Here is a 56764-nt window from a genome sequence, read left to right as displayed (position 1 = left end):
TCAATGTCAGAATTTGGCATCACTTGATCTCTAGTTGTCTGGCGCGGTTGGGTTGTTAACGCTTTGTTAACTTTTGGTTTGATTAAACTTATTCGCAGATTTCAGGCGAAGAATGCTCGGTGTTTCATACATTCGCAAGTGGTGATGGGCACAATCAGGTCTGATGATGTGTTACCAGACTAAGACAGGCGGCGTACCGAATGCTTTTTGGGTTACTATTATTAAGTCTTATACCAGTGGCTTTCGTTGCAGACAGCTTCACCAATGATTTGCTGGATGACAACCAAGGCAACGGCGGGAATTCTGGCGATTTGGATGGCGGTGCTGGAACTGCACCGACCACGCCTGATCCTGACACAGTCCTAAAGCCGAATGACGGCTCTGGGGATGATGATAGCCCAGACAAAAGTCAAACATTGCTGGATCAGCTTCTGGGCAGCGAAACCGACTCGCATTACGGGCGCGAGAATTTGGATCATTTTGTGCCGGTCACCAAAGAACACGTTCTGACTGATGGCGATGATGAAATGGTGATCCGAGGATCGGGGGGCAGCGGTGATCCGGGCGAGATCTCGACCGTCAACGGCACGGCTGTGGTAAGCGGTGACGGCGCAGTCGATGTTTATGACGCCGGTGCGGGCGATGATACGATCCATGCCGGGGATGAGGCTGCGTATCTGTTTGGCAATGACGGCGATGACACAATAGTTGCCGGTGATGGCGCGCTGGCCGCGTTTGGCGGGCAGGGGGATGATCGGCTGGATGGATCGGAGAGTGCCGACGGCTATCTTGATGGTGGCGCCGGGGATGACGTTCTGATCGGCGGTGATGGCGACGATCAGCTGTTTGGCGGTCGCCATGAGGATGGCGATCGCGCGAACAATGCGCATCCCGGCGGAAGGCCGGGGGATCACGACGCTTCGGATGATGACTATCTGGATGGTGGCGACGGCGACGATATCCTGAAAGGCGGGTTGGGTGAAGACTGGCTTCTGGGCGGCGACGGCAATGACATAATTGACCATTTCGGCCATGCGATGGAAGCAAGTGGCGCGGAACGCCACGACTATGACTGGCATAATGACCATGCCTCAGATGTCCTGGATGGCGGGAAGGGAGATGATACGCTGATCTTTGGCGCCTCAGATGTTGCGACAGGCGGCGAGGGTAACGATGTCTTCTGGCTTTACCCCGATGGGTCGGAAGCTGAACAGGTGGCTCAGGTCACAGATTTCAAATCCGGCGAGGATTTCCTGCGTATCTCTTTAGCCGAGGATGCCAATCACAAGGATCTCGATTGTGTCGTTGAGCCTTCGGAGAGTGGCGAGGATGGTATCGTTACGATTGGCGGGCAGGTCGTTGCAATCCTGAAGGGTGCCCCCGACGCGACCGTACATGACGTTTATGTCGAGGTTCGCCCTGATATTTTTGCGTAGTCCTGACGCTTAGAACCAGCGCTCCGGCTGCTGTGCGTAAGCGATATAGAGTGGGTGTTTCGGATGCCCATCCTTGGTCAGGCCCAAGTGAAAGGTGGGTTGGTTGGACTGCCGTAGAAGTGCCTCGACCTCAGCACCACGTGACAAATGTGCGCCATGGGTGCCCCAGCCACAGATAATCTGATCGGCCCATGGGCAACTATCCAGAATAGCTGCATCATTTGCGGGGCCGACCGGATCGCTGGCGGCCCGCATTTTGCGCGGGTCTGTGTCGCGCCACGCGAAGATATTAGTCACTCGAAACGCGCCAAAACCAAGCGTACGTGCGCGCCTTTCGCACCGCTCGACGGTCGGGTCGTTTTGCACTTCGGTGGCCGTCGATGGGTTCAACATGATGAACAGCGCTTTGCGCCCCTCAGGCTCCCACACACGTGTCAGCGTATAGCGGTATTTCTCGCAATCCGAATATACGGCGGTGGATTGGGCATCGCCCTTCTGGAAGTCGCGTGTAATCATGGTTGCTTTTTTGGGGCGTGACCTGACCCTTGGCAACCCCTTGCGTTCCTTCGGGATTGGTCGGAGACTGAAGAAAAAACGGAGCAGACTATGTTGATTTCCGAAGTCATCCGCAAAAAACGAGATGGCCAAACCCTGACGCATGACGACATCGCGGCGATGGTCGCGGGCATTGCTGATGGCGGGGCCAGTGATGCACAAGTGGCGGCATTCGCCATGGCGGCGTGGCTTAAGGGCCTGTCGCCGGACGAAACCGCCGCTTTGACATTGGCAATGCGCGACAGCGGCGATGTGTTCCAATGGTCGGATTTGCCGGGGCCAGTGGTGGATAAACATTCAACCGGAGGCGTCGGCGACAATGTCAGCCTGATGCTTGCCCCCATTCTGGCCGCGTGCGGTGCGTATGTGCCGATGATCTCAGGCCGTGGTTTGGGGCATACGGGGGGGACGCTGGACAAAATGGATGCGATTCCGGGCTATGTCTCGCAACCTGACAACGCGCTGTTTGACAAGGTCGTGCGCGAAGTTGGTTGTGCCATCATCGGCCAAACAGGGGATCTGGCCCCAGCCGATAAACGGCTTTATGCGATTCGCGATGTGACCGCGACGGTCGAAAGCATCCCGCTGATCACAGCCTCGATCCTGTCGAAAAAGCTGGCTGCTGGGCTGGGATCGCTGGTGATGGATGTGAAATTTGGCAGCGGCGCTTTCATGTCCAAGTTCGAGGATGCGCGCGAACTGGCAGCATCCCTGCAACGTGTCGCGACGCTGGCAGGTCTGCCGTGTCACGCGCTTTTGACGGATATGAATGAACCGCTTGCTGATGCGGCAGGAAATGCGGTCGAGACCCTGAATGCGATTGAGTTCCTGACTGGAGCGCGTCGCACGTCGCGCTTGGAAGAGGTCGTGATCGCCCTATGTGCCCAGATGCTTGTCGCGTCAGGGATCGAGGCTCATGCGCAGACGGCAAGATCGCGCGTGACGAAGGTGCTGGTCAGCGGCCACGCCGCCGAGGTGTTCGGCAAGATGGTTGCCGCGCTGGGCGGTCCTGCCGATGTGGTTGAACATCCGGAACGCTATCTGGCGCAAGCCCCCGTGATCACCGAGCTGCATGCCAATGACGCTGGATACGTCAGCGCAATTGACGCCCGCGTGGTCGGTCTGGCGGTGGTCGAACTTGGTGGCGGACGCCGTCGTGCGTCAGACCAAATTGACCCGGCGGTTGGATTGACCCGGCTTGCCCCATTGGGCGCAAAGTTAGAGAAAGGCGACCCGATAGCAGTGATCCACGCGGCAAACACATCAGATGCTGATACGGCCAAATCGCAGCTCGAGGATGCCTATCGCATCGGTGCATCCCCCAAGATCGGCCCAGTTGTGGCCGAAGTTCTGGTCTAAGCGACCGCCCGTGCCGCAGGCACGGGCCACCCCCAACCAGCGCAGCCCGTCAGGGCTGGCGCTGGGCGGGAGCGCATGTCTGCGATATTACAGTCCCAACACATCCAACATGCTGTATTCGCCGGGTTTTTTGTCTTGCCCCCAAAGGGCTGCCTTCACGGCGCCACGGGCAAAAATAGCGCGATCTGTGGCCAGATGGCGCAGCACGATACGCTCGCCGGGGGCGGCAAACATCACGTCATGCTCGCCCACGATGTCGCCTCCACGCACTGCGGTAAAGCCAATGTCGCCGCGTCTGCGCGCACCGGTGATGCCATCGCGTCCACGATCCGAGACTTCGACCAGATCCACACCACGCCCTTCAGCAGCGGCTTCGCCCAGCATTAATGCCGTGCCTGACGGTGCGTCGACTTTGTGGTGGTGATGGGCTTCGATGATCTCGATGTCGAAATCCTCGTCCAGCGCAGCGGCAACTTTTTTGGTCAGCTGTGTCAAAAGGTTCACGCCTAGGCTCATATTGCCGGCGCGCACGATGGTGGCGTGGCGACCGGCCAGTGCAATCTTTTCCAGATCTTCGTCGGTCAGGCCTGTGGTGCCGATCACATGCACAGCGCGGGCCTGTGCGGCGATCTCGGCCATATCCACGGTGGCCGCGGGGGCCGTGAAGTCGATCACCGCCTGCGCCTTCGCCATGGTTTCTAACGCGTCATCGGACACCGTGATGCCAATGGGCTGACCCCCCATGCACTCGCCCACATCGCGCCCGACCCAATCACTGCCCGAGCGTTCCAGTGCGCCCACAAGGCGTGCTTTGTCATTGGCAAGCACCTCTTTGATCAGCATTTGGCCCATACGGCCTGATGCGCCCATCACTACAATGCCTGGCAAATCGCTCATGTCTGGTCTCCGATCTTGTTTAGGGGTGTCTAACCTGCGCATGCTCACTTGGCAAAGCCCTGTTGCGTACGGGCGCATCAAGGAATACATGGCGGATATGGCAAAGAACCGTTTTGAAGACCAACGTGGCCCCAACCAGCGACAGCTGCGCGTGGCAGAACTGATCCGCCGGACCCTGTCCGAAGCCCTGATGCGTGGTGAAGTGCACGACCCAGACCTGTCGCGCATGTCCATCACCATCGGCGAAGTGCGTCTATCCGCAGACCTGTCGATTGCGACTGTCTATGCGCTGCCTTTGGGTGGCAAGGGCGGCGAGGAAGCCGTGAAGGCATTGGCGCGCAATAAGGGCGAGCTGCGCCGCATTGTCGGCCGCGCGATCAAGATTAAGCACACCCCCGAACTGCGCTTTCTGGTGGATGAGACGTTTGACCAGATGGATCACACGCATCGCCTGTTGCAACAGGAAGACGTGCAGCGCGATCTGCGCAAGTCGGATGACGAGGCCGGAGACGACTGATGGGACGCCGTAAGAAGGGGCGCGATATTCACGGCTGGCTGGTCGTGGACAAGCCCGCTGGTATCAGCTCGAACGCTGTGGTGAACAAGGTGCGCTGGGCGATGGACGCCAAGAAGGCGGGCCATGCGGGCACGTTGGACCCGGAAGCGACCGGTGTATTGGCGGTGGCTTTGGGCGAGGCGACGAAGACCGTTCCCTATATCACTGACGCACTGAAGGCGTACGAGTTCACCGTGCGTCTGGGGCAAGCGACCAATACCGATGACGCCGAGGGTGAGGTGGTTTTGGAAAGCGCTGCTCGCCCCGCAGACGAAGATATTCAGGCCGCTCTGGCGCAATTCACCGGCGACATCATGCAGGTGCCGCCGAAGTTTTCCGCCGTGAAGATTGGTGGCGAACGTGCGTATAAGCTGGCCCGCGATGGCGAGGAGATCGAGATTGCCGCCCGTCCTTTGTGGGTCGAAGAGCTGGCATTGGTGTCCCGTCCGGATGCAGATCACGTGACGCTGGAAATGACCTGCGGCAAAGGCGGGTACGTCCGCTCGATCGCACGTGATTTGGGCGAGGCGCTGGGCTGTTATGGTCACGTGCGCAATTTGCGCCGGATTTGGTCGGGGCCGTTTGACGCAGAAGATGGTGTGAGTATCGAGCTGATCGAAGAGCTGGCCAAGACCGGAGAGCTGGACGCCTATTTACGCCCGCTTGAAGAAGGCTTGCAGGACTTGCCGGAACTCAAAGCCAGCGCAGAAGGTGCGACACGCCTGCAGCATGGCAATCCGGGCTTGGTTCTGACTTCGGACGTGGAATATGGCGACGAGGCATGGGCATCTTACGAGGGCAAGGCGGTCGCGGTCGGCACGTATCGAGCGGGCGAGCTGCATCCGAGCCGCGTGTTCAACCAGTAGTGCTCCCGCGCCATTATGACCTGACGGTCAACGGGCTTGGGGGTGGCCGCGCTGTCGCGCGGCGGATCTTTGCCTTCGGCGAGGATATTTATGACAAGAAAAAGCGGGCTGCGGGTGTGCATCGATCAAAAGTCGATGGCGATGCCCTTCTTTTCCCAATCCCCAAAGCGTACGGGTTCAGGGCCATCGCGACCGCCGAGTTCGGTGGGTAGCGATTTCGCTTCGTCCTGGGCCTTTTTGCGGCGTTCTTCGGCTTCTGCAAGCGCACGGATTGCGGCAGGGGGCAGGTCGCGCTTGGGGGGCTGGGGTGCGGCATCTTTCGATTGGTCGACCTTAGGGCTATCGTCTGACATGCGGCGCTCCTTGTTTCGGTGTTGGGGATGATATAGGGCGCAAAGCAGCGAAACGCAAAGGACGTGAGATGAGCAACCCGAAAGATGTACGGCATGTTGTGGTGGACCTTCTGGACGATGTGACCATCGAGAAGCGGTTGCTGTCGGAAGTATTGCCCAAGCGCCTTGCGAAACTGCCCGCCGAGGATCGCGCCCGTGCACAACGTTTGGTAATCCAGACATTGCGCGACATGGATCGTTGCGATCGGATGCTTGGGCCGTTTCTGCGCCAACGTCCTGTCCCGCGCGTGCTGAATGTTTTGCGTCTTGGTGTGTCTGAGATTTGCAATGGTGGCGCTGCGCATGGCGTCGTGAACGCCTGTGTTGAGATTGCAAAAGCGCAAGCCGAGACGGAACATGCGCGGGGCTTGGTAAATGCCGTTCTGCGCAAGATCGACCGCGAGAAAGACAAGTGGGACACGCTGCCCATTCCGCGCCTGCCCAAATGGCTACGCAAGCCGTTGCTGGCGGACTATGGGAAAGAGGCCGTCGCCGCGATGGAGGAAGCACAGTTTGCGGGTGCTCCTGTCGACTTGACGGCGAAGGGCGATGTCGCCGCTTTGGCGAAGGCTGTGAAGGGTACGCAGTTGCCCACGGGGTCGGTCCGTTTGTCAGATGCAGGGCAGATCACCAATCTGCCGGGCTATGCCGAGGGCGACTGGTGGGTTCAGGATGCCGCTGCTGCCTTGCCAGCAAAAGTGCTTGCCGCGCAGGCAGGCGAAACCATCTTGGATATGTGCGCAGCCCCCGGTGGAAAGACGATGCAGCTTGCTGCTGCGGGTGCGGCTGTCACGGCGTTGGATGTGTCCGAAGGGCGTATGACGCGTGTGGAAGAAAACCTGACCCGCACCAAACTTTCGGCCGAGCTGGTCACACGTGATGCGTTAGAGTTTGAAGGCGGGCCGTTCGATGCAATTTTGCTGGATGCGCCGTGTACCGCGACGGGCACCATCCGCCGTCACCCGGATTTGCCCTATGCCAAAGATGGGGGCGAGTTCCCCGGACTGTTCGAACTGCAAGAACACATGATCGACCGGGCGCTGGGGCTTTTGAAGCCCGGCGGGCGGCTGGTCTATTGCACATGCAGCCTGTTGATCGATGAAGGCGAAGAGCAGGTGCGCGACGCGTTGGCGCGTCACGAAGGTCTGGCTGTTGATCATGATGCGCTGCGCCTGCCGGGCGTCGAGGCTGACTGGATCGGCCCTGAAGGGCTGCGCCTGTTCCCGCATTACATGGCCGATCAGGGCGGGATGGATGGGTTCTTTATCACCTGTCTGCGCCGGAAATAACAGCGTTCGCGCGATTTCGTCATGACAGCTGCTGGTCGACTTGATATGTTTTGTCGAGTCCCCCGAAAGAGGGGTGGGTCGAACTGACCACGGGCAGGATTGAAAGAGACGAGGCGTTACTGTGGCTCCACAGATCGGTTCTTCCGGGTTTGGCACCCGATTATTAAATCGATGGCATGCAAAACGCGCTGCGCGTGCGCGGCCTGCTGCGGCTTTCCTCTCGCAGCCGGAACCGCGGACCATTGGATCTTTCGCGCGTGGCAAGCAACTTTTGGCAGGTAACTTCCTGTTTGCGGGCCATCTGGTAGATGCCCCGGATCACATGCTGTGGGACATCTCGCCGCCTAGCCCTGCCTTTATAGAAGAAACACAAGGCTTTGCTTGGCTGGATGATCTTGCCAGTGTGGGAGATCTGGAGGCGCGAAAGCGGGCGCAGGACTGGGTTTTCGGCTGGATAGATGCCTATGGAAAGGGGCGCGGAGAGGGCTGGACGCCGGATCTGACTGGACGGCGCCTGATCCGCTGGATAAGCCACGCGCTTTTTCTTATGCGGGGTATGTCCTCGGAGCAAAGCACGCTGTTTTTCCGCTCTTTGGGGCAGCAAACGATATTTCTGGCTCATCGGTGGGATGGGGCAACGCCAGGACTGCCGCGATTTGAAGCGTTAACTGGCTTGATCTATGCAGGCTTCAGCCTGACAGGCGTCGAGGTGCAAGTCGATACGGCAATTCGGGCCCTGTCGCAGGAATGCTTGGACCAGATTGATAATCAGGGCGGTATCCCGACTCGCAACCCGGAAGAGCTGTTGGAGGTGTTCACGCTGCTAAACTGGGCGGCACTCACCTTGCGTGAAAGTGGCCGTGATCCTGAACCTGCGCATATCGAAGCGATCAGTCGGATTGCGCCGACCCTGCGCGCTTTGCGCCATGCGGATGGTGCACTGGCGCGGTTTCATGGCGGTGGGCGCGGGCTTGAGGGGCGTTTGGACCATGCGCTGGCAAATTCCGGCGTGCGCATTGGCTCTGCCGAAGATCTGGCCATGGGCTATGCTCGTCTGTCGGCGGGGCGGAGCTCCGTGATCCTTGATGGTGCCGCCCCGCCGGTCGGCAATGCTTCCGCGAATGGGCATGCGTCGACACTGGCGTTCGAGCTGACTTCTGGCCGTCGCCCTGTGATCGTGAACTGCGGTTCCGGTATTCAATTTGGACCGGAATGGCACAAAGCTGGGCGGGCGACCCCGTCGCATTCGGCTCTGGGGCTTGCTGGTGTTTCAACGTCACGCCTGACCCAACCGCAGGTGCTGGACGGGATTGAACGCACCTTCCTGACACAGACCCCGGAACATGTTCCTTTGCAACACGTGGTAGGTACAGGGACGACCGGTATTATTGCTGCTCATGATAGCTATGTCGCGACACATGGCTTGACCCACATGCGCAAGCTTGAATTGAGCGTATCGGGGCGTGAACTGTCGGGCGAAGATACGTTGGCCGCTGTCAAAGATGCGGACCAAAAACTGTTCGACAAGGTTTTGGACGGGACCTCATTGCAAGGGGTACCTTTCACGGTGCGTTTTCATCTGCACCCCGAGATCGATGCGACCCTTGATATGGGTGGTGCGGCGGTCTCGCTGGCGCTGCGATCTGGTGAGATCTGGGTCTTTCGCTTCGAAGGCCGCGGCGAATTGGCGCTTGAAAGCAGCGTTTACTTGGAAAAGACGCGTTTAAAGCCCCGAAAAACGAAACAAGTGGTTCTCTCTGGCGTCGCAATGGACTATGCGACACGCATCCGCTGGACGCTGGCCAAGGCGCAAGACACCCCAACGGTTTTGCGTGACCTTGAGATGGGCGACCAGCACGAGCTGCTGAAAGCGCTTTGACGTATCCTTGTATCCCGATGATGGGTCAGGGCGCTGCGCGTTAACCGACTTCAGGCCTTGGGGGGCCCATATCATGACCGACCTTCATCCCGTGCGCCGTGCGCTGATTTCCGTATCTGATAAGACTGGCTTGATCGAGCTGGGACAAGCGCTAGAGGCCCGCGGGGTCGAGATCCTGTCCACCGGTGGTTCCGCCAAGGCGCTGCGCGACGCGGGTGTTGCTGTGAAAGACGTAGCCGACGTCACCGGCTTCCCCGAGATGATGGACGGTCGTGTAAAGACCCTGCACCCGATGGTGCATGGCGGTCTTCTGGCGCTGCGTGACAATGATGCGCACGTCGCTTCAATGGACGAGCACGGCATCGGCGCGATCGACCTTTTGGTGGTGAACCTCTATCCGTTTGAAGAAACCGTTGCCAAGGGTGCCGACTATGACACCTGCATCGAGAATATTGACATTGGTGGCCCGGCGATGATCCGAGCAGCAGCAAAGAACCATGCTTTCGTGAATGTGGTTGTGGACGTGCAGGACTATGACAAGCTGCTGGGCGATATGGATCAGCATAATGGCGCGACCTGCCCGAAATTCCGTAAAAAGCTGGCCCAGACCGCCTATGCCCGAACTGCGGCCTATGACGCGGCGGTCTCGACATGGCTTGCAGGCGCGCTTGAATTGGAAGCTCCGCGCCGCCGCGCCTTCGCGGGCGAGTTGAAGCAGACCCTGCGCTATGGTGAAAACAGCCACCAGAAAGCGGCGTTTTATACTGACGGGTCGAACCGCCCCGGCGTCGCAACCGCGACTCAGCTTCAGGGCAAGGAACTGTCCTATAACAACATCAACGACACCGACGCCGCGTTCGAACTGGTGGCCGAATTTGACCCTGCCGTCAGCCCCGCCGTTGCCATCATCAAACACGCGAACCCGTGTGGCGTGGCCCAAGGTGCAACGCTGGTCGAGGCCTATCAGAAGGCATTTGACTGCGACCGCACATCGGCCTTCGGTGGAATTGTTGCGCTGAACCACCCCCTGGACGCAGACACCGCCACCAAGATCGTCGAGATCTTCACCGAGGTCGTGATTGCCCCCGGTGCGTCGGAAGAAGCCAAGGAAATCTTCGCCGCCAAGAAGAACCTGCGTCTGCTGCTGACTGACGGTCTGCCGGACACCCGCGCTGCCCTGACCGCCTATAAACAAGTGGCCGGCGGCGTTCTGGTTCAGGACAAGGACGTGGGCTATGTCGGCATGGATGACCTGAAAGTGGTCACCGAGAAAGCCCCGACTGACGAACAGATGAAAGACCTTCTGTTCGCATGGAAAGTCGCCAAACACGTTAAGTCGAACGCCATCGTTTATGTGAAAGACCAAGCCACTGTTGGCGTGGGTGCGGGCCAGATGAGCCGTCTGGACAGTGCCAATGTCGCCGCCTCCAAAGCCGAGCGTATGGCCGCAGAGCTGGGGCTGGATGAAAGCCTTGCCAAAGGGTCGGCTGTGGCATCGGACGCATTCTTCCCGTTCCCTGATGGTTTGCTGGAAGCCGCTGCTGCTGGCGGGACCTGCGTTATTCAGCCGGGCGGTTCGATGCGTGACCAAGAAGTAATCGACGCAGCCAACGAGGCCGGGCTTGCCATGGTCTTCACCGGCATGCGCCATTTCCGGCACTAAGCCCATGATGCGCGTGGTTGGCATATCGGCACTGGTGGCATTCCTTCTGGATCAGCTAACCAAAAATCACGCGCTTTACGTGCTTGATCTGGATCGCGTGGGCGTGCTCCAGATCTGGCCGCCTTATCTGGTTTATCAGATGGGCTGGAACACTGGCATCAATTTCGGTTTGTTTGGCGGTGCGGATCCCAGTGTGACCCGTTGGATCTTGATCGCCGTTGCCGTGATTATTGCTGTTTGGGTGGTGTGGTGGGTCCGAAAGGAACAGGTTGGGCGACTAGGGCAGATTTCGGCCGGGCTTTTGGTTGGCGGAGCGTTGGGTAATGTCGTGGACCGAGTGATCTATGGCGCGGTGGTTGATTTCCTGAACATGTCATGCTGCGGTATCCAGAACCCGTTTTCCTTTAATGTCGCGGATGTTTTCGTCTTTGCTGGGGCCATTGGGCTGGTTCTTTTCACCTCGTCTCACAAGACCCCGTGACGCGGCTTTGCAGATGAGCTAATAAACCCATAGATTACCTTGGGGATGGTCGAGAAATGCGTATATCCGTTGTAAAATTTCTGGCTTTTGGCGTGCTTCTTCTGGGGCTGAGCGCGTGTGCTAAACGTGACAACTCGCTGATGAATCTGCGCGCCACGCAGGGTGGCCCGGATGAATTTGCGATTCTGCCGACGAAGCCCTTACAGGAACCGAAAAGCTATGCCGAGCTGCCGACACCAACACCGGGACGCGCAAATTTGGCCGACCCGACACCCGAGGCTGATGCTGTTGCTGCGCTGGGCGGCAATCTGCGCGAGGGTACGCTGCGCGGCGGCGAAGGTGCGCTTGTCAGCGCGGCCAGCCGCTATGGTGTTTCGGCAAATATCCGCGAGGTGCTGGCTGCGCAGGATGCCGAGTGGCGGAAGGATAACCGGGGCCGCCTGCTTGAACGTTTGTTCAACGTGAATGTCTATTATCGCGCTTACGATGCTGTGGCATTGAACCAGCATGGTGAGCTTGCGCGTCTGCGTCGTCTGGGTCTGTGGACGCCCGCCGCTCCGCCGCAAGTGGTGACCGATCAGTAGTCGATCTTGGAACGGGGCCTGCGGGCCCTTTTTCGTTTCTGCAACGCACGCGGGCTTAACCTTGATCACATCTGCGTTGCCAAGGCTTGAAGCGCGCATCGGTATGCGTAGTTTTAGCGCGATACAGAAGGAGCATTACATGCGTTTCATTCTTGCAGGAGTGTTGGCCTTGGGGCTGGGCGTCGGATCGCCTGCAACGGCCAAAGGCGATGTTAGCAGCTTTACCCTAGAGAACGGGCTGGAAGTTGTGGTGGTCGAAGACCATCGCGCACCCGTTGTCGTCCATATGCTGTGGTATCGCGCCGGGGCCGCGGATGAAGCTCCGGGCGTTTCGGGGATCGCGCATTTTCTGGAGCATTTGCTGTTCAAAAAGACCAAGAATTTCGAAGCCGGAGAGCTGAGCCGCGTGGTGGCTGAAAATGGCGGGTCTGACAATGCGTTTACCTCGCAGGATTATACAGCATACTTCCAGCGTGTGGCCGCCGACCGTTTGGGCTTGATGATGGAGATGGAAGCAGATCGCGTGCGCAATCTGGTCCTGTCCGAGGATGACATCGCAACCGAACGCGACGTGATCTTGGAAGAACGCGCACAACGAACCGACAGCGAACCGGGGGCGTTGTTTCGCGAACAAATGAACGCTGCGGCGTTCCTGAACCACCCTTATGGCATTCCGGTGATCGGCTGGCGCCACGAGATGGAAAACCTGTCGCGTGAAGATGCATTGGCCTTCTATGAACGTTTCTATGCCCCGAACAATGCCATTCTGGTGGTCGCAGGCGATGTGAAGCCTGACGAGGTGCTTGAGCTGGCCAAGACATATTACGGGCCGTTGGCACCAACGCCTGATCTGGGCGCGCGAGAGCGGGTTCAGGAACCTCCTCAGCTGGCTGAGCGCCGCCTGCGTTTTGCCGACCCGCGCGTGTCACAGCCTTATGTGTTGCGGACCTACCAAGCGCCCGAACGTGACAGCGGTGATCAAGCAGAAGCAGCTGCACTGGTCTATCTGGCCGAGATTCTGGGCGGCAATGGCGCAACCTCAGTTCTTGGACGGGCGTTGCAGTTTGACGAGCAGATCGCGGTCTATGCAGGGGCGGGTTATCGCTCGGTCTCGCTTGACGACACCAGCTTTACATTGATTGTCGTGCCGGCGCCGGATGTGGCGTTGAAAGACGCAGAAGCCGCGCTGGATCGCGAAATTTCTGAGTTCCTTGAAGCCGGCATTGACCCGGAACAGTTCGAGCGTGTGAAGTTCCAGATCCGCGCCGACGATGTCTATGCCCAAGACGATGTGTACGCGCGCGCCGAGCGCTATGGCTCGGCTTTGACGTCTGGGCTGACGGTTGAAGACGTACAGGCATGGCCGGATGCGCTTCAGGCGGTAACCGCTGAAGATGTGATGGAAGCAGCCCGCGCGCTGTTTGACGAACGCAAAGCGGTGACTGGCTGGTTGGTCCCCGAAGACGGAGAAGAGATGTAATGAAACGGATTGCTCTTGTTTTGGCAGGGCTGATTGCCCTGACCTTGCCTGCCCGCGCTGATGTTAGCATTGAAGAAGTGTCGTCAGATAACGGCCATGTGGCATGGTTGGTCCACGAACCGGCCCTTCCCTTCACCGCATTGGAAATCCGCTTTCGTGGGGGAACAGTGCTGGACCGCCCCGGCAAACGCGGGGCTGTAAATCTAATGGTTGGCCTTTTGGAAGAAGGGGCCGGAGACATGGACGCGCAGGGCTTTGCCCAAGCACGCGAGGCACTGGCGGCGTCGTTTGGATTTGATGCGGGCGAAGATTCGCTTGGTATTTCCGCTCAGTTTTTGTCCGAGAACCGCGATCAGGCTGTGGATCTTCTGCACCAAGCCCTGACGGCGCCTCGTTTTGAAGATACCGCGCTAGAGCGTGTGCGCACACAGGTGTTGTCGCATCTGTCGTCCCGCGCCACGGATCCAAAATCGCTTGCTGGTGATGCGTTTGATGCTGCGGCCTATGGTGATCATCCCTATGGCACCTATGATGGCGGGACGGTAGACAGTGTTACGGCGTTGACCCGCGAAGATATTGTGGCTGCATATCATGACACATTGGTGCTGGATGGTATCTATGTTGCCGCTGTGGGGGATATCACCGCAGACCAGCTTGGTGCGTTGATGGATCAACTGTTCGAAGGCTTGCCAAAGACAGGTGCCGCCTTGCCGGATCACGCAGAGTTTGGCTTGCTGGGGGGGACCACCGTTGTCCCATTCGATACGCCGCAATCGGTTGCTATTTTTGGCCATAGTGGAATCAAACGCGAAGATCCGGATTTCTTTGCGGCCTATCTGGTGAACACGATTATGGGCGGTCCAAGCTCGCTATCGCGCCTGATGAAAGAGGTGCGGAACAAGCGCGGGCTGACCTATGGGATAGGCTCGTATCTGGTTCCGGCAGATTGGGCCGAAAGCGTGATTGGGCAGTTTTCCAGCCAGAATGCAGTGATTGGCGAAGCAATGGAAGTGGTGCGCGACGAATGGGCCAAGATCGCCCGCGATGGCATCACGCAAAAGGAACTGACCGCTGCGCAGACCTATCTGACCGGATCTTATCCGCTGCGGTTTGATGGCAATGGAAACATCGCGAACATCATGGTTGGAATGCAATTGGAAGGTCTGCCGATCGACTATATTGCAACCCGGAATGATCAGGTGATGGCCGTGACCTTAGAGCACGCAAATCGCGTCGCGTCCGAGCTGTACGACCCTGATGCGCTGCATTTCATCGTGGTCGGCCAGCCTGAAGGTGTCGTGTCGAATTAAGCCATTTTGTGGAATGGTCGAATCGGGCGTGTCTATGCTAGTTCTTGTGGCATGCCCGAAGACAGCCCCCATATAAGCCCGGATTCTGCCGTGAAGCGTCCTGTTATCCGCCAATTGGATGATGCCGCAATCAATCGGATTGCAGCCGGTGAAGTGGTGGAACGCCCGGCGTCTGCCGTGAAAGAGCTGGTCGAGAACGCCATTGATGCAGGCGCGACACGGATCGAGGTCGCTTATGCTGACGGTGGCAAGACACTGATCCGTGTGACGGATGATGGCTGTGGCATTGCCCCCGATGATCTGGCGCTGGCAATGTCGCGTCATGCGACGTCGAAAATCGACGGCTCGGATCTTTTGGACATCCACACATTCGGGTTTCGGGGCGAAGCGCTGCCATCATTGGGCGCGGTCGGTCGGCTAACCATTACGTCCCGTGTGGAAGGGCATGATGCTGCGATGATCCGCGTGGCAGGCGGGCAGATGGATCCGGTGAAACCCGCTGCCCTGTCCGGTGGCACCGTGGTCGAGCTGCGCGATCTGTTTTACGCTACGCCTGCGCGCCTGAAGTTCCTACGAACGGATCGGGCCGAGGCGCAGGCGATCAGCGATGTGATCAAGCGACTGGCTATGGCCGAGCCACAGATCGGCTTCACCTTGCGCGATGTATCTGGTGGTGGCGAGGGTCGTGTGACCTTCCGTGCAGACCCAGAGACGGGGGATATGTTCGATGCGCTCTCGGGGCGTTTGGCGGCGATCCTTGGGCGGGACTTTGCGGAAAACGCTATTCCGATCGATGCGGAACGGGAAGGGCTGCGCCTGACCGGTTTTGCCGCGCTTCCGACCTATTCACGTGGCGCAGCAGTGGCGCAATTCCTGTTCGTGAATGGCCGCCCGGTGAAGGACAAGCTGCTGACCGGCGCGTTGCGGGCGGCTTATTTCGATTTCCTGTCGCGTGACCGTCACCCTGCTGCGGCGCTTTTCGTGTCCTGCGATCCACATTTGGTCGACGTGAACGTCCACCCTGCGAAATCCGAGGTCCGGTTTCGCGAACCCGGTGTTGCGCGCGGTCTGATCGTGTCAGGCCTGCGCCATGCGTTGGCGAATGTCGGGCACCGGGCGTCCTCGACCGTGGCGGATGCGACTTTGGGCGCGATGCGGCCCGAGCCGACTGAACCACGTGTCTATCAGATGGACCGTCCCAGCGTGGGGGCAATGCGGTCGTCTTATCAAGCGCAAATGCCCGCACCAAACGCGTCCGGTTTTGCCGAGATGTCCGCGCCCTCGGCCCGGTTCGACCCGGTGGTCGAGCCAGAACAGGAGGCCCCGAAAGAAGCACTGCCCTTGGGGGCCGCCCGTGCACAGGTGCATGAAAACTATATCATCGCGCAGACTGAAAATGGCATGGTCATCGTCGATCAACACGCGGCTCATGAACGTCTGGTGTATGAGAAACTCAAACGTCAGATGGCGGAAAACGGCGTAGCCCGTCAGGCGTTGCTGATCCCCGAGATTGTTGAACTGTCCGCAGGCGATGTGGCACGCCTGCTTGAGGTCGCGGATGATCTGGCCGGGATGGGTCTGGTCATCGAACCCTTCGGAGGCGACGCCGTCGCCGTGCGCGAAACCCCTGCGATCTTGGGCGAGATCAACGCCACAGCGATGATCAAGGACGTGCTGGATGAACTGGCGGACCTTGGCGATAGCAATATGGTGCAAGCGAAGATCGAGGCCGTGCTGTCCCGCGTCGCCTGCCATGGTTCAATCCGCTCTGGCCGCTGGATGCGCCCCGAAGAAATGAATGCCCTTCTGCGCGAGATGGAGGCCACGCCCCATGCCGGCCAATGCAACCACGGGCGCCCCACTTATGTAGAACTGAAACTCGCTGATATCGAAAGGCTGTTTGGACGCACATGATCCAGATCGGTGACACAACTTATGATCTCTCTGACCCGCTGGTGCTGTTGACCCTCGGGGGCATCGTGCTGGCGGTGTTGATGTTCATCCTGCTGGTGGCCGTGCTGCGCCGCGCAGGCCGCTCGACCCAAGTGACCGAAGACTTGGCCCGCCAGATGGGCGGGCTTGGGCAGGCGGTTCAGGTGCTGGGTGCAGGGCAGGATCAGCTTTCGGGCGGGCTGCGCACCGTGTCGGATGCACAAGCGACCGGGCAAACGCAGGTCTTGCAAGCGATGGAAAGCCGTTTGGCCCATGTTCAGCAGCAGATGAACGACCGTCTGCACGACAACGCGATGAAGTCGGCGCGTGCGATGTCTGAGCTGCAAGAGCGCATGAAGGAAAGCCTTCAGGGCAATACGGTGAAGACCACCCAAAGCCTGACGCAGTTGCAGGAACGGCTGGCGGTGATCGACAAGGCGCAGGACAACATCACGCGGCTGTCGGGCGATGTGCTAAGCCTTCAGGACATCTTGTCGAACAAGCAAACTCGCGGCGCGTTCGGGGAAATCCAGCTGACCGATATCGTGTCCAAGGCGTTGCCGAAAGACAGCTATGACCTGCAACAGACACTCTCGAACGGCAAGCGGGCGGACTGTCTGATCCACTTGCCGAACCCTCCCGGCCCGATCGTCATCGACTCCAAGTTCCCGCTGGAGGCCTACGAGGCGCTGCGCAAAGCCGAGACACAATACGAGCTGAACGAAGCCGCCAAGGCGATGAAGGTCGCGGTGAAGGCGCATATCAAAGCAATCTCGGAAAAATACATCATCGAAGGCGAAACCGCCGATGGCGCGCTGATGTTCCTGCCGTCCGAAGCCGTCTATGCAGAGCTGCACGCCAACTTCCCCGAACTGGTCCGCGAAGGGTTCGAGGCGCGCGTCTGGATCGTGTCGCCCACCACCTGCATGGCGACCCTGAACACCATGCGCGCGATCCTGAAAGACGCGCGGATGCGTGAACAGGCCGGCGAGATCCGCAAGATGCTGAAGAACCTGCACCGCGACGTGGAGCTTGTGGTCGAACGCGCCAGCAAGCTGGAGTTGCATTTCGATCAGGCGCGCCGCGATGTCGAGGGGATTACGACGGCTGCCGAGCGTGCCGGGAAACGTGCCGCACGGTTGGACAACTTTGATTTTGAAGAGCTGTCCGACGGGGCCGAGAACGTGGTGCCGATTGGAAAGGGGTAGAAAAGATTGGAAGTAAGCACGACGCGTCGGGCGGTTACCCTCCACCGCTAGCGGGTGGGCGATTTTACGACCCTACTTTGTCACCGATACTGTTTAATTACTGGCGTGTCGCTGAAGCTTGATAACAACCCAGTTTCAACAAGAAATCGAGAGGCGGACATACGATTGACCATAAAGTATACAAAGCTACCTTCATTCAGCTCTGACCAAATTGAAGCTGAGATATTTGGGGAAGATGTACACCCAACAAACAAAGGCACTCTGATCTACGCTGCGGTTTATACTCTAGATGATGCAGCTGTTGTGAGTATTCTTAAACGAACGTTGGCTGCGGTGGATCTTGAGACCCAACTAGTTGCATTGGAAGCGATCGAAGCATTCATGCAGTCTCGAAAGACGGCATATGGCGCAAAGGAGCTGAAGGTTTCAGTAACTAAATTTGCTGCTGACAATCCAAATCACGCGACGGAGGCATTAAGCACCTTGGCGACGATATCCGAGTTTGAGAAGCTATTCTCGCGGTGCTAGTTGGCGGTGGGATGGCAGCGCAATCGAGATCGCTCAAATTCACCTATCCCGCACCTCATTCAACTCCATATGCCCCTCTGACCGGCTGAACACACGGCGGAGCATCGGCTCGAAGAACTCCAATGGTTTCGTCGGATAGTCCGGGTCGAACGAGTTCTGATCGTACTCGTGACAGAACCTCACACAGGCGTCGTAGTACGGACTGTCGCGGTATTTCTCGCGGGCGTGGCGGTCTCCGCCAAGGTGGTGGTTGTAGTAGTAGCCTTGGAAAACGCAATGGTGTTTCAGGATCCAGTGGGTGCGCTCGCTGACGTATGGCTTCACGATGGCGGCGGCCAGTTCGCCGTGATTGAAGGGCGATAGTGTGTCGCCCAGATCGTGCAGAAGTGCGGCGATGACAAGGTCTTCTGGCTCGCCTGCTTCATGGGCCCGCGTGGCGGATTGCAGCGAGTGCTGATAGCGGTTGATCGGATAGGGCGTGTCTTCCTCGTCCAGCTCTTTCAAGGCATCAAGCAGACGGTCGACGACGGCGTTCGCGTAGGCCTCGTCATATTCCATAACGGCAAGGAAATCTTCCTTGGTGGCGTTCTCGAAACTTGTCCAAGTCGGTTTTGATTTGTCCAGCATGGCGGCCTCCCTTTTTGGGAAGCCTAACATGGCGTATCCGCCATGCTGGTCATTTTACGACATCGCAATCAGGCGGTGTGATCGACCACGGCCACGTGCTGCGCCAGTTCCTTCACGTGACCCATCCACGTCTCGATCAGTTCGGGATCGGCAGTGGCAGCGGTGACACCTGCGGGGGCTTTGCCGTCAAGCACCATGTCGATGGCGAGCGATACGGGCGTGGATACCAGACGCGCCATCGCGGTGCCGCGATCATCGCCCCACGCGTCCATCACATAGGTTTTGTGATAGGCATCAGCGCCGTCTTTATGGGCCTTCAGCGCCACACACATGATCACGCGGTCGGGTTCGCCTTCGTCATAGGAATTCTCGTCCCAGAACTGGTCGGACATTTCCTTCAGGCGGGCGTCGCCGGCGTCACCTTCCAGCGTTTCAACCTCGGCGAACACATCTTTCCACGCGTCAGCCCAACCGTTCAGGCGCAGGGTGCCGCGCACGAACAGATCGACGTCCCATGCGGGGTCGAATTTGTAGTCTTCCATGAAGGGAAGCGAGTCGCGGTTGGGGTAGACCTCGAAGCTTTCGGGTTTTTGCAGTGGGGCGTCATAGCTGCTGATTGCATCCCACGGGCGGGCCACGTCGTAGGGTTGGCCGTCTTTGATGGATTTTGACGGCGAACGCAGGGCCTTTAGCACGCCCAGCGGGGACCAGCTGAACTTATACCGGAACGGGTTCGGAATCTTCGGCACACCGCCACAATAGGATATGAAGCTAAGCTTATTGCCCGCGTCATAGGCGTCCGAGGCGCGGTAGTCCGCGACCAGCCAATGCGCCATCAAGTGGTCAATTCCGGGGTCCAGCCCGATCTCGTTCACGCAGGCCAAACCGGCTTCTTTAAACGCATCATCCAGCGCCTTTATTTCCGGCGCGATATAGCTGGACGATACGAAATGTGCGCCGTTCTCAAGGCACAGTTTCGCGACGGGAACGTGCAGATCTCCGGGCAGCATCGACACGGCGATGTCGCCGGGTTTCAGTGCTTCCGCAAGCTCGTTCAGAGAAAAGGCGCGGATGTCTTTGGTCAGGTCGCCAACGGCCTCTTCAGCCTTTTCGACGGTCCGGTTCCAGACAGTGACTTCACGCCCGTTTTCGATCAGGCGACGCAGGCCGGGGATGGCCGACAGGCCGGTGCCACACCAGTGGATTGTCATTACGGTTCCTTTCAGCCGAATTTCAGTTTCGCAACGATGATGGACCCCACCAGCGCTATCGCGATTGCATTTGCGATGACCATCGGCCACGCGGCCAGCATGACGCCATAGATCAGCCACAGCGTGACCGACAAAAGCACCAGAAGGTTGGTGGACAGCGACAAATCTTTGGTTTGCCGTGTGCGCCATGTGCGGATGGTTTGGGGCATCCAGCAGATTGTGCTGACGATCCCTGCGAGGCTGCCAATCAAGGTTTCCATCTTAGATGTCCTTCATATGGGTGTGGAAGGTGGCCTCAGCTCGGCCCCAGACGCCCGTGGTCAGATCAGTGAGCGTCGCGAGGGATGGCAGAAGCTGTCCGGCGTAATCAATCGAGCTTTCCAACGGTAGCATCGAGGGAAGATTGTCGATGGCCATCACATCAAGCACAGGGTCAACTGCCACGCGCAGGGCTGGGGCGTCCCAGCTGGTCGCTTTGTCATAGACTGGCACGGGGTTATAGTCGCTGTCCGGGTCGCAGGCTACATCGCCGATGGCGGTCAGTTTGCGGTCTGCGGTCTGTGCGTCTTTAGGAACGAATACGGGCGTTTTCGGCCCAGCAAGGATGCAGTTGATGAACAGGTTGTGGTCCAGGATCTGGGGGAATGGTCCACCATGGGCGGTTTCGGCCATGTCCCATTTGGTGACCGTGACGCCCATCGCTTCCATCAGGTCGGATGCGCCCGTGCCCACGCGACCAAGCGCACCGATGACGATGGCGTTGGGGCGGTCGCTGCCTGTCGCGTCCAGTTCTGCCCGAAGTTCGTCCAACAGCGCGTCTTTGTTTTTGTAGGCCCCGACCGGACCGCACACGGCGCCTTGCTGTTGCGCAGCCCAGCTTTTCAACGTCACAGCGGCCCCCGCGAACCCGGCCCAATAGCCAAATGCAGCCACGCGGCGGCCAGTTTCATCCACCAGATACTCGAGGTCATAGAGCGTTCCGCCGCCTGCCTTGAACCGTTCCAGCAACGCGAGACCAGAGTGCTGGCCTTTGAAGGCGTGGCCGAACATGATGTGGCGATGGGACAGCGGGGTGCCGTCCTCGGGCAGTTCTTTCAGGCCGAAGATGATCGCGTCACGCGGCGCATCGGGCCAGCTGTTTTCCGCCGCGATATCGCAGCCTGCATTGCGGTATCCGTCAATGCCGATGGCGCGCACGCTGCTGTCTTCGACGGTCACACGGATACCTGCCTTGATCAGCTCGGCAGCGCCCTCTGGCGTCAGGCCGACCCGGTCTTCATTCGGGCGCTGTTCGGCGCGGACCCACAAATGTGTTTCGGTCATGGTGTCTGTCCTTCTGGTCAAAGAAACCCGGCCGCGCGGATGCGGATCGTCGCGGGGCGGGTGTTCATGGCGTGCATGAAATCCTGTATTTTCGGGTAGTTTGCGATGTCGACCTTGTCCCCTTCCAGCCAGTTGCACACCGCATAGAGGTAAAGATCGGCGAGACTTATCTGTTCGCCCAGCACATAGGGGGCAAAGGCGCAGCTATCTTCCAGATGGGTACAGCAGGCAGCCATGGTTTCCGGCACTTTTGCCGTCATGTCTGCCCAGCTTTCAGGGCGATCCGCCCAGCGATGGCCGCGCAGTTTATGTGCATGTGCCACATGCATGGTCGAGGCAAGGTAGTACATTACCTCGCGCATCCGAAAGGCGTCCATCGGGTCTTGGGGGATCAGCCCGGCTTCCGGGGCAAGTTGGCCAAGATACTCAAGAATCGCGCCGGTTTCGGTCAGGATCTGTCCGTCTGTCGCCAGCGCCGGGACACGGCCCTTAGGGTTGATGTTCTGGAATGCCTTACCCGTCTGTTCCGACTGCGAAAAATCAATCTTGATCGGCTCATATAGCAACCCGGCCTCTTCCAACGCCAAAGCCGAGGCGACGGCGATTGTTCCGGGGGCATAGAAGAACTTCATCAAGACCTCTTAGAAATGGGTTTGCGCGTGGTGGCGGTCTTTGTGTTCCAGATGTGGGACCGCGTTGAACTGGGTCAGCGTCAGCCCGGCAGGCATCAGCCGCATCCGGTGGATCGAGCTGTTCATGATCGGCAGGATGGCGCGGGTGAACGGGCCAATATCCAGCCCCATCACAACCCGCGTGGCCATGCCGATAAACCCGCCCGAAGTGAAGATGATCGCATCCTCGCCGCGCTCGGCAATCTCGTGAATCACGTCCGAGACACGGGTCTGGAAGTCGTGAAAGCTTTCGGGCGGGTTCTCGATCTTGCCTTCCTGCCATGCTGCAAATGTCAGAGGCAGATGATCAATGAAATCTTCGTGTCCGGTGGGGTGCGGGATACCGAACTGGGCATGCATGCGCTCGGACAGATCGAAATAGCGGACCTCGTCCAACCGCGCATCGGCGGTGAAGTCCTCGGTGCCCCATTCCTGCGCGGTCTGCTGATGACGCGTCAGCGTGCCGGTGTAAATCCGCGCATAGCGCTGGCCGGTGTCGCGCATATGTTCGCCTAGCCAACGCGCTTGTTGGCGGCCCAGATCAGACAGCCGGTCATAGCCGGCCTCGTCTGTGGCGGTGTTGTTGGCTTGCCCATGGCGGATCAGGGTGATGGTGGTCATTGGCGACTCCTTTGCGCCCATTGCTAGTGACTTGGACCCCGTTCGAAAAGGGGGGCTGGCGCAAAAACGATGCCTTGCGTCGGGAATGGCGAACTGACGACGCGCCGTGCATGGTTTATACTGGGGATTGGATGACGGAGGAACGGATGAGCGACGGAATCAAATTCACCCTTGATGGGCGCGAAGTCACGGCGAAAGACGGCGAAAGCATTTGGGATGTTGCCAAGCGTGAAGGCACGCTGATCCCGCACCTGTGCCACAAGGATGTGCCGAACCTGCGCGCCGATGGCAACTGTCGCGCCTGTGTGGTCGAGATCGAGGGCGAGCGCACGCTGGCCGCATCCTGTATCCGCCAGCCGTCCGAGGGCATGGTCGTTACCACCGACAACGCCCGTGCCAAATCCGCCCGCAAGATGGTGATCGAGCTTCTGGTCGCGGACCAGCCTGAAGAACGCCACGACGCGTCCTCGCATTTTTGGGATATGGCCGATCTGAACGGGGTCGAGCAAAGCCGCTTCCCGAAGATGGATGAAGGCCGCGTCCCTCTGCTTGATGACAGCCACGTTGCGATGAGCGTCAATTTGGACGCCTGTATTTCCTGTAACCTTTGCGTGCGCGCCTGCCGCGAAGTGCAGGTGAATGATGTGATCGGCATGGCTGGTCGCGGCCACGACGCGTTCCCGACCTTTGACATCGACGACCCGATGGGGGCGTCGACCTGTGTGGCCTGTGGCGAATGTGTTCAGGCATGCCCCACCGGCGCGCTGATGCCGGCCAAGGTGAAAGACACGCTGGATTTCGACAAAGAGGTCGAAAGCATCTGCCCCTTCTGTGGGGTTGGCTGTCAAGTCAGCCTGAAAGTCAAAGGCGACAAGGTCGTCTATGCCGAGGGCATCAACGGCCCCGCGAACGAAGGCCGCCTGTGTGTGAAAGGCCGTTTTGGCTTTGACTATATCAACCACCCGCATCGCCTGACCAAGCCGCTGATCCGCAAGGAAGGCGCCGAGAAGGGCCTGAACGTAGATCCGGCCAACCCGCTGACCCATTTCCGTGAAGCAACGTGGGACGAAGCGCTGGATGTGGCCGCCAAAGGTCTGACGCGCCTGCGTGACGACCATGGTGGCGAGGCTGTGGCCGGCTTTGGCTCGGCCAAATGTACCAACGAAGAAGCCTATCTGTTCCAAAAGTTCATCCGTCAGGGCTTTGTTCATAACAATGTCGACCACTGCACCCGCCTGTGTCATGCGTCATCGGTTGTGGCATTGCTGGAGAACGTCGGATCGGGCGCGGTTACCGCGACGTTTAATGAAATCGAAAATGCGGATGTGGCGATCGTCATCGGCTCGAACCCGATTGAAAACCATCCGGTTGCCGCGACCTATTTCAAGCAGTTCACCCAGCGTGGTGGCAAACTGATCGTGATGGATCCGCGCGGCGTGGGTATGGGCCGTTTTGCGGCGCACCGCCTGCAGTTCAAACCCGGCGCGGACGTCTCGATGCTGAACGCGATCATGCATGTGATCGCCGAGGAAGGCCTGCAAGACGACGCTTATATCGCCGAGCATACCGAGAATTGGGACGCGATGCGCGAGCATCTGAAAGCCTTTACGCCCGAAGCGATGGAAGAGGTCTGCGGCATTCCTGCAGATGAACTGCGTGCTGCCGCGCGCACCTTTGCAAACGGCAAAAACGGCATGATCTTCTGGGGCATGGGCGTTAGCCAGCACGTCCACGGCACCGACAACTCGCGTTGCCTGATCGCGCTGGCGCTGATGACCGGGAATGTGGGCCGTCCGGGCACGGGTCTGCACCCGCTGCGCGGTCAGAACAACGTGCAGGGCGCGTCGGACGCGGGCCTGATCCCGATGTTCTATCCCGACTATAAGTCGGTGAAGGACGAGGGCGTTCAGGCGCTCTATCGCGACGTTTGGGGCGTCGACGAACTGAACCCGAACCCCGGCCTAACCGTCGTTGAAATCATGGATGCTGTTTATGATCGCAAGATCAAGGGCATGTATATCCTGGGCGAAAACCCGGCCATGTCCGACCCGGATGTGAACCACGTGCGTGAGGCGCTGCGCCGGATGGAGTTCCTGGTGTCTCAGGACATCTTCGTGACGGAAACCGCCTGCTATGCGGATGTCATCCTGCCCGCCGCTGCGCTGGCCGAGAAGACCGGAACGACCTCGAACACCAACCGACAGGTGCAAATGTGCCGCCCGGCTGTTCCGCCCCCCGGAGAGGCGATGGAGGATTGGCAGATCACGACCGAGCTTGCCAAGCGTATGGGCATGGGTTGGACCTATGATCACCCCAGCCAGATCTTTGCCGAGATGGAACTGGTGATGCCCTCGCTGGCCAATATCAGCTGGGACCGTCTGGAAAAGCAGAACGCCGTGACCTATCCGTCGCTATCGCCTGAAGACCCCGGTCAAGCCGTTGTGTTCGGGGATAAATTCCCGCGTGCAGGCGGTCGTGCCCGTTTCGCGCCAGCCTCAATCATCCCACCTGCGGAAACCCCGGATGAAGATTTCCCGATGGTTCTGACAACAGGGCGTCAATTGGAACACTGGCACACCGGATCCATGACCCGCCGCGCCACGGTGCTGGACGCGATCGAGCCTGAGGCGAACTGTTCCATGAACCCGAAAACTCTGCGCGACATGGGTGTGCAGCCGGGGGATATGGTCCGTCTGACAACTCGCCGCGGCACCATCGACGTGATGGCGCGTGCGGACTACGCGGTGGCCGAAAACATGGTCTTCCTGCCTTTTGCATATGTCGAGGCAGCAGCGAACCTGCTGACCAACCCGGCGCTGGACCCCTATGGCAAGATCGCCGAGATGAAATTCTGCGCGGTGAAGGTCGAAGTGCCGACCCAGATCGCGGCGGAATAAATCAACACATAAAGGGCGCCCCAACCGGCGCTCTTTTTCTTGCCTTAAATATCCTGGGGTAGCGTCAAATCGCAGATTTGGCGCAAGGGGCAACGCCCCTCAGGCTCACGACGTGAGCCACCGAAACCTAACGGGCGATTCGCATCCACGTATCGATGGCGGCAAGCTGATCAGCATCCAACAAAAGCCCCAGTTTCGATCGCCGCCAAACCACATCTTCGGCACGTTGCGCGTATTCTTTGTCCATCAGCCATCTAAGTTCTGCTTCGGTCAGCGTCGCACCGAAATCTTGACCCAGATCGCCCAGCGATTTCGCATCGCCCAGAATGTCGCGTGCCTCGGTTCCATAAGCGCGGACCAATCGTTTGGCGTGGCGCGGGGATAGGAAAGGGAAATCACGCAGGACGTCGCCAACCAACCCGTCGAATCCATCCACTGGGAAGTCTCCGCCCGGAAGGGGCACGCCTGCGGTCCATTTGTCGGGCTGCGGGCCAAGCACTGCGCCAATCTTTTCTAACGCGCTTTCCGCCAAGCGGCGATAGGTGGTGATCTTGCCTCCAAAGATGTTCAAAACCGGTGCGTCCCGCACCGTGTCGTTGCGCAAAACATAATCGCGGGTGGCGGCTGCGGCCGATCCGCCGCCGTCATTATACAGCGGGCGCACACCGGAATAGGTCCAGACGACATCGTTGGCCGCGATTGGATCCTTCAGATAGCCATTGATGAAGGTGACCAAATAGTCGCGTTCCTCGTCCGAACACCGGGGGGGTGTATCAGGGTCCTCGTGATCTGCATCGGTTGTTCCGATCAATGTGAAATCGGTCTCATACGGGATCGCAAAGATAATCCGCCCATCCTGTCCTTGGAAGAAATAGCACTTGTCGTGATCAAACAGGCGCTTGGTCACGATATGGCTGCCGCGCACCAGACGGATATTGGCGGGCGCATTGCTTCCAAGAGTCTGGCCCAAGGTCTCGGCCACCCAAGGACCGGCGGCGTTGACCAGCATCCGGGCAGTGACCTGACGGGCTTCGCCGGACTTGGTATCGGTCAGGGTGGCGCGCCAGCCGCCATCATAGGGTTCGGCAAGGGTGACCTTGGTGCGGGGATTAATCTCGGCCCCGCGCGCTTCGGCGTCTCGGGCGTTCAGCACGACCAGACGGGCATCCTCGACCCAGCAATCGGAATACTCGAACGCGGTTTCGAACATCGGGTTCAGGGGCTGGCCCTCGGGCGCGGATGTCAGATCTACGCGGGTCGTGCCGGGCAGGATTTTTCTCCCCCCCAGATTGTCATACAGGAACAGTCCCAAACGGACCAACCAACCTGGCCTGCGCCCTTTCATCCATGGCATGACCGTGTTCAACAGCCGCGACGTCGGGGTCGAGCTGTCGAACCGCATTGAATGGTGATAGGGCAGCACAAACCGCATCGGCCACGAGATATGCGGCATGGCACGCAAAAGCGTTTCGCGCTCTTTCAGGGCTTCGCGAACCAACCGAACCTCGAAATATTCCAAATACCGAAGCCCACCGTGGAACAGCTTGGTCGACGCAGACGATGTTGCGCCACCGATATCCCCCATTTCAGCCAGACAAACGGACAGGCCACGCCCCGCCGCGTCACGCGCGATGCCGCAGCCGTTAATGCCGCCGCCAATGATCAATAGGTCGAAGTCGCTTTGCATATCTGCCCCATGGGTGAGTCGCGTTCACGCGGACATTGCGCGAAATCGGTGAAAAAGAGAAGCTTTGAGTGTTCGAAAATATTCGCTTTGTGTGAATTTATCACTGAACCTCTGGATTTTCTGCCCGAATACGCGTCATATGGCGTGAAAACGAACATGAGGGCGCGATGAGCACCACTTTGCGAAAATCCGAGATCATCAATGTCGCCCGTCGTGAAGGCAAAGTGACAGTCGAGCGTCTGGTGGATTTGTTCAGCGTCACACCCCAGACCATCCGCCGCGACCTGACCGAGCTATCCGACGAAGGCGCGCTGGAGCGGGTGCATGGTGGCGCGGTTCTGCCCTCGTCGACCGCGAATATCGGCTATGACGCGCGGCGGCAGTTGAACCAAACGGCCAAGGTCGACATCGCGCGCGCCTGTGCGCGGCAGATCCCGAATGATTGCTGCATCTTCCTGAACATTGGCACCACGACCGAGGCCGTCGCACAGGAACTTCTGCACCACAAGGGCCTGTTGGTGGTGACGAACAACATCAACATCGCGGTGATCCTGTCAGCGAACCCCGATATTCAGGTGATCGTCTCGGGCGGCAGCTTGCGCCGCGTGGATGGCGGGCTGGTCGGCGAACTGGCGACTGACCTGATCCGCCGCTTCCGTTTTGACATTTCTGTCATCGGTTGTTCGGCCCTGAACGATGCGGGCGACATTCTGGATTTCGATCTGCACGAGGTCAGCGTCAGCCAAGCCATCATGGCGCAAAGTGATAAAGTGTGGCTGGTCGCCGACCACAGCAAGTTCGAGCGCAAGGCTCCCGTGCGGATCGGATCGCTGGCGGATGTTGACGCGATGCTAACGGATCAAGCGGTGCCGGAACGCTGCGCAGTATTGTGTCAGGCCAATGACACCACGGTCACGCTGGTTTAGCCCCAGCGCACATCCCCCAGAAAGATATACCCGGCCCCATAGATCGTCTTGATCAGGCGCGGGTTTTTGGGATCTTCACGCAGCTTCGTGCGCAGACGCGAGATGCGGACGTCCATTGCGCGGTCAAAGCTCTCACCTGCCACGCCACCCAGTGTTTCCTGCATCTGTGCGCGGGAAATCAGACGTTTGGGGGCATCAAGAAACAGGCGCAGAACCTCGCCTTCGGCATGTGAAAACGTGGTTTCTTCGCCAGCCTCGTCTTCCAATACATAGCGGTCGAAATGCGCGGTCCAACCGTTGAAATGGGCCGTGTTCTGGGCGGTGGTGCCCGGTTTCTGGTCGCGCAGACGGGCACGAACGCGGGCCACGACCTCGGCCGGTTCAAAGGGTTTGACGATATAGTCATCCGCCCCCAGCTCTAACCCTGTCACGCGATCCTGCACCAGTGACCGCCCCGAGATGATGATGATCGACGCGCCGCTTTCCAGCGCCAGCCGGTGGACCAGCGTCAGTCCGTCACGATCTGGCAGACCCAGATCCACAAGGCAGACATCGGGCGACATGGTGTTCAGCGCGGCCTCGAATTCGGTGGCGCGGGCGAAGGCTGCGGTGCGAAACCCGGCTTCTTCCAGCGCATGGGACAGCATGTGGCGGATTTCGGGTTCGTCATCTAGGATGGCGATCATATGTTGGGTCACGATGGGACCTCCTGCGAGAGGAATGTGGCCAACTCACCCGAGGTGAACGGCTTGGGCAGTACCGGGAAAGCGGCGTTTGTGCGGTGTGGATCGTCGGGGGGCAGTGATGTCATCAACAGCATGGGCACGTCCAACCCGGATTGTGCAGTTGCGTTCAGGAATTCGGGCCCGGTCTGCGCGCCTTCCAGCATAACATCTGACAAGATTAAGCCCAGCCCTTCGATGTCGGTCAGCCCTGAAGCCTCTTCGGCGGACGAGGCTTCGACCACCTGATGGCCCATGCTGATCAGCATCTCGCGCACGGATGTGCGAATGGTTTCATTGTCCTCGACCAAAAGCACAAGCCGCGGCGCGATTGGTTGTGCCGGAATGCGCAAGGGCAGGCGGATCGACACGATTGCACCGCCGGTTTCGCTGTTGTTGAAGATTTTGACGTGGCCACCTGCGACGGTCGTCTGGTCATAGACCATGGACAGCCCCAACCCTGATCCTTCTCCGCCTTTGGTGGTAAAGAACGGATCCAGTGCGTGCTCCAGCGCGTCCGGGGCAAAGCCGGGTCCGGTGTCGGTCACGCGAAACTCGATCCAGGTTTCGCGGATCTGACGGGCCGTCAACAGGATGTCGCCACCATCTGCGCCCAGGGCGTGCGTTGCGTTGATGATCAGGTTCAGAAGCCCGTCTTGCACCGCACCGGCATCAAGGACGACGCGTTGGTCCACTCCGCACACGTCGATCTTAAGGCGAATGTTTGCGGGCAGGGTCGGCACCGTCAGGCTTTCCAGCCCTTTCAGCATCTCGTGAATGTGCACCGGCTCCATATGCACATCGCGCCGACCCGAGATCGTAGCGATCCGTTCCAGAAGCTTCCCACCGCGACGGACGGCAGCGTTGGTGGCCTGCACCAGCTCTTGCGCGTCATTGCCGATCTCCATTTGCGCCAAACGGCTTTGCAGCCCCATGATGATGGTCAGCAAATTCGAGAAATCATGTGCCACACCCGATGTCAGCTGCGCGGCCAGCTCGCGTTTTCGGGTTTGGGCAAGGGCGGCGCGCGACTGGGCTTCTTCGGTGACGTCCATCGACAGAATGTAAACGCCAGTGATCTGATCTTTGCCCTTGTCAGGGGTCAGCGCGACGCGAATTCGGCGGCCGGATGTCTCGTGCGTAAACTCGAAGACGCTGGATTCACCGTGAAAAGCACGAGTGAAATAGGGGCTAATCTGAACAAAGGCTTCGTCGCCCAACGCATCACGGGCATGAAGGCCCAGAAGATCGGTCGGACGTCCCGGGAAAACCTTCCCCAGACGGCGGTTCGAGAAGGTATAGTGTAGATCGCGGTCAATTCGCGCGATATGCGCGGGCATCATTTCGGCGGTCAGGCGGGTGCGGCTTTCCATCACGGTCAGCTGCCGTTTTGTCTCTTCGAGGGCGATGTTGGACGAGGTTAACGCCCGGTTCGTTTGAGCCAGCTCTTCCGTATAGGTCAAAACCTGATCCGAAAGCTCTTCGGACCGGGCGCGCAGCAACGATTCTTGTCGTTTGATCGGTGTAATATCCGTATAGACCGTCACCCATCCCCCTTGCGGCAGCGGATGCCCTTCGACCGAGATCACACGCCCGTTGGCGCGGGTGCGTTCCATATAGTGCGGTTCGAAAGCCAGCGCTTGATCTACGCGGGACTGGACGAAAACGTCGACGTCTCCGACTGCACCATAGTCACCGCGTTCAGCAAGATAGCGTATGGTTTCGGAAAATGGCGCGCCGGGCTTAACCAACTGGTCTGGCAGGTCGAACATATCTTGAAACTGGCGGTTCCCAATGACCAGATTGAGCCGTCGATCATAAATGGAAAGCGCCTGCTGAATCAGGTTTAGACCGGCTTGGGTCAATGTGGCGGTTTCTGAAGACTGTAATGGCACCGGGTCCCCCTCTGTTCCTATCGCTAGCATCGGTTCTGCCCAGGGAAAAGAGGAATGCGGCCCCGGGAAAGAATTCACTGGACCCTGTAACAATTCGATAGAATTGGGAAAAAGTGCCGAAACCTTTGACCGCGAGATTTTTTCCGTCAGGGTTGTCGAACAAGATTCGTTCGGTGACCGGGAACGTCGGCTGACCGACGGTGGGAGGAAAATTTGGCACAAGAACTAGCCTCTGCAGGCGCGTTTGCCTCTATTCCAGCGCTTCTGGCGCGGAATGTGAAGGAATATGGAGATCGCCCGGCTTACCGGGAGAAAGAATTCGGGATCTGGCAAAGCTGGACCTGGGCAGAGGCTGCTGAAGAAATTCAGAACCTTGCCCTGGGTCTTTTGGCTTTGGGGATCAACCGCGGGGACCACGTGGCCATCATCGGCCGCAACCGTCCGGCCCATTACTGGGCGATGGTTGCCGCACAAAAGGTAGGCGCCGTACCGGTGCCGCTTTACCAAGATGCGGTCGTGGAAGAGATGGAATACGTGCTAGAGCACTGTGGCGCACGTTTCGTCATCTGCGGGGACCAGGAACAGGTCGACAAAGTGATCGAGGTGCAGGACAAGATCCATCACATCGAACACGTGTTGTACTATGACAAGCGTGGCTTGCGGAAATACGACCACAGCCATTTGCATTGGTATGTCGACATTCAGGAAGAAGGCCGCGTGGCCCATGCCCGTCTGGAAGACGAGATGGCCGCCCGCGAAGCCGAGTTGAATTATGACAGCACCTGCGTGATGCTGTACACCTCGGGTACCACCGGTCGCCCCAAGGGCGTGGTTCTGTCGAACCGCAACATCATCGAAAGTGCCAAGAATTCGTCCGAGTTCGACAATCTGGGTATGAACGAAGACATTTTGGCCTATCTGCCAATGGCGTGGGTGGGTGACTTCATCTTCTCGCTTGGTCAGGCCATGTGGTGTGGCTTCTGTGTGAACTGCCCGGAAAGCGCCGACACGCTGATGTCGGATCTGCGTGAAATCGGGCCGACCTATTACTTCGCCCCGCCCCGCGTTTTTGAAACGCAGTTGACCAATGTGATGATCCGCATGGAAGACAGTGGCGACCTGAAATACGCCATCTTCCATCACTTCATGGACTTTGCGAAAAGCGGTGCCGGCGAGAAATACGGCATGCCTAAGCGCAAAGTAACCACCGAAAAGAAGACGCTGGAGCAGAAATTGCGCCATGGCTTCAACTATGCAATGGGCATTGGCTTTGCAGCCGAGACCATTATCGAAAACGGCATCCGTCTGGCCTTTGCCAAGCTGCGCCACGGCAAGAACGTGCGTAAGCATTTCAAAGCCAAGGATCCGATTGGTCTGAAGCTGTATCGCGGCAACTTGCAGGAATACTTCAAGTATCGCTGTGGTGACGTGCTGGTGTACGGCCCCTTGAAAGACACGCTGGGCTTTGGCCGCATTCGTGTTGGTTATACCGCTGGTGAAGCGATTGGTCCGGAAATCTTCGCGTTCTATCGCTCGATGGGGATCAACCTGAAGCAGCTTTATGGTCAGACCGAAGCGACCGTGTTCATCACTGTGCAGCCGGATGGCGAAGTGCGCAATGATACTGTTGGCGTGCCTGCTCCGGGTGTGGAAGTGCGCATCGAGGACAATGGCGAGATCTTCTATCGCTCGCCGGGGACTTTTGTTGAGTATTACAACAACCCGGAAAGCACGAAGGATACCAAGGATCCTGAGGGTTGGGTTGCAACCGGTGATGCTGGCTTCTTCGACAAAAAGAACGGCCATCTGCGCATCATCGACCGCGCCAAGGACGTGGGCAAGATGGCCGATGGCCGGATGTTCGCACCCAAATATGTTGAGAACAAATTGAAGTTCTACCCGGACATTCTGGAGGCAGTTGTCTTCGGCAATGACCGCAACATGTGCACGGCCTTCATCAACATCGACCTGACCGCCGTTGGCAACTGGGCCGAGCGTAACAACGTGGCCTATGCATCCTATCAGGAATTGGCCGGCCACCCGGAAGTGGTGTCGACTATTCAGGAACATGTTGAAACGATCAACAAATCGGTTGCTGAAGACGAGATGCTGTCAGGCTGTCAGATCCACCGTTTCCTGATCCTGCACAAGGAATTGGACGCAGATGACGGCGAGATGACCCGCACCCGTAAAGTGCGCCGCAAGATCGTGGAAGAGAAATACGCTCCGCTGATTGATGCGCTCTATGGCGGCAAATCCGAGCAATATATCGAAACCGAAGTGACCTATGAAGATGGTCGCAAGGGGTCGATCAACGCCACCCTGGAAATCCGCGATGCGGCTGTGGTGGGCAACATTCAGGGGATGGCGGCAGAATGACGACCGATATGAACGCCGACAGCTACGTCACAGAAGACGGGCGCACCATTGGCCCCGTAGTCATGGACCTTAAGAACATCACGCTGCGATTTGGTGGTGTGGTTGCGATCAAGGACATCAGCTTTGATATCCGCGAAGGCGAGATCCGCGCGATCATCGGCCCGAACGGTGCTGGTAAATCCTCGATGCTGAACGTCATCTCGGGGTTTTATAAACCCCAAGAAGGCGAGGTTTGGTTCCGCGGGTCGAAACGCCCGCCGATGCGGCCCTATCAGGTGGCGCGTCAGGGCTTGGCACGGACCTTCCAGAACATCGCGTTGTTTGAAGGCATGACCGTGCTGGACAACATCATGACCGGCCGCCTGAACAAGATGAACGCCAATCTGTTTCAGCAGGCGATCTGGAAAGGCAAAGCCGAACGGGAAGAGCTGGAAAACCGCGAAGCCTGCGAGAAAGTCATCGACTTTCTTGAAATCCAGCACATCCGCAAAACGCCTGTTGGGCGTCTGCCTTACGGTCTGAAAAAGCGTGTGGAACTGGCGCGAGCTTTGGCCGCTGAACCGTCGCTGCTTTTGCTCGACGAACCAATGGCCGGCATGAACGTCGAAGAGAAAGAGGACATGTCCCGCTTCATCCTCGACATGAATGACGAGTTCGGGACCACGATCGCCCTGATCGAGCACGACATGGGCGTGGTTATGGACCTGTCCGACCGCGTGGTCGTTATGGACTACGGCAAGAAAATTGGGGACGGCACACCCGACGAGGTGCGCAACAACCAGGATGTGATCGACGCCTATCTCGGCGTGTCACACGACTAAGGGGGAGACTATGCCTGAACAACTACTCTTTGCGATGGAAGTCACCCTGAACGGCCTGATGGCCGGGGTACTTTACGCACTCGTCGCGCTGGGCTTTGTCTTGATTTTCAAGGCGTCCGGTATCTTTAACTTTGCCCAAGGTATGCTGGTGGTGTTCGCCGCCATGACCTTGGTGGGTGTTCAGACGGGGCAGATCCCCTTCGCACACCTGATCAACACGATCTTCGGAACCAAGGTCCACCACTTTGGATGGACCGTGCCAACGATCCTAGCGATTATCGTGGCTGGCGCTGCCATGGTGTTTGTCGCCTGGGTGATCGAGAAATACATCCTTCAGCACCTGATCGGCCAGCCTGACATCATCCTGTTCATGGCCACGATCGGCATGTGGTACTTCATGCACGGTTTCGCACCGCTGATGTGGGGTTCGGAAGTGATGAAGCTGGACGTGGGGCTGGCGCAGGGTATCAACGAAACGATTGATACGACCACCTATAACTGGTTCGGCTATGGCTTCTTTATCGACAACCTCGATATCGTTGCGGCCATCGTTGCAGCCCTTCTGGTGACCGCGCTGGTTCTGTTCTCGCAATACACCAAGCAAGGCCGCGCCCTGCGGGCTGTGGCAGATGATCACTCGGCAGCTTTGTCGGTCGGTATCTCGCTGCGTTTCATCTGGGTACTTGTCTGGTCGATTGCTGGCTTTGTGGCGCTGGTCGCCGGGATCATGTGGGGCTCGAAATCGGGTGTTCAGATCTCGCTGGCTGAGGTTGCTCTGAAAGCTCTGCCGGTTCTGATGCTGGGTGGCTTCACCTCGATCCCGGGCGCCATCATCGGCGGCTTGATCATCGGTGTGGGCGAGCAGCTGTTTGAATTTGCCGTCGGTCCCCTTGTGGGCGGCGCGACGCAAGCCTGGTTCGCCTATGTGCTGGCACTTGTCTTCCTCATCTTCCGTCCGCAAGGGCTGTTTGGTGAGAAAATCATCGAAAGGGTCTGATCAATGTTTTACCGCGAAGCTGGTGATTTCAAAACGTCCTACCGTGACGACAACCAGACCTTTCCGATCCGCCTTGATCGGGCCGGATACTGGATTGCCTTGTTCGTCGCCTTCTGTGTGATCCCGTTCTTTGTGAACGATTACTGGGTGAACTCGATCTTTGCTCCGTTCTTCATCTATGCCATTGCAGCGCTGGGGCTGAACATTCTGACGGGTTACGCCGGTCAGGTATCGCTGGGTACGGGTGGTTTCATGGCTGTAGGGGCCTACGCCTGCTATAAGCTGATGGTCGCCTTCCCGGACATCAACATCGTGTTCCACGTGTTGATCGCTGGTGGCATCACCGCCGCCGTGGGTGTGGCCTTCGGTCTGCCGTCTCTGCGCATCAAAGGGTTCTACCTTGCGGTTGCGACCCTTGCCGCGCAGTTCTTTCTGGTCTGGTTGTTCAACAAGGTGGCGTGGTTCTACAACTATTCGGCCTCGGGCCAGATTAACGCCCCTGAACGCAGCGTTTTTGGTATCGTCGTTACCGGCCCCAACACCGAAGCCTGGGCGAAATACATGATCTGCCTTGTGTTCCTGGTTGGAGTTGCTTGGATGGCCCGCAACCTGACGCGCGGCATGACTGGCCGTAAGTGGATGGGCATCCGAGACATGGACATCGCAGCCGAGATCATCGGGGTGAACCCGCTGATGGCTAAGATGTCGGCCTTCGCTGTCTCGTCCTTCTTTGTGGGTATTGCGGGCGCGCTGTTCTTCGCCGTCTATCTGGGCGCGGCAGAGGCGGGTGAAAGCTTTGGTATCACCAAGTCGTTCCTGGTGCTCTTCATGGTCATCATCGGCGGCCTTGGCTCGATCTTCGGATCCTTCGCTGGTGCAGCCTTCATGGTCCTGATGCCGGTTCTTCTGAAGAACGTTCTGGTAGGCACCATGGGCTGGCCCACTGAAATCGCTGCCGAGCTCGAATTCATCATCGTTGGTGGTTTGATCGTGATCTTCCTGATCCTCGAACCCCATGGTTTGGCCCAACTGTGGCGTCTCACGAAAGAGAAGCTGCGCCTGTGGCCCTTCCCGCACTAAGCGGGCAAAAAATCCGGACATCCGGCCAAGAGGAGGGTCGGGTGTCCAAATGCAATGCTGCCCAAAAGGGCACAATATTTTGCTAATCTAGGGAGGAAGCAAATGACTTTTAAACGTGTTGCCGCGGCATCAGTAGCCGCATTGATGGTAGGCTCGCCGGTAATGGCGGATCTGGTATTCCCGTCGCTCAGCTATCGGACCGGCCCTTTCGCCGCGGGCGGTATTCCTTACGCTGACGGCTTTGCAGACTACATGACCCTGCTGAACGAGCGTGACGGCGGTATCGGTGGTGTGGCTGTAAGCGTCCCCGAGTGTGAAACTGCATATAACACCGAAAAGGGCGTGGAATGCTATGAAGCCACCAAAGGTCAAGGCGCCTTGGCCTATAACCCGCTGTCGACCGGTATTACGTATCAGCTGATCCCCAAAGCGACTGCTGACGACATTCCGCTGTACACCCCCGGTTACGGCCGTACCTCGGCTGCAAACGGCGACGTGTTCAGCCACGTGTTCAACTTCCCGGCCAACTACTGGAACGGTGCTTCGGCAGCGATTAACCACGTGCTGGACCTGAACGGTGGTGACCTGAAGGGCAAGAAGATCGTTCTGCTGCACTTCAACGGCGCATACGGTAAAGAGCCGATCCCGACCCTGACCAAGCTGGGCGAAAAGCATGGCTTCGATCTGACCACCATTCCGATCGACTATCCGGGTCAAGAGCAGAAAGCTCAGTGGTTGCAGATCCGTCGTGAAAAGCCTGACTACGTTCTGTTCTGGGGCTGGGGCGTGATGAACCAGGTTGCCATTCAGGAAGCCGCGAACATCCGTTACCCGATGGACCAGTTCATCGGCGTGTGGTGGTCCGGTGCCGAGCATGACGTGAAGCCTGCTGGTGACAAGGCCACCGGCTATAAGGCGATGACCTTCCACGGTGTTGGTTCGGACTATCCGGTCTTTGCTGACCTGCAAAAACACGTTGTAGACGCTGGTAAAGCAGCTGGTGACGGCTCGAACGTTGGTACGGTTATCTACAACCGTGGTGTTTATGCCGCGATGATGTTGGCTGAAGCTGCGAAGAAGGCTCAGGAAATCCACGGTGTTGCAGACATCACATCGGCGCAGATGCGCGATGGTTTGGAGCAGCTGGAGATCACCAATGCACGTATGGCCGAACTGGGCATGGAGGGCTTCGGCCCCGAGTTCAAAGTGAGCTGTGCAAACCACGGTGGTCCGGGTGCCATTGCTATCCAGCAGTGGGATGCTGCTGCCGGCAAGTGGTCGCTGATCTCGGACTTCGGTGGGTCGGACATGGATGTGATCCAGCCGCTGATCGACGCTGACTCGGCCGCTTATGCTGCTGAAAACAAAATCGAGCCGCAGTGTAACTAATACACCGGCACGTCCGGGCCTTCGGGCCCGGACGACCCCAACGTAACGACTAGGAACAGGACGACCTGATATGCTGGACGATATAAAGACCGACGAGACCCTGCTTGAGGTCAACAATATCGAGGTCATCTATAATCACGTGATCCTTGTGCTGAAGGGCGTAAGCCTGTCTGTTCCCAAGGGCGGCATCACCGCGCTTCTTGGTGGTAACGGCGCAGGTAAAACGACGACCCTTAAGGCCATTTCGAACCTGCTTCAGGCAGAGCGTGGCGAAGTGACCAAGGGCACGATTGACCACAAGGGCGAAAATATCGCCGAGCTAAACCCGGCCGCTTTGGTGAAACGTGGTGTCATTCAGGTGATGGAAGGCCGTCACTGTTTTGAACACCTGACCGTTGAAGAGAACTTGCTGACCGGTGCTTACACCCGCACCGATGGCCGCGCCGCGATCGCAAAAGATCTGGAAATGGTCTATGACTATTTCCCCCGTCTGGCCGAGCGCCGCAAATCGCAGGCTGGCTATACCTCGGGTGGTGAGCAGCAGATGGTTGCCATGGGCCGCGCAATGATGTCGCGCCCAGATATGATCTTGCTGGATGAACCGTCCATGGGTCTGGCTCCGCAGCTGGTGGAACAGATTTTCGAGATCGTGAAGCGCCTGAACGAAGAGCAGGGCACCACATTCCTGCTGGCCGAGCAGAACACCAACGTGGCGCTGAGATATGCCCACTATGGCTATATTCTGGAAAACGGCCGCATCGTGATGGACGGCCCCGCCGCCGAACTGCGCGAAAACCCTGACGTTAAAGAATTCTACCTGGGTATGTCGGATGAAGGCCGTAAGAGCTTCCGCGACGTGCGCTCGTATCGCCGCCGCAAGCGTTGGCTGGCCTAACCCAGCTACCATCCACGGTGACCCAAATTTTCATGATTAAACCGCCGATCTTGGTCGGCGCAGACAGAGGTTTTGCTCATGTCCAACTATTTTGATGCGCTCGAGACCCGTTCGGAAGATGAACGCGCAGCGGGCTTGGCGGCTGCTCTTCCTGATCAGATCGCCCGTGCCAAGGCATTGCCCGGCTATGCCAATCTTCTGGCGGATGTCGACGCGGCAAGCGTTACCTCGGCAGATGCTTTGGCTGCGCTGCCTGTGCTGCGCAAATCCGAGATCGGCAAGGCGCAGGCAGCGGACGGCCCCCTGGGCGGGTTCGGAGGTTTGCCAACGCATGAGTTCGCGCATATCTTCCAAAGCCCCGGCCCGATTTATGAACCCGGCGGGGTTAGCCATGACTGGTGGCGCATGGGGCGTTTTCTGAACGCTTGCGGCATCGGTAAGGGCGACATTGTGCAGAACTGCTTTGGGTATCACCTGACGCCTGCCGGCATGATTTTCGAGAATGGAGCACGTGCTGTGGGTGCCGCCGTTCTGCCTGCTGGCGTTGGCCAGACCGAGCTTCAGGTCCGCGCCGCTGCCGATATCGGCACCACCGCCTATGCGGGCACGCCGGACTATCTGAAGATCATTCTGGACCGTGCGGATGCGGATGGCGTGGCGCTGAAGATCACCAAGGCGGCCGTCGGTGGCGGGGCGCTGTTCCCCAGCCTGCGTCAGGAATACGCCGATCGCGGTATCACCTGCCTGCAAAGCTATGCGACTGCAGATTTGGGCAACGTGGCTTACGAAAGCGACGCGATGGAAGGCATGATCGTGGACGAAGGCGTGATCGTCGAGATCGTGCGCCCCGGCACCGGCGATCCTGTTGCTCCGGGTGAGGTGGGCGAGGTCGTCGTGACCACGCTGAACCCCGACTATCCGTTGATCCGTTTTGCAACCGGCGATCTGTCAGCCGTACTGCCTGGCGTCAGCCCCTGTGGCCGCACCAACATGCGCATCAAAGGCTGGATGGGGCGCGCGGATCAGACCGCCAAGATCAAGGGCATGTTTGTGCGCCCTGAACAGGTGGCCGACTTCGTCTCGAAGCATTCCGAGATCGCCAAGGCCCGCGTCATTGCCACCCGCGAGGGCGAGATGGACGCCATGACGGTTCAGGTCGAGGCCGATGGCGGCAACGCAGACACCTATGCCAAATCGGTGGCAGATACGCTGAAGTTGAAAGGCAAGATCGAACTGGTCGCGCCGGGCAGCCTGCCGAATGACGGCATCGTTATCGACGATCAGCGCGTCTACGACTAAGGCATTATAGTTTTCTCCCGGATGGGGCTGGGGCAACCCGGCCCTTTCTGTATGGGGGAAACTGCTCTACGCTGGCCACTGATTTCGTGACGATAAGGCTGGCGATGATCCTTCACTGTGTATTCTGCAATTTTCGGACTGACGTCAGCGAGGATCAGCGCAATCAAGTGCTGACCGCGCTTGCGCAATTCAGCGCGGGGTTGAATGGGGTCCTGGGGTTTGATCACGGGCCGAACCTGGATTTCGAAGGAAAATCGGCGAGCTATGACGCCGGGTTCGTCATTCGCTTTGCAGATCACGAAGCCCTTCAAACCTATGCAGATCACCCAGAGCATCAGGCACTTGGTCGGCAATTATGTGATCTGTGCAATGGGGGCGAAAACGGGATCAAAGTATTTGATCTGAAACTCTGATCCCGCGCGGAGTATGGAAAGGTAGGGCGGAGTTGCCGCCCCTTCCGTGGACAGCTTTATTGAGGATCCGGAAGGCGCGGGTCTGGGTCGCGCTCGGGCTCACGCTCGGGATCCGGATCACGGTCTGGATCGGGCTCGCGCTCTGGACGTGGATCACGATCTTTTGGGCGGCGCGGATCCGAGCAAGGATCAATGATGTTACCGGCCGCATCGTAATAGGGACGTTCGTTACAGTCGTCATCATCGGGTACGCAGGCCGCAGGATAATTCCCGCCTGTCACCAGCACCATCCCGTCGCTGCATCCGATGGCTTCGCCCAGCTTGTCAAACTTCGGCTCGGCGCGGATCGGATCCGGTGTTGGACTGGTGCACCCAGCAAGCGCGGTGCAACCTGCGAAAAGAGCCGCAGCAATGGGTCTTAATGTCATGTCAGTATCCTTCCAATCTGTTGCGCGATGACCGGTGCTTGCTGCCCGTTGACGGCTGGCGGGTCATCGCGTTCGCGCCTTTCTAGCGGGTTCAATGCTGCAGTTTAAGAATGACGGATGCCTAACAATCCTGCATAATCGCAGGAAGCTATAAACTTAGGGCGGGATAATGGACTGGAGCCACCTGAAAGTCGCATTGGCGATTGCACGGGCGGGGACCCTGACACGGGCGTCGCATATGTTGGATATGGACCAAACCACGGTTGGCAGGCGGCTTACTGCGCTTGAGGGGCAGTTGGGCACTATTCTGTTTGCTCGCTCGAAGTCGGGGTTCATTCCCACGGATCAGGGGCGCACCGTGATCGAACATGCGCGTCGGATCGAAATTCAACTGGGACAGATGACCGACATCCTTCAGGATCAGGCTGAGGCGGCCGTGGGAGTCGTGCGCTTGATCAGTAACTCATGGGTCTTGCAACATCTGGCCAAGCGCGCGCTGAAAGAGTTTTTAGAGATCCACCCACGCCTTGAGTTGCGTTTGTCTGGGCGCTTGCCGCCGGTGCCTCCGCATGGGGAATCTACCATCTCGCTATGGTTTGATGCACCTGCCAGCGCGTTGGAATTTGCCACGCCGTTTTGCCGCATCCCTTATGCCAGCTATTCGGCGGTTGGGGCGCCGGCAGGGGGGACTGACTGGGTTCTGTTTCGCGATGACGATGCGCCCGGCCCGACGATGACGCGGCAACTTCAAAAGCGATTGGGACCGGATGCACGTGTGGCCATGACGGCGACCGACGCCGCCGTGTTGCGCGAATGTGTGGTGGGCGGGATTGGGAACGGGTTGCTGCCTGAATGCCTGGCCGAGGCGGATCCGCTGTTGAAGCGATTGCGCGGTGCGACGCCAAATATCACGCTGGATCGCGTGCTGCATATGCACCTGAACCCGGACACGCTGCAAAGCCGTCGTGTGAAGGTCGTGATCGACTGGTTGCGTCAGGTGATGGTGCGCGATTTTGGGGCCGAGTTAATCCAGCAGGCTGCCAAGTGAACTGTGTCAGAAAAAGAAAAAGCCGCCCAAAGGGCGGCCTTTCGGTAACGCTGCTGAAGCGATTAGCCCTGACGGGCTTTGAACCGGCGCTGCGTCTTGTTGATCACGTATACGCGGCCTTTACGGCGCACGACGCGGCAATCGCGGTGACGGTTTTTCAGCGAGCGGAGCGAGTTGCGAACTTTCATAGTCGATCTCCTTCTACGCGGCGCTGCGGTTGCGCCTAGGCTTCAGTTATACCTTCTGACCTTTCGGTCATCTGGCGGTTCATGGTGGGCGATACTGGGATCGAACCAGTGACCCCTTCGATGTCAACGAAGTGCTCTACCGCTGAGCTAATCGCCCGAAATTCTGTGTCTAAACAACCCTTTCAGGCGAGTCCAAACATAACGACGCGGGAAACCCCGCGCCAGTTCGCGTTGCTATAAAAGGAGTCGGGGCCGCGTGCAAGGGCTTTTGGCAAGAGTTTTTTACTTTATAAAGAACTTAAGGCGTTTTGGTTTAAGCCAGAGTCACACGAAACCGAAACGCTGGAGGAGGCAAAGATGCGCGATCAGACATTTTCAGTGTATCACCCCCGCAGCCGGGACACGAGCGTTGTGTTCGCGTCCCCTCATAGCGGGCGTTACTATGATGATGCCTTCTTGAAGCAGACCATTCTGGACGAGCGTTCGATCCGGTCGTCCGAGGACGCGTATGTGGACAGGCTGTACGCCTTTGCAACGGAATGTGGTGCACCATTTCTGTGTGCCAACACACCACGCGCCTATGTCGATCTGAACCGTGGCTTGGAAGAACTGGATCCCGCACTGATTTCGGGGCTTCGCGGGACGACCTTGAATCCGCGCATTTCGTCGGGGCTTGGTGTCATCCCACGCGTCGTTGCCGGTGGACGGACGATTTACCGTGGAAAGATGACGCTTGGCGCCGCGCAGAAGCGTCTGAATGCGCATTGGCATCCATACCACACCAAGCTGCGACAGCTGATGGACGACAGCCTGACGCAACATGGGCAGGCGATACTGGTTGATTGCCATTCCATGCCGCATGAAGCTTTGGCCAGTTTGCGTCGCAAATCCTCCGACACACCCGAGATTGTTCTGGGCGATCGGTTCGGCACCTCGGCGGGCGTTGAAATCGTGGATGCGATCGAGGCTGCTTTTCAGGGTGCTGGGTTTCGGACGGCCCGGAACATGCCCTTTGCGGGCGCCTTCATGGCGCAGCATTATGGGCGGCCCCAGATGGGGCGGCACGTGGTCCAGATCGAAATCGACCGCTCGCTTTACATGGACGAAGCGTCGATAACGCCCAACTATCGCTTTACCGAGATTCAGAACCGCCTGCGCGCGGTTATCGCGCGGATCGCTGATGTCGGGCGGAGCAACGCTGCGCTGGCGGCGGAATAAAATTATTAGCGCAGTCCCCGTCCTTTGATGATCGCATCCTTGCCAAAACGTGCGCGGATCTTGTCCGTGGCCTTTTCCGCCTGACGGCGCTGTTCGGCATTTGGGTCCAGCAGGTCTTGTGTCACATCCGTCTGGGTTGCCGGGCCAATATGGCTGATCCCCACGCCGATCAGGCGGAATGGTCCCTTGTCCAGAACCGTATTCAACAAGGCGCGCGCTGTGCGATATATGCGGTCGCTGCTCTGGGTCATGTCGCCCAGATTGCTTTGACGACTGAGCGCCCGGAAATCGGCGCGTTTCAGTTTCAGCGTTACAACTTGTCCTGCCATGTCGCGTGCCTTTGCCCGGTCCGAGACATTCTCGGCCAATCTCCACAGATGACCATCCAGCAGGTCGGGGTCAGACGTATCCTCGAAAAACGTGGTTTCGTTCGAAATCGATTTGATCGGTGTATGGGCCGAAACGCGGCGCTTGTCCTGCCCACGTGCCAGGTGCCACAGCCGGTCGCCCATGCTGCCGAAGCGGGCGACTAGGTCTTCTTTTTCCCAGCGCAGCAGGTCCTGAAAAGTATGCACGCCCGCCTTGTCCAGCTGCGCTTGGCTGACGCCTCCAACGCCCCAGATCAGCCCCACCGGTTTGTCGTGCAGGAAGTCCATGGTTTCGGCCTTGCCGATGATTGAAAAACCGCGGGGCTTGTCCAGATCCGACGCGACCTTGGCCAGGAACTTGTTGTGACTCAGTCCGATTGAACCAGACAGGCCCAGCTCGTCCTCCATCCGGTTGATCAGCCGCGCCAGCATCACGGCGGGCGGAGCGCCGTGCAGTGCGGCGGTGCCGGTCATGTCCAGAAATGCCTCGTCCAGCGACAGGGGTTCGATCGACGGGGTCAGTTCGTCCATCAAAGCGCGGATCTGCTTTGATACAGCGGCATAGTGGCTGCCGCGCGGGCGGATCACCACCGCGTCTGGGCACAGTTTCAGCGCTTGAAACATTGGCATGGCGGATCGCACGCCACGAATGCGTGCCACGTAGCAGGCGGTCGACACGACGCCCCGTTTGCCACCCCCGATGATGACCGGTTTATCCGCCAGTTCCGGGTTGTCGCGTTTTTCGACCGAAGCATAAAACGCGTCGCAATCCATATGCGCGATCGACAGGTCAAACAGCTCGGGATGCGACAGCACGCGGGGGCTGTTGCAGGACGGGCAGCGGCGGCCCGTTTCAAACTGGGTCAGACATTTTCGGCATAGTGACGGCATGGTGCGAAATTAGCGGATGCGGCAGGCGGGGAACAGGCCTAGTCTGAGACGATGAGCCAAGTTGACTATATCGGCGCAAAGTTGGTCCTGCTGATTGGCGGGAAGCTTGTTACGCTTTTGCGCGATGACAAGCCTGACATACCGTTCCCCAACATGTGGGACCTGCCCGGAGGCGGGTCAGAAGGCAACGAATCGCCCGAGGACTGCGTGCTGCGCGAGACGATGGAAGAGCTGTCATTGGTGATCCGCCAAGATCAGCTGGTTTGGAAGAAACGCTTCGAAAGCCCGCATGTTGCCGGGACATATGCATGGTGGTTTGGGGCGATCCTTCCGCACAGCGCGACGGATCTGATCCAACTGGGTGACGAAGGGCAATGCTGGCGTTTTATGTCGCCTGAAGAATGGCTGGCTAACCCACGCGCCATCGAGCATTTCAAGCCGCGCGTTCGGGCCGGCATTGCAGCGCTTACCGGCATTTATGGTTGAAATTTCGCAGTTTCATGCCCATCTAACTATCAAACGTGGACAGTGAAAGGCCATCTTAATGGACGAGATTATTAACGGTTTGGGCGGTGGCAACATTGTATTGCTTCTGCTGGCCGCATTTCTGATTTTGACAGTTCTACGGGGCGTAAAAATCGTTCCGCAAAGTGAAAAATATGTGGTCGAGCGCTTCGGCCGCCTGCAGTCGGTCCTTGGGCCGGGCATTAACTTTATCGTGCCGTTTCTGGATCGCGTGCGCCACAAGGTGTCGATCCTAGAGCGTCAGCTTCCGACCGCCAGTCAGGATGCGATCACCTCGGACAACGTGTTGGTGCAGGTCGAAACCAGTGTGTTCTATCGCATCCTCGAGCCAGAAAAGACGGTTTACCGGATCCGCGATGTGGACGCTGCAATTGCGACCACCGTCGCTGGCATCGTGCGTGCCGGAATTGGCGAGATGGAACTGGACGAAGTTCAATCCAACCGCCAGCAGCTGATCTCGCAGATCAAACAACAGGTTGCGGATGCCGTGGATGACTGGGGTATCGAAGTGACCCGTGCGGAAATTCTGGACGTGAACCTGGATGCGCAAACGCGCGAAGCCATGCTTCAGCAGTTGAACGCCGAACGAGCCCGCCGTGCGCAAGTGACCGAGGCTGAAGGGACGCGTCGTGCCGTCGAGCTTCAGGCCGATGCCGAGCTGTACGCAGCCCAGAAAGAGGCGGAAGCCCGCCGTGTGTCCGCAGACGCCGAAGCCTATGCGACTGAAGTCGTGGCAAAGGCGATCAAGGAAAACGGCATCGAAGCTGCGCAATATCAAGTTGCCCTGAAGCAAGTCGAGGCTTTGACCGCTGTCGGTGCAGGCGAAGGCAAGCAAACCATTATCCTACCCGCCAACGCGTTGGATGCGTTCGGCGATGCCTTCAAATTGTTGAAAGGAAAAGTGTGATGCTTTGGTCAGTCTGGTGGGCGTGGATCGGTGGGGCGATCGCGCTTGTAATCCTTGAAATCCTTGCCCCCGGCTATGTCTTCTTGGGCTTTGCGATCGGCGCAAGCGCTGTGGGTATCCTGCTGGCATTGGGCATCAGCCTTTCGCTGCCAGTCATGCTGGTGATCCTTGGCGCGGTGGCACTGGTGTCCTGGCTGGGTCTGCGCAAGTTCTTCGGCGTGCGCAAAGGGCAGACTAAAGTTTGGGACACGGACATCAACGAGATGTAAGGCTTGGTCCCAACCAAAGAATAAACGCCCCGTCTTTTGGCGGGGCGTTTTCGTTTAAGCGTTTGGGTTCTGTGCTTGCGGGGATGCCATCTCGGCCAGAATGGCTTGCGCCGCTGCACGGGGATCTGACGCGTTGCGAATTGGGCGGCCCACCACGATGTGATCAACGCCATCTGCAATGGCTTGCGCGGGGGTCGCGATCCGCTTTTGATCCCCAAGATCAGCGCCAGCGGGGCGCACGCCGGGTGTGACGATCAGCTTGCCTTCGGCTTCGGGTAGGGCGCGGATCAGGGCAGCCTCTTGCGGGGAAGCAATGACGCCATCGGCGCCGGCTTCCATCGCGCGGGCTGCGCGTTCCAGCACCAGATCCTGCACGTTGCCGGGTTTGATCAGGCCTGCATCCAGATCCGAACGATCCAGCGACGTCAGGATTGTCACAGCAAGGATCTTCATGTCCTTGCCGCCCTTACCTTCTTGCGCGGCGCGGACCACATGCGGATCGCCATGCACGGTTAGGAAATCCAGATCAAACTGTGACAGCCCACGTACCGCGGCCTCGACCGTGTTGCCGATGTCGAAAAGCTTCATGTCCAGAAAGATCTTCTTGCCGAACTCGTCTTTCAACTCGTTCGCCAAAGCCAATCCGCCGCCGGTCAGCATCCCCAGCCCGATCTTGTAGAAATTCACGGCATCGCCAAGCGCTTCGGCCAATTTCAACCCCTCCAGCGCGTTGGGCACATCAAGGGCAACGATTAAACGATCATCGGTCATGTCTGGGGTCTCCGTTCCGGTTCGCCGGTTCCTACGCTGATGCGACGAAAAACGCAAATCTGTCGCAGGAAATCGTCTTGAATTTCACCCCTGAAACCCCAAATTAATCCCGAGGCCCAATAAGATGTGCTGCAAAGGCGGGCATCTGAACGAAAGGGCGCTTGAAAAGGAGAGTGACATGGATTTGTCAAAGTTCACTGAACGGTCGCGCGGCTTCATTCAGGCTGCACAGACCATCGCCATGCGCGAAAATCATCAAAGACTGGTTCCCGAACATCTGCTGAAAGCCCTCATGGATGATGAGGAAGGCATGAGCGCCAACCTGATCACCAAGGCAGGCGGTGCACCCGATCGTGTGCGTGCAGCTGTGGATGCGGCGATTGGCAAATTGTCCAAGGTGACGGGCGATGGCGCGCAGGTTTACATGGACAACAAGACGGCTGGCGTGATCGACGAAGCGCAGAAGCTGGCCAAGAAGGCTGGCGACAGCTTTGTGCCGGTTGAGCGGCTGCTGACGGCTTTGGCCGTGGTGAAATCCGGTGCACGGGATGCGCTGGACGCAGGTGCCGTTGACGCGAAGAAGCTGAATGCTGCGATCAACGAAGTACGGCAGGGTCGCACGGCGGACAGCGCCAGTGCAGAAGATAGTTATGAAGCGCTGTCGAAATACGCGCGCGATCTGACTGTGGCAGCGGCAGAGGGCAAAATTGACCCGATCATCGGACGTGATGAAGAAATTCGTCGCACGATGCAGGTGCTTAGCCGCCGCACCAAGAACAACCCGGTTCTGATCGGTGAACCCGGCGTGGGTAAAACCGCGATTGCGGAAGGTCTGGCGCTGCGCATCATCAATGGCGATGTGCCCGAAAGCCTGCGTAACAAAAAGCTGATGGCGCTGGATATGGGCGCGTTGATCGCCGGTGCGAAATACCGTGGTGAATTCGAAGAGCGCCTGAAGGGTGTTCTGAACGAGGTCACTGACGCTGCCGGAGAGATCATCCTGTTCATCGATGAAATGCACACGCTTGTGGGTGCCGGAAAATCGGATGGCGCGATGGATGCGGCCAACCTGATCAAGCCTGCGCTGGCCCGGGGCGAGCTGCACTGTGTCGGTGCCACCACGCTGGATGAGTACCGCAAATACGTCGAGAAAGACGCAGCACTTGCCCGTCGTTTCCAGCCTGTGATGGTTGAAGAGCCGACGGTGGAAGACACGATCTCGATCCTGCGGGGCATCAAGGAAAAGTACGAACTGCACCACGGTGTGCGGATTTCCGACAGCGCTTTGGTGGCTGCATCGACTTTGTCGCATCGCTATATCACCGACCGCTTCTTGCCGGATAAGGCCATCGACCTTGTGGACGAGGCCGCAAGCCGCTTGCGGATGGAAGTCGACAGTAAACCGGAAGAGCTGGACGCCTTGGACCGTCAGATTCTGCAAATGCAGATCGAGGCCGAAGCGCTGCGCGTCGAGGATGACAAAGCGTCGAAAGACCGGCTTGAGAAGCTCGAGGCCGAGCTGTCGGATCTAAGCGAAAAGTCCGCGTCGCTCACCGCGAAATGGCAGTCCGAGCGTGACAAGCTGGAAGGTGCACGCGAGCTGAAAGAGCAGTTGGACCGCGCCCGTGCTGAACTGGACAGCGCCAAGCGCGAGGGCAATCTGGCGAAAGCGGGCGAGCTGTCCTATGGCGTCATTCCGGGGCTTGAGAAAAAGCTGGAAGATGCCGAAGGCGCCGAGGCCGAGATGATGGTCGAGGAAGCCGTGCGTCCCGAACAGATCGCATCCGTTGTCGAACGCTGGACAGGTATTCCGACCTCGAAAATGCTGGAAGGCGAACGCGAGAAGCTTCTGCGCATGGAAGAGGATCTGGGTCGTCGTGTGATTGGACAGACGTCGGCTGTGACCGCGCTGTCCAACGCCGTGCGCCGTGCGCGTGCGGGCCTGAATGACGAAAACCGCCCGCTGGGCTCGTTCCTGTTCCTTGGGCCGACCGGCGTGGGTAAGACCGAGCTGACCAAAGCTGTGGCAGACTTCCTGTTTGACGACGACAGCGCGATGGTGCGCATCGATATGTCCGAGTTCATGGAGAAACACGCGGTCGCCCGTCTGATCGGCGCGCCTCCGGGTTATGTCGGCTATGATGAAGGCGGCGTGCTGACCGAAGCCGTGCGGCGTCGACCCTATCAGGTCGTGCTGTTTGACGAGGTCGAGAAGGCGCATCCAGACGTGTTCAACGTGCTGTTGCAGGTTCTGGACGATGGAGTCCTGACCGACGGGCAGGGGCGCACCGTGGACTTCAAGCAGACGCTGATTATCCTGACGTCGAACCTTGGCGCACAGGCGCTAAGCCAGCTGCCGGACGGGGCCGATGCCTCGGACGCGAAGCGTGACGTGATGGATGCGGTGCGGGCACATTTCCGGCCTGAGTTCCTGAACCGTCTGGACGAGACGATCATCTTTGATCGCCTGACCCGTGAAGACATGGACGGCATCGTCGAGATCCAGTTGGGCCGCCTGACCAAACGGCTGGGCCGTCGCAATATCGCACTTGAGCTGGATGAGGCTGCGATGAAGTGGCTGGCGGACGAGGGCTATGACCCCGTCTTCGGTGCACGTCCTTTGAAGCGTGTTATCCAACGCGCGTTGCAGAACCAGTTGGCAGAGATGCTGCTGGCAGGTGATGTAATGGAGGGAGATACGATCACGGTCAGCGCTGGCGCTGACGGGCTGCTTGTCGGGGATCGTGTGTCCAGCTCGAACCGGCAACCGCCTGAGGACGCGGTGGTTCACTAAGGAATTGATAACAAGAGCCCGCAGGTTGCGGGCTCTTGTTATTGGGGGGGGAGGCCAACTGCTTGACCAAACGATACATGCATGCCCTCGATGGTGGGCGCCAAGGTTGCTGAGATAATTACCAATAAACTCCCGCTAATTACTGGCCCATAGTGATCAATCGTGAGAATACTAAAGGTGACGCTGCTCCGAAAATGTCTGGAGGGAATTGATGCGCCGCTTCGTTGAAGCCAATCTGGCTGAGTTTTGGAAAGACTCAGACTATGCGCGGGAAGAATATGTGCTGCCTTCGCTCACTATTTCCATGATCGAAAATGTTCAGGACAGGTTGGGATACCGTCTTCCGTCCGCCTACATCGAACTGATGCGGTTTCAAAACGGCGGTATTCCCAAAAAGTCGGCTTTTCCGACAGCAACGCCTACCTCATGGGCCGAGAACCACGTTGCGCTCAGTGGAATTATGGGGATTGGAGACGAGAAGGTTTATTCGCTCTGCGGTGAACTGGGCAGTCAATTCATGATTGCTGAATGGGGCTACCCACCCATCGGTGTCTATTTTGGGAACTGCCCTTCAGCTGGGCATGATATGATTTGTTTGGACTATCGAAAGTGCGGTCCCTCGGGAGATCCCGCAGTAGTCCATGTTGATCAAGAGAATGATCACACGATTACGCATCTCGCTGACAATTTTGAAACTTTCATAGGTGGCTTAGTAGACGCAGCGCAATTCGACGAAGTTGAAGATCAACACCTTGCCGAGCTGATTTGGCATGCAGACAGTATCAATGCGCATATCCAACGTGACGATGAGTTTCTCAGAATTGGTCAGTATCTTCATCTAAGTCAGACGCTCTCGCCAACGGAGACAGGCTGGCTCAACATGAAGCTGAGTATTCCCGAGCACTGGAGCGTGCACAGTATTACCCTGAGAAACGGGGTCGTTTGTCTGCAGACAGATAACGCAGGTATGTATTGCCTTACGCGCGACAATGTTGGCGGGCTGTCTTTCGAACTTCTGGAAGGCGGCCATGACAATTCAGACGATTTGCTTCAGGCCGTTTGGAGTAAGCATGCGGCCATCGACGACTAGATGCGTCGTTTCAAATGCTGTCTAGCTGCTCTTTCTGGCAGAAGGCTGAAAGAACCTGGACAACGAAGTTAACCCTGCCGGCAAGTTTCTGAAAGGCGACTTCCACCCAACAAAAAACGCCCGCCGATCTTCACCGGCGGGCGCGTTCTTTTGTGAGTGGTGGGCGGGTAATTTAGGTTTCGCTTGGAATCAGACCAGCTTCTTGCGCGGCGGCCAGTTCGTCTGCGTCCAGTGCGCCGTCGTCATTGGCGTCAGCGGCCGAGAAGATCTCGGCGGTGACGTCCGGATACATCGCGACGGTTTCGTCAATGGTCACCATGCCGTCGCCATCGGCATCAAGGCCTTCGGCAAATGCGGCGGATGCGGCAGTCAGGACGATGGCGCTGGTCAGGGTTGCAAGTTTCATGTGTAACTCCGTGAGTGTTGAGTGTTTCGTGCACACCAGATTGGGTGCAGGGGCAGTGAAGCGGGTGTGCTGGCCGGATCCCACGGCAAAACTGAATTTGTCGGTATTTCAGCGCGTCTTCGCGGTTTTTCGGGGCAGGTGTTGGCGGAAACCTGCGGGGGTAAACCCAAACACGGCCTTTGGGCGAAAGCTTGCACTGGCTATGCCAAGAAACGGGCGACACCTTGCCGAAAAAACGGGTGCGCTAACGCTCGGCCGATTCGCGCCAAGGTGGTCGCGAATCCCTTCCCTTAACGTAAAGTTATGCTTGGTGGTGTGGCAGGTCCGTGGCTAGGGTCGCAGAAAACGAAAAACGGGAGGACGAAACATGCGCCGCATTGATGCGCTTTTAGAGGAATATGGCGAGAGCCATCAGAACCCCACAAACAAGCTGGTACATTGGATCTGTGTGCCCGCCATCTTCTGGACGGTCATGGCAGGGCTGTATGCGCTGCCGGCGCCCGGGCTGTTGGGAGCTGGGGGCTGGCTGTCAGTCGTCGCCCTTCTGGCGCTCGCCTATTATCTGGTTCTGTCGCCCCGTCTAACCATTGGCCTGCTGGCGTTCGTCGCGCTGTGCTATGCGATCATCATCATGGTGGCGTCGGCGGGATACACGGTTTGGAAGGTCGCAGCCGTTCTGTTCGTACTGGCGTGGATCGGGCAGTTCTGGGGACATAAGGTCGAAGGTAAGAAGCCATCCTTCTTTAAAGATCTGCAATTCTTGTTGATTGGCCCTGCCTGGCTATTAAGCTTTCTCTATCGCAGGTTCGGTCTTCGCTACTGACACACAGAAATGTCACCACCCGCTTCTTCCGCGTCCGGCCCTGCTTGGCTAGACTGGGCGCGGATAAACGGAGGGTTTCATGCAGTCGATGTTCTGGGCAATCGAGCTTTTAGCGCAGGTGCTGATCTTTGCGGTGGGCGTTATCTTAGCGCTGATCCTGACACTCTATATAATAGATCGCTTTCAGACCCATGACGCGGTGCGCCGGAACTATCCAGTGATTGGGCGCTTTCGGGCGCTGTTCTCAAATCTGGGCGAGTTCTTCCGACAGTACTTTTTCGCAATGGACCGTGAAGAACTGCCGTTCAATCGGGCGCAGCGCCACTGGGTTGAACACACGGCTGCTGGGCATGGGAACACCTTGGCGTTCGGGTCGACGCGGAACCTGAATGTGGTGGGGACGCCGATCTTTGTGAATGCGGCATTCCCTCCGCTGGACAATCAATTCGCCCAAACCGCACCGATGATCATCGGCCCCCACGCGCGCGCGCCCTATGAGGCGAAGTCGATCTTCAACTTGTCCGGCATGAGTTTTGGTGCGCTGTCCCGTCCGGCGGTCGAAGCGCTGTCAATTGGTACGGCCAAGGCGGGCGTGTGGATGAACACCGGGGAAGGGGGCTTGTCGCCCTATCACCTGAAGGGCGGTGGCGATGTCGTGTTTCAGATTGGAACGGCGAAATATGGTGTGCGCGATCATGACGGCAACCTGTCCGACGATAAGCTGCGCGAAGCCTCGGCCCACGCGCAAGTGAAGATGTTCGAGCTGAAGCTGGCGCAAGGCGCGAAGCCGGGCAAAGGGGGCATCCTGCCGGCCGAGAAGGTCTCGGACGAGATTGCAAAGATCCGGGGGATCCGAGTAGGCGAAGCGTCCATCTCTCCGAACCGGCACACCGAAATCGACGATTGGGACGACCTGTTGGATATGGTGTCACATATAAGAGAGGTCACCGGCAAACCCGTGGGGTTCAAAACCGTCGTCGGCGCGACGCAGCCGTTTGAAGAACTGTTCGACCGGATCGCCGCACGGGGTGCCGAAGCCGCCCCGGATTTCATCACCATTGATGGCGGCGAAGGCGGCACGGGTGCAGCCCCGATGCCTTTGATGGATCTGGTCGGCATGCCTATCCGCGAGGCGTTGCCACAGATCGTGGACCTGCGCGACGCGCATGGGTTGCACGATCGCATTCGGATCATCGCCTCTGGCAAGTTGGTCAATCCGGGTGATGTGGCCTGGGCGATCTGTGCGGGCGCGGATTTCGTGGTCTCGGCGCGGGGCTTCATGTTCTCGCTGGGCTGCATTCAGGCGCTGAAGTGCAACAAGAACACCTGTCCAACCGGCATCACCACCCACGATCCCCGGTTCCAGAAGGGGTTGGTGCCGGAAGACAAGTGCGTGAAGGTCGCGCGTTATGCCAAGGGCATCGTGAAAGAGGTCGAAACCATCGCGCATTCCGTCGGCGTGGCCGAGCCACGTCAGATGCGCCGCCGTCACGTGCGTCTGATGCAAGACAGCGGGCGATCGGTGCCAATGAGCCAGATTTACCCTTCAGTTGTTCAGCCAAGTCAGCCCGATTGATAAGTGGCTCTGACGGCTGGCAGTCATATTAGAAACGGCTGCAATTAAGCTCGGTTCATCATTGGGTTTCTTGCACGTTCGGCAAGAGGCTTGTCTGCAGAAGGCTGTGAGGCATAATATGACGGCGACGTTAGCCGTCTGTTGACTGGTATGTTTCGCGGTATGATTTGAGGTGTTGTGATGCCTGACTACACGTTTTTCGGCTGGACAGCCGCTGATTTAGGAATGAGTTCCATCTTCGACCTGTTTTCGGGCGGGCCATTTACAGTCGCGGGAACGGCGGAAAATATTACCATTAGCGACGGTGCTGGTGACACATCATTTGATGATGCGCCCGATCAGGGTTCTCCTGACCCACTTGGGGATCAGCAAGCTTCTGGTGATATAATATTAGATGGCACGGTTGTAATCCCAGATGGTGGCAGCGTCTGGAATATCGGCGAGTTCACCGTCACTAACACGACGACGGGTGAAGTCGGGACGTTGATTGTTTTTGGCGACACGGCAGGCAACCCAATCGGCATGGCGTCGACGATTCAGTTTTCGGTTGGCGATGTCCTGACGTATTCGAATTTCAATACGAATGGTGCGCAAAGCTATGATAGCTTGGTCTGCTTTACTGGCGGCACGCATATTGCGACCGAACAAGGCACACGCCTGATCGAGGATTTAGAGGTCGGCGATAAGGTTCAAACCCTGACGAACGGGTTGCAGGAAATTCAGTGGATTGGTCGCCGGAAAGTTCCCAAGTGGATGCTGGCTCAGAATTCCAAGCTTCAGCCCGTTCGCATCAGTAGCGGGGCATTGGGAAGTGGATTGCCTGTGCGGGATCTTGTGGTTTCGCGTCAGCACCGCATGTTGGTGCGTTCGAAGGTCGCCACCCGCATGTTTGGTGAACCCGAAGTTCTGGTTGCGGCGATCCGGTTGGCGGAATTGCCGGGGATTTTTGTGGATACGGATCACGGGGATGTAGAGTATTTTCATCTTCTGTTCGATCGTCACGAGGTGATTATTGCTGAAGGTGCGCCATCGGAAAGCCTGTATACCGGTCCAGAAGCCTTGAAGGCGGTTTCGCCTGAAGCACGTGAAGAGCTTCTCGCCATATTCCCGGAATTGATGGACCAGACAGACAGTCTGGTTCCAGCCTTTCAGGTCCCCTCTGGGAAACGGCAGCGGAAGCTGGTGTTGCGACACTCAAAGAACGGCATCAAGTTGATAGATGGAACGAGCGCAGCTGACCTTAGTGGTAGCAACAGCTAGGCCGGACTCTATCTCGCGGGTAAATGTTACAATCCTCTGGCGCGGACGTGAGCCATTGTGCTTTGGCTTTGCGCGCGTGGCGCCTTAGATCAGAATAAGATCAAAAGACGAGGTGCCCGTGATGGCCTATAAGAATGTGCTGAAATACTCGGATGTAACGCCCAAGGCAGATTACATGAATCGCCGCCAATTGATGGGCGGCGCCGCCGGGTTGTTCGCAGGTATGGCCATTGCCCCAGCGCTGGGCGCGTCCAAGTACTCGACGGATGCCGCGCCGAACACGTTCGACGAGATCAGCGCCTATAACAATTTCTACGAATTCGGGACCGGCAAGGAAGATCCTGCACGTCACGCGCATCAGCTGACCATCGACCCGTGGTCGGTGCAGATCGGCGGGATGGTCGACAAGCCGGGCAGCTATGGGCTTGAGGATATTCTGACGAAAGTCAGCCAAGAAGAGCGCATCTATCGATTCCGTTGTGTTGAGGCATGGTCGATGGTGATCCCGTGGTATGGGTTCGAACTGAATCAGTTGCTGAACATGGCAGGCGTGCAGTCAGGTGCCAAATATGTGGCGTTCGAAACGCTGGTGCGCGAGGAAGAGATGCCCGGCATCCGCTCGGTCAACATCGAGTGGCCTTACCGTGAGGGCCTGCGCCTTGACGAAGCCATGCACCCGTTGACCATCATGGCGACTGGCATTTATGACAAACCGATGCCGAAGCAAAACGGTGCACCGCTGCGTCTGATTGTTCCGTGGAAATATGGCTTCAAGTCGATCAAGTCGATCGTCCGCGTCACGCTGACTGACAAGCAGCCGCAAACCACATGGAACATGCTGCAGCCGCGTGAATACGGCTTCTATTCAAATGTGAACCCTCAGGTCAGCCACCCGCGCTGGTCACAAGCCACCGAGCGCACCATTGGCGGCGGGCTGTTTGCTAAGCGCAAAGAGACGCTGATGTTCAATGGATATGAAGAAGAGGTTGCTGGGCTCTATACTGGCATGGACCTGGCGAAGAACTTCTGATGGTGATCACGGATCATATTAATTCGGGCGCGCGCAAGTTGCCGATCTGGGTCGTCTATGCGGCGGGATTGGTGTGGCCTGTCTGGTTGTTCTATCTGGCCGCCACGGGCGCGATGGGGATCGATCCGGTCAAGGCGTTGGAGCATGAGTTGGGTGAACTTGGACTGCAGGCGCTGATTGTCGGCCTAGCCATCACCCCCCTGCGGGCAATGGTAGGTGTGAACCTGATCCGGTTCCGTCGGGCCATCGGGATCCTGACGTTCTATTTCGTGTCGGCGCATCTTCTGGTTTGGCTGATCTTGGACGTGCAGATCCTGTCCGAGATCTGGAAGGACATCCTGAAGCGCCCCTATATTACGGTTGGCATGGCGGCGTTTGTGTTGATGACGCCTTTGGCAGTCACCTCGAACAGCTGGTCCGTTCGCAAACTGGGTCCACGGTGGCGCAAGCTGCATAAGCTGGTCTATCGGACCGCGGCGCTGGGCGGCATCCACTATATAATGGTGGGAAAGACGTGGGAGGCTGAATCGCTCATATATATGGTCGTGATTCTGGCGCTGCTGGGGTGGCGGGTACACGACTCGCGGAAAAAACAGCGTGGTCGTGCAGCGCAGAGTGGGAGTTCGACGAAACTTGCCTAGAATCGCTCTTCATGTTGGATGCGACTTGAAAACGCCCAATGTTTCCTGTGAACCGGTCGGGCGTTTTTAGTGAATCGCAGGCCGCTTATCTGATAGGCTGTGGATAAGTCAGTGCTCGCTCGAGGTTGGGGGTTAGGGGTGCAAATATTGTTGCGCTAAGCCCGGTGATTTTTGCCATTCGTTCTGGCAACGCACCATTTTTAAAGAGAAAAACAGATTTTTGGAAAAAAACGCGATTTTCTAAAAAAAGCGCTTGCGGGTTT

At 58.2% G+C, this 56764-nt stretch carries 54 protein-coding genes and 1 tRNA gene (1 of these 55 cut by a window edge); 36 read left to right on the top strand and 19 right to left on the bottom strand.

The genetic code is table 11. The features are described 5' to 3' along the window. Positions 1 to 20: the start of a DUF5665 domain-containing protein gene (locus FIL88_RS11820; protein ID WP_221931148.1), read on the bottom strand. It extends 301 nt beyond the left edge of the window; 20 of the gene's 321 nt are visible here — the first part of the coding sequence; it begins with the start codon at positions 18 to 20; its stop codon lies beyond the left edge, outside the window. 216 nt (positions 21 to 236) lie between these two features. On the opposite strand from FIL88_RS11820, the gene FIL88_RS17050 reads away from it, so the two are divergent. Continuing rightward, entirely contained in the window at positions 237 to 1436 is a 1200-nt protein-coding gene (locus FIL88_RS17050) for a calcium-binding protein (RefSeq protein WP_142854083.1), read from the top strand. A 9-nt stretch (positions 1437 to 1445) separates the two neighbouring features. Here the strand turns inward: FIL88_RS17050 and FIL88_RS11810 are convergent, their stop codons facing one another. Further along, positions 1446 to 1952, bottom strand: coding sequence for a DUF1643 domain-containing protein (locus tag FIL88_RS11810; protein ID WP_142854082.1), 507 nt, complete (start codon positions 1950 to 1952; stop codon positions 1446 to 1448). Between the two features lie 90 nt (positions 1953 to 2042). Here FIL88_RS11810 and deoA point away from each other — a divergent pair, with 90 nt between their 5' ends. Then, a complete protein-coding gene (deoA, locus tag FIL88_RS11805; protein ID WP_142854081.1) occupies positions 2043 to 3350 on the top strand; it encodes a thymidine phosphorylase in 1308 nt (435 codons plus the stop codon). Between the two features lie 87 nt (positions 3351 to 3437). Here deoA and dapB read toward each other — a convergent pair whose 3' ends face one another. After that, positions 3438 to 4247, bottom strand: a complete 810-nt coding sequence (gene dapB / locus FIL88_RS11800; protein ID WP_142854080.1) for a 4-hydroxy-tetrahydrodipicolinate reductase — start codon at positions 4245 to 4247, stop codon at positions 3438 to 3440. Positions 4248 to 4344: 97 nt separating this feature from the next. On the opposite strand from dapB, the gene rbfA reads away from it, so the two are divergent. Both rbfA and truB read left to right on the top strand, forming a co-directional pair. Then, a complete protein-coding gene (rbfA, locus tag FIL88_RS11795) occupies positions 4345 to 4764 on the top strand; it encodes a 30S ribosome-binding factor RbfA (RefSeq protein ID WP_142854186.1) in 420 nt (139 codons plus the stop codon). Beyond that, positions 4764 to 5669, top strand: a complete 906-nt coding sequence (gene truB, locus FIL88_RS11790; RefSeq protein WP_142854079.1) for a tRNA pseudouridine(55) synthase TruB — start codon at positions 4764 to 4766, stop codon at positions 5667 to 5669. Before rbfA ends, truB begins: the two co-directional genes overlap by 1 nt. A gap of 125 nt (positions 5670 to 5794) precedes the next feature. Here truB and FIL88_RS11785 read toward each other — a convergent pair whose 3' ends face one another. Further along, positions 5795 to 6022 (bottom strand): DUF1674 domain-containing protein, encoded by a 228-nt coding sequence (locus FIL88_RS11785; protein ID WP_142854078.1) that lies wholly within the window; start codon positions 6020 to 6022, stop codon positions 5795 to 5797. Between the two features lie 68 nt (positions 6023 to 6090). Here FIL88_RS11785 and FIL88_RS11780 point away from each other — a divergent pair, with 68 nt between their 5' ends. The 10 genes from FIL88_RS11780 to FIL88_RS11735 all read left to right on the top strand — a co-directional run bounded on the left by FIL88_RS11780 (position 6091) and on the right by FIL88_RS11735 (position 18415). After that, positions 6091 to 7350: an RsmB/NOP family class I SAM-dependent RNA methyltransferase gene (locus FIL88_RS11780; protein WP_142854077.1), complete on the top strand. Its 1260-nt coding sequence runs from the start codon at positions 6091 to 6093 to the stop codon at positions 7348 to 7350. Between the two features lie 121 nt (positions 7351 to 7471). Further along, complete coding sequence (locus FIL88_RS11775; protein WP_142854076.1) at positions 7472 to 9229, top strand: heparinase II/III family protein; 1758 nt, start codon at positions 7472 to 7474, stop codon at positions 9227 to 9229. Between the two features lie 73 nt (positions 9230 to 9302). Then, positions 9303 to 10892, top strand: coding sequence for a bifunctional phosphoribosylaminoimidazolecarboxamide formyltransferase/IMP cyclohydrolase (purH, locus tag FIL88_RS11770; protein WP_142854075.1), 1590 nt, complete (start codon positions 9303 to 9305; stop codon positions 10890 to 10892). A gap of 4 nt (positions 10893 to 10896) precedes the next feature. Then, positions 10897 to 11373: a signal peptidase II gene (locus FIL88_RS11765; RefSeq protein ID WP_322788897.1), complete on the top strand. Its 477-nt coding sequence runs from the start codon at positions 10897 to 10899 to the stop codon at positions 11371 to 11373. A gap of 56 nt (positions 11374 to 11429) precedes the next feature. Further along, positions 11430 to 11957: a DUF3035 domain-containing protein gene (locus tag FIL88_RS11760; RefSeq protein ID WP_142854074.1), complete on the top strand. Its 528-nt coding sequence runs from the start codon at positions 11430 to 11432 to the stop codon at positions 11955 to 11957. Positions 11958 to 12096: 139 nt separating this feature from the next. Further along, on the top strand, positions 12097 to 13437 hold the full coding sequence (locus tag FIL88_RS11755; protein WP_142854073.1) for a M16 family metallopeptidase: 1341 nt from the start codon (positions 12097 to 12099) through the stop codon (positions 13435 to 13437). Then, positions 13437 to 14747 carry a M16 family metallopeptidase gene (locus tag FIL88_RS11750; RefSeq protein ID WP_142854072.1) on the top strand — a complete coding sequence of 437 codons (1311 nt, stop codon included), beginning with the start codon at positions 13437 to 13439 and terminating at the stop codon, positions 14745 to 14747. Before FIL88_RS11755 ends, FIL88_RS11750 begins: the two co-directional genes overlap by 1 nt. Positions 14748 to 14798: 51 nt before the next feature. Then, positions 14799 to 16661, top strand: a complete 1863-nt coding sequence (gene mutL / locus FIL88_RS11745; RefSeq protein ID WP_142854071.1) for a DNA mismatch repair endonuclease MutL — start codon at positions 14799 to 14801, stop codon at positions 16659 to 16661. Then, complete coding sequence (locus tag FIL88_RS11740) at positions 16658 to 17887, top strand: DNA recombination protein RmuC (protein WP_142854070.1); 1230 nt, start codon at positions 16658 to 16660, stop codon at positions 17885 to 17887. Before mutL ends, FIL88_RS11740 begins: the two co-directional genes overlap by 4 nt. Before the next feature lie 105 nt (positions 17888 to 17992). Continuing rightward, positions 17993 to 18415 (top strand): hypothetical protein, encoded by a 423-nt coding sequence (locus tag FIL88_RS11735; protein ID WP_185960926.1) that lies wholly within the window; start codon positions 17993 to 17995, stop codon positions 18413 to 18415. A gap of 39 nt (positions 18416 to 18454) precedes the next feature. Here the strand turns inward: FIL88_RS11735 and FIL88_RS11730 are convergent, their stop codons facing one another. From FIL88_RS11730 to FIL88_RS11705, 6 genes are all read right to left on the bottom strand, one after another. Next, positions 18455 to 19042: an HD domain-containing protein gene (locus FIL88_RS11730; protein ID WP_142854068.1), complete on the bottom strand. Its 588-nt coding sequence runs from the start codon at positions 19040 to 19042 to the stop codon at positions 18455 to 18457. Between the two features lie 68 nt (positions 19043 to 19110). Continuing rightward, positions 19111 to 20253, bottom strand: a complete 1143-nt coding sequence (locus FIL88_RS11725) for a saccharopine dehydrogenase family protein (protein WP_142854067.1) — start codon at positions 20251 to 20253, stop codon at positions 19111 to 19113. An 11-nt stretch (positions 20254 to 20264) separates the two neighbouring features. Continuing rightward, on the bottom strand, positions 20265 to 20513 hold the full coding sequence (locus FIL88_RS11720; protein WP_142854066.1) for a SemiSWEET family sugar transporter: 249 nt from the start codon (positions 20511 to 20513) through the stop codon (positions 20265 to 20267). A gap of 1 nt (position 20514) precedes the next feature. Further along, positions 20515 to 21576 (bottom strand): saccharopine dehydrogenase, encoded by a 1062-nt coding sequence (locus tag FIL88_RS11715; protein WP_142854065.1) that lies wholly within the window; start codon positions 21574 to 21576, stop codon positions 20515 to 20517. A gap of 17 nt (positions 21577 to 21593) precedes the next feature. Continuing rightward, complete coding sequence (locus FIL88_RS11710) at positions 21594 to 22208, bottom strand: glutathione S-transferase family protein (RefSeq protein WP_142854064.1); 615 nt, start codon at positions 22206 to 22208, stop codon at positions 21594 to 21596. 9 nt (positions 22209 to 22217) lie between these two features. Continuing rightward, positions 22218 to 22868 (bottom strand): histidine phosphatase family protein, encoded by a 651-nt coding sequence (locus FIL88_RS11705; protein ID WP_142854063.1) that lies wholly within the window; start codon positions 22866 to 22868, stop codon positions 22218 to 22220. A 146-nt stretch (positions 22869 to 23014) separates the two neighbouring features. Here FIL88_RS11705 and fdhF point away from each other — a divergent pair, with 146 nt between their 5' ends. Further along, complete coding sequence (fdhF, locus tag FIL88_RS11700; RefSeq protein WP_142854062.1) at positions 23015 to 25765, top strand: formate dehydrogenase subunit alpha; 2751 nt, start codon at positions 23015 to 23017, stop codon at positions 25763 to 25765. Between the two features lie 127 nt (positions 25766 to 25892). Here the strand turns inward: fdhF and glpD are convergent, their stop codons facing one another. Continuing rightward, a complete protein-coding gene (gene glpD / locus FIL88_RS11695) occupies positions 25893 to 27452 on the bottom strand; it encodes a glycerol-3-phosphate dehydrogenase (RefSeq protein WP_142854061.1) in 1560 nt (519 codons plus the stop codon). A 167-nt stretch (positions 27453 to 27619) separates the two neighbouring features. Between glpD and FIL88_RS11690 the strand changes: the two genes are divergently transcribed. Then, positions 27620 to 28378, top strand: coding sequence for a DeoR/GlpR family DNA-binding transcription regulator (locus FIL88_RS11690; RefSeq protein ID WP_142854060.1), 759 nt, complete (start codon positions 27620 to 27622; stop codon positions 28376 to 28378). On the opposite strand, the gene FIL88_RS11685 is transcribed toward FIL88_RS11690, so the two are convergent. Together FIL88_RS11685 and FIL88_RS11680 are read right to left on the bottom strand one after the other, a co-directional pair. Further along, positions 28375 to 29064: a response regulator transcription factor gene (locus tag FIL88_RS11685; protein ID WP_407642366.1), complete on the bottom strand. Its 690-nt coding sequence runs from the start codon at positions 29062 to 29064 to the stop codon at positions 28375 to 28377. The two genes, FIL88_RS11690 and FIL88_RS11685, sit on opposite strands and share 4 nt — an antisense overlap. 8 nt (positions 29065 to 29072) lie before the next feature. Then, positions 29073 to 30995: a hybrid sensor histidine kinase/response regulator gene (locus tag FIL88_RS11680; RefSeq protein WP_407642365.1), complete on the bottom strand. Its 1923-nt coding sequence runs from the start codon at positions 30993 to 30995 to the stop codon at positions 29073 to 29075. A gap of 213 nt (positions 30996 to 31208) precedes the next feature. Between FIL88_RS11680 and FIL88_RS11675 the strand changes: the two genes are divergently transcribed. From FIL88_RS11675 to FIL88_RS11640, 8 genes are all read left to right on the top strand, one after another. Continuing rightward, the gene (locus tag FIL88_RS11675) at positions 31209 to 33374 is read left to right on the top strand and encodes an AMP-binding protein (protein WP_142854057.1); all 2166 of its coding nucleotides are present in this window, start codon (positions 31209 to 31211) and stop codon (positions 33372 to 33374) included. Beyond that, on the top strand, positions 33371 to 34195 hold the full coding sequence (locus FIL88_RS11670) for an ABC transporter ATP-binding protein (RefSeq protein WP_246066701.1): 825 nt from the start codon (positions 33371 to 33373) through the stop codon (positions 34193 to 34195). The genes FIL88_RS11675 and FIL88_RS11670 overlap by 4 nt, the downstream gene beginning before the upstream one ends. Positions 34196 to 34205: 10 nt before the next feature. After that, positions 34206 to 35192 carry a branched-chain amino acid ABC transporter permease gene (locus FIL88_RS11665; RefSeq protein WP_142854056.1) on the top strand — a complete coding sequence of 329 codons (987 nt, stop codon included), beginning with the start codon at positions 34206 to 34208 and terminating at the stop codon, positions 35190 to 35192. A gap of 3 nt (positions 35193 to 35195) precedes the next feature. Then, entirely contained in the window at positions 35196 to 36272 is a 1077-nt protein-coding gene (locus tag FIL88_RS11660; protein ID WP_142854055.1) for a branched-chain amino acid ABC transporter permease, read from the top strand. 102 nt (positions 36273 to 36374) lie between these two features. Continuing rightward, positions 36375 to 37661, top strand: coding sequence for an ABC transporter substrate-binding protein (locus FIL88_RS11655; protein WP_142854054.1), 1287 nt, complete (start codon positions 36375 to 36377; stop codon positions 37659 to 37661). 70 nt (positions 37662 to 37731) lie between these two features. Next, a complete protein-coding gene (locus tag FIL88_RS11650) occupies positions 37732 to 38556 on the top strand; it encodes an ABC transporter ATP-binding protein (protein WP_142854053.1) in 825 nt (274 codons plus the stop codon). 78 nt (positions 38557 to 38634) lie between these two features. Further along, positions 38635 to 39855: a phenylacetate--CoA ligase family protein gene (locus FIL88_RS11645; RefSeq protein WP_142854052.1), complete on the top strand. Its 1221-nt coding sequence runs from the start codon at positions 38635 to 38637 to the stop codon at positions 39853 to 39855. 86 nt (positions 39856 to 39941) lie between these two features. After that, a complete protein-coding gene (locus FIL88_RS11640) occupies positions 39942 to 40268 on the top strand; it encodes a Dabb family protein (protein ID WP_246066700.1) in 327 nt (108 codons plus the stop codon). A gap of 56 nt (positions 40269 to 40324) precedes the next feature. Here FIL88_RS11640 and FIL88_RS11635 read toward each other — a convergent pair whose 3' ends face one another. Beyond that, the gene (locus FIL88_RS11635) at positions 40325 to 40696 is read right to left on the bottom strand and encodes a hypothetical protein (protein ID WP_142854050.1); all 372 of its coding nucleotides are present in this window, start codon (positions 40694 to 40696) and stop codon (positions 40325 to 40327) included. Between the two features lie 169 nt (positions 40697 to 40865). Here FIL88_RS11635 and FIL88_RS11630 point away from each other — a divergent pair, with 169 nt between their 5' ends. After that, on the top strand, positions 40866 to 41744 hold the full coding sequence (locus tag FIL88_RS11630) for a LysR family transcriptional regulator (protein ID WP_142854049.1): 879 nt from the start codon (positions 40866 to 40868) through the stop codon (positions 41742 to 41744). A gap of 62 nt (positions 41745 to 41806) precedes the next feature. Here the strand turns inward: FIL88_RS11630 and ykgO are convergent, their stop codons facing one another. Both ykgO and FIL88_RS11620 read right to left on the bottom strand, forming a co-directional pair. Further along, positions 41807 to 41932, bottom strand: a complete 126-nt coding sequence (gene ykgO, locus FIL88_RS11625; protein WP_005850168.1) for a type B 50S ribosomal protein L36 — start codon at positions 41930 to 41932, stop codon at positions 41807 to 41809. An 82-nt stretch (positions 41933 to 42014) separates the two neighbouring features. Next, positions 42015 to 42089, bottom strand: a tRNA-Val gene (locus FIL88_RS11620). Positions 42090 to 42289: 200 nt separating this feature from the next. On the opposite strand from FIL88_RS11620, the gene FIL88_RS11615 reads away from it, so the two are divergent. Then, complete coding sequence (locus FIL88_RS11615) at positions 42290 to 43150, top strand: N-formylglutamate amidohydrolase (protein WP_142854048.1); 861 nt, start codon at positions 42290 to 42292, stop codon at positions 43148 to 43150. Positions 43151 to 43155: 5 nt separating this feature from the next. On the opposite strand, the gene FIL88_RS11610 is transcribed toward FIL88_RS11615, so the two are convergent. Next, positions 43156 to 44409, bottom strand: a complete 1254-nt coding sequence (locus FIL88_RS11610; protein WP_142854047.1) for a DNA polymerase IV — start codon at positions 44407 to 44409, stop codon at positions 43156 to 43158. A 51-nt stretch (positions 44410 to 44460) separates the two neighbouring features. On the opposite strand from FIL88_RS11610, the gene FIL88_RS11605 reads away from it, so the two are divergent. The 3 genes from FIL88_RS11605 to FIL88_RS11595 are packed head-to-tail and all read left to right on the top strand — an operon-like array spanning position 44461 to position 46110. Next, on the top strand, positions 44461 to 44895 hold the full coding sequence (locus FIL88_RS11605) for an NUDIX hydrolase (RefSeq protein WP_142854046.1): 435 nt from the start codon (positions 44461 to 44463) through the stop codon (positions 44893 to 44895). A 58-nt stretch (positions 44896 to 44953) separates the two neighbouring features. Then, a complete protein-coding gene (locus FIL88_RS11600) occupies positions 44954 to 45841 on the top strand; it encodes an SPFH domain-containing protein (RefSeq protein WP_142854045.1) in 888 nt (295 codons plus the stop codon). Then, a complete protein-coding gene (locus FIL88_RS11595; protein ID WP_142854044.1) occupies positions 45841 to 46110 on the top strand; it encodes an NfeD family protein in 270 nt (89 codons plus the stop codon). The genes FIL88_RS11600 and FIL88_RS11595 overlap by 1 nt, the downstream gene beginning before the upstream one ends. 54 nt (positions 46111 to 46164) lie before the next feature. On the opposite strand, the gene pyrF is transcribed toward FIL88_RS11595, so the two are convergent. Then, the gene (gene pyrF, locus FIL88_RS11590; RefSeq protein WP_142854043.1) at positions 46165 to 46881 is read right to left on the bottom strand and encodes an orotidine-5'-phosphate decarboxylase; all 717 of its coding nucleotides are present in this window, start codon (positions 46879 to 46881) and stop codon (positions 46165 to 46167) included. A gap of 178 nt (positions 46882 to 47059) precedes the next feature. On the opposite strand from pyrF, the gene clpB reads away from it, so the two are divergent. Both clpB and FIL88_RS11580 read left to right on the top strand, forming a co-directional pair. Then, positions 47060 to 49675, top strand: a complete 2616-nt coding sequence (gene clpB / locus FIL88_RS11585; RefSeq protein ID WP_142854042.1) for an ATP-dependent chaperone ClpB — start codon at positions 47060 to 47062, stop codon at positions 49673 to 49675. A gap of 211 nt (positions 49676 to 49886) precedes the next feature. Then, positions 49887 to 50765: an SMI1/KNR4 family protein gene (locus tag FIL88_RS11580; protein WP_142854041.1), complete on the top strand. Its 879-nt coding sequence runs from the start codon at positions 49887 to 49889 to the stop codon at positions 50763 to 50765. Between the two features lie 172 nt (positions 50766 to 50937). Here FIL88_RS11580 and FIL88_RS11575 read toward each other — a convergent pair whose 3' ends face one another. Further along, positions 50938 to 51171 (bottom strand): EF-hand domain-containing protein, encoded by a 234-nt coding sequence (locus FIL88_RS11575; RefSeq protein WP_142854040.1) that lies wholly within the window; start codon positions 51169 to 51171, stop codon positions 50938 to 50940. Between the two features lie 367 nt (positions 51172 to 51538). Between FIL88_RS11575 and FIL88_RS11570 the strand changes: the two genes are divergently transcribed. The 5 genes from FIL88_RS11570 to msrQ all read left to right on the top strand — a co-directional run bounded on the left by FIL88_RS11570 (position 51539) and on the right by msrQ (position 56501). Next, positions 51539 to 51994, top strand: coding sequence for an Mpo1 family 2-hydroxy fatty acid dioxygenase (locus FIL88_RS11570; RefSeq protein ID WP_142854039.1), 456 nt, complete (start codon positions 51539 to 51541; stop codon positions 51992 to 51994). Between the two features lie 79 nt (positions 51995 to 52073). Beyond that, a complete protein-coding gene (locus FIL88_RS11565; RefSeq protein ID WP_142854038.1) occupies positions 52074 to 53570 on the top strand; it encodes an FMN-binding glutamate synthase family protein in 1497 nt (498 codons plus the stop codon). A gap of 180 nt (positions 53571 to 53750) precedes the next feature. After that, positions 53751 to 54830, top strand: a complete 1080-nt coding sequence (locus FIL88_RS11560; protein ID WP_142854037.1) for a Hint domain-containing protein — start codon at positions 53751 to 53753, stop codon at positions 54828 to 54830. Between the two features lie 121 nt (positions 54831 to 54951). Beyond that, positions 54952 to 55860, top strand: a complete 909-nt coding sequence (gene msrP / locus FIL88_RS11555) for a protein-methionine-sulfoxide reductase catalytic subunit MsrP (protein ID WP_142854036.1) — start codon at positions 54952 to 54954, stop codon at positions 55858 to 55860. Continuing rightward, positions 55860 to 56501, top strand: coding sequence for a protein-methionine-sulfoxide reductase heme-binding subunit MsrQ (gene msrQ / locus FIL88_RS11550; protein WP_142854035.1), 642 nt, complete (start codon positions 55860 to 55862; stop codon positions 56499 to 56501). The genes msrP and msrQ overlap by 1 nt, the downstream gene beginning before the upstream one ends. Positions 56502 to 56764 lie beyond the last annotated feature (263 nt).

The organism is Aliiroseovarius halocynthiae, from assembly GCF_007004645.1.
GTDB lineage: Bacteria > Pseudomonadota > Alphaproteobacteria > Rhodobacterales > Rhodobacteraceae > Aliiroseovarius > Aliiroseovarius halocynthiae.
Note: the sequence above shows the minus strand (reverse complement) of the source record. Positions and strands in the feature narration are given on the sequence as shown.

Coding starts and splice junctions, on each gene's coding strand:
- FIL88_RS11810 (WP_142854082.1), bottom strand. CDS start 1,952: ATGATTACACGCGACTTCCAGAAGGGCGATGCCCAATCCACCGCCGTA.
- deoA (WP_142854081.1), top strand. CDS start 2,043: ATGTTGATTTCCGAAGTCATCCGCAAAAAACGAGATGGCCAAACCCTG.
- dapB (WP_142854080.1), bottom strand. CDS start 4,247: ATGAGCGATTTGCCAGGCATTGTAGTGATGGGCGCATCAGGCCGTATG.
- rbfA (WP_142854186.1), top strand. CDS start 4,345: ATGGCAAAGAACCGTTTTGAAGACCAACGTGGCCCCAACCAGCGACAG.
- truB (WP_142854079.1), top strand. CDS start 4,764: ATGGGACGCCGTAAGAAGGGGCGCGATATTCACGGCTGGCTGGTCGTG.
- FIL88_RS11785 (WP_142854078.1), bottom strand. CDS start 6,022: ATGTCAGACGATAGCCCTAAGGTCGACCAATCGAAAGATGCCGCACCC.
- FIL88_RS11780 (WP_142854077.1), top strand. CDS start 6,091: ATGAGCAACCCGAAAGATGTACGGCATGTTGTGGTGGACCTTCTGGAC.
- purH (WP_142854075.1), top strand. CDS start 9,303: ATGACCGACCTTCATCCCGTGCGCCGTGCGCTGATTTCCGTATCTGAT.
- FIL88_RS11765 (WP_322788897.1), top strand. CDS start 10,897: ATGATGCGCGTGGTTGGCATATCGGCACTGGTGGCATTCCTTCTGGAT.
- FIL88_RS11760 (WP_142854074.1), top strand. CDS start 11,430: ATGCGTATATCCGTTGTAAAATTTCTGGCTTTTGGCGTGCTTCTTCTG.
- FIL88_RS11755 (WP_142854073.1), top strand. CDS start 12,097: ATGCGTTTCATTCTTGCAGGAGTGTTGGCCTTGGGGCTGGGCGTCGGA.
- FIL88_RS11750 (WP_142854072.1), top strand. CDS start 13,437: ATGAAACGGATTGCTCTTGTTTTGGCAGGGCTGATTGCCCTGACCTTG.
- mutL (WP_142854071.1), top strand. CDS start 14,799: ATGCCCGAAGACAGCCCCCATATAAGCCCGGATTCTGCCGTGAAGCGT.
- FIL88_RS11740 (WP_142854070.1), top strand. CDS start 16,658: ATGATCCAGATCGGTGACACAACTTATGATCTCTCTGACCCGCTGGTG.
- FIL88_RS11730 (WP_142854068.1), bottom strand. CDS start 19,042: ATGCTGGACAAATCAAAACCGACTTGGACAAGTTTCGAGAACGCCACC.
- FIL88_RS11725 (WP_142854067.1), bottom strand. CDS start 20,253: ATGACAATCCACTGGTGTGGCACCGGCCTGTCGGCCATCCCCGGCCTG.
- FIL88_RS11720 (WP_142854066.1), bottom strand. CDS start 20,513: ATGGAAACCTTGATTGGCAGCCTCGCAGGGATCGTCAGCACAATCTGC.
- FIL88_RS11715 (WP_142854065.1), bottom strand. CDS start 21,576: ATGACCGAAACACATTTGTGGGTCCGCGCCGAACAGCGCCCGAATGAA.
- FIL88_RS11710 (WP_142854064.1), bottom strand. CDS start 22,208: ATGAAGTTCTTCTATGCCCCCGGAACAATCGCCGTCGCCTCGGCTTTG.
- FIL88_RS11705 (WP_142854063.1), bottom strand. CDS start 22,868: ATGACCACCATCACCCTGATCCGCCATGGGCAAGCCAACAACACCGCC.
- fdhF (WP_142854062.1), top strand. CDS start 23,015: ATGAGCGACGGAATCAAATTCACCCTTGATGGGCGCGAAGTCACGGCG.
- glpD (WP_142854061.1), bottom strand. CDS start 27,452: ATGCAAAGCGACTTCGACCTATTGATCATTGGCGGCGGCATTAACGGC.
- FIL88_RS11690 (WP_142854060.1), top strand. CDS start 27,620: ATGAGCACCACTTTGCGAAAATCCGAGATCATCAATGTCGCCCGTCGT.
- FIL88_RS11685 (WP_407642366.1), bottom strand. CDS start 29,064: ATGATCGCCATCCTAGATGACGAACCCGAAATCCGCCACATGCTGTCC.
- FIL88_RS11670 (WP_246066701.1), top strand. CDS start 33,371: ATGACGACCGATATGAACGCCGACAGCTACGTCACAGAAGACGGGCGC.
- FIL88_RS11665 (WP_142854056.1), top strand. CDS start 34,206: ATGCCTGAACAACTACTCTTTGCGATGGAAGTCACCCTGAACGGCCTG.
- FIL88_RS11660 (WP_142854055.1), top strand. CDS start 35,196: ATGTTTTACCGCGAAGCTGGTGATTTCAAAACGTCCTACCGTGACGAC.
- FIL88_RS11655 (WP_142854054.1), top strand. CDS start 36,375: ATGACTTTTAAACGTGTTGCCGCGGCATCAGTAGCCGCATTGATGGTA.
- FIL88_RS11650 (WP_142854053.1), top strand. CDS start 37,732: ATGCTGGACGATATAAAGACCGACGAGACCCTGCTTGAGGTCAACAAT.
- FIL88_RS11645 (WP_142854052.1), top strand. CDS start 38,635: ATGTCCAACTATTTTGATGCGCTCGAGACCCGTTCGGAAGATGAACGC.
- FIL88_RS11635 (WP_142854050.1), bottom strand. CDS start 40,696: ATGACATTAAGACCCATTGCTGCGGCTCTTTTCGCAGGTTGCACCGCG.
- FIL88_RS11630 (WP_142854049.1), top strand. CDS start 40,866: ATGGACTGGAGCCACCTGAAAGTCGCATTGGCGATTGCACGGGCGGGG.
- ykgO (WP_005850168.1), bottom strand. CDS start 41,932: ATGAAAGTTCGCAACTCGCTCCGCTCGCTGAAAAACCGTCACCGCGAT.
- FIL88_RS11615 (WP_142854048.1), top strand. CDS start 42,290: ATGCGCGATCAGACATTTTCAGTGTATCACCCCCGCAGCCGGGACACG.
- FIL88_RS11610 (WP_142854047.1), bottom strand. CDS start 44,409: ATGCCGTCACTATGCCGAAAATGTCTGACCCAGTTTGAAACGGGCCGC.
- FIL88_RS11605 (WP_142854046.1), top strand. CDS start 44,461: ATGAGCCAAGTTGACTATATCGGCGCAAAGTTGGTCCTGCTGATTGGC.
- FIL88_RS11600 (WP_142854045.1), top strand. CDS start 44,954: ATGGACGAGATTATTAACGGTTTGGGCGGTGGCAACATTGTATTGCTT.
- FIL88_RS11595 (WP_142854044.1), top strand. CDS start 45,841: ATGCTTTGGTCAGTCTGGTGGGCGTGGATCGGTGGGGCGATCGCGCTT.
- pyrF (WP_142854043.1), bottom strand. CDS start 46,881: ATGACCGATGATCGTTTAATCGTTGCCCTTGATGTGCCCAACGCGCTG.
- clpB (WP_142854042.1), top strand. CDS start 47,060: ATGGATTTGTCAAAGTTCACTGAACGGTCGCGCGGCTTCATTCAGGCT.
- FIL88_RS11580 (WP_142854041.1), top strand. CDS start 49,887: ATGCGCCGCTTCGTTGAAGCCAATCTGGCTGAGTTTTGGAAAGACTCA.
- FIL88_RS11575 (WP_142854040.1), bottom strand. CDS start 51,171: ATGAAACTTGCAACCCTGACCAGCGCCATCGTCCTGACTGCCGCATCC.
- FIL88_RS11570 (WP_142854039.1), top strand. CDS start 51,539: ATGCGCCGCATTGATGCGCTTTTAGAGGAATATGGCGAGAGCCATCAG.
- FIL88_RS11565 (WP_142854038.1), top strand. CDS start 52,074: ATGCAGTCGATGTTCTGGGCAATCGAGCTTTTAGCGCAGGTGCTGATC.
- FIL88_RS11560 (WP_142854037.1), top strand. CDS start 53,751: ATGCCTGACTACACGTTTTTCGGCTGGACAGCCGCTGATTTAGGAATG.
- msrP (WP_142854036.1), top strand. CDS start 54,952: ATGGCCTATAAGAATGTGCTGAAATACTCGGATGTAACGCCCAAGGCA.
- msrQ (WP_142854035.1), top strand. CDS start 55,860: ATGGTGATCACGGATCATATTAATTCGGGCGCGCGCAAGTTGCCGATC.